Origin of the sequence: Thermaerobacillus caldiproteolyticus (assembly GCF_015326725.1) — a bacterium.
GTDB classification, from domain to species: domain Bacteria; phylum Bacillota; class Bacilli; order Bacillales; family Anoxybacillaceae; genus Thermaerobacillus; species Thermaerobacillus caldiproteolyticus.
The window spans coordinates 804,240-861,910 of record NZ_CP064060.1 but is presented as its reverse complement, the minus strand read 5'-3'; the positions used below and the strand labels follow the sequence as shown (position 1 = coordinate 861,910).

General features: G+C 37.8%; 48 protein-coding genes, 1 riboswitch and 1 other annotated feature (2 of these 50 cut by a window edge). Of the genes, 19 read left to right on the top strand and 29 right to left on the bottom strand.

What is annotated here, in order from left to right:
• The 5 genes from ISX45_RS04405 to ISX45_RS04385 form a co-directional block, all read right to left on the bottom strand.
• On the bottom strand, window positions 1–1,858 hold the 5' portion of the coding sequence (locus ISX45_RS04405; protein WP_194520058.1) for an FtsX-like permease family protein. Its footprint begins 605 nt before the window's first position; only the first 1,858 of its 2,463 coding nucleotides appear in the window; the start codon lies at window positions 1,856–1,858; the stop codon falls past the left edge of the window.
• Window positions 1,827–2,546 carry an ABC transporter ATP-binding protein gene (locus ISX45_RS04400; RefSeq protein WP_181556747.1) on the bottom strand — a complete coding sequence of 240 codons (720 nt, stop codon included), beginning with the start codon at window positions 2,544–2,546 and terminating at the stop codon, window positions 1,827–1,829. Before ISX45_RS04400 ends, ISX45_RS04405 begins: the two co-directional genes overlap by 32 nt.
• A gap of 242 nt (window positions 2,547–2,788) precedes the next feature.
• Window positions 2,789–3,328: an IS630 family transposase gene (locus ISX45_RS04395; RefSeq protein ID WP_194519147.1), complete on the bottom strand. Its 540-nt coding sequence runs from the start codon at window positions 3,326–3,328 to the stop codon at window positions 2,789–2,791.
• A gap of 16 nt (window positions 3,329–3,344) precedes the next feature.
• Window positions 3,345–3,863, bottom strand: coding sequence for a helix-turn-helix domain-containing protein (locus tag ISX45_RS04390; protein WP_228485624.1), 519 nt, complete (start codon window positions 3,861–3,863; stop codon window positions 3,345–3,347).
• A 507-nt stretch (window positions 3,864–4,370) separates the two neighbouring features.
• Entirely contained in the window at window positions 4,371–4,676 is a 306-nt protein-coding gene (locus ISX45_RS04385; protein WP_194520057.1) for an iron-sulfur cluster assembly accessory protein, read from the bottom strand.
• Between the two features lie 269 nt (window positions 4,677–4,945).
• Window positions 4,946–5,193, top strand: a binding site (T-box leader).
• A 48-nt stretch (window positions 5,194–5,241) separates the two neighbouring features.
• On the opposite strand from ISX45_RS04385, the gene brnQ reads away from it, so the two are divergent.
• The 5 genes from brnQ to ISX45_RS04360 all read left to right on the top strand — a co-directional run bounded on the left by brnQ (window position 5,242) and on the right by ISX45_RS04360 (window position 11,481).
• Window positions 5,242–6,579 carry a branched-chain amino acid transport system II carrier protein gene (gene brnQ, locus ISX45_RS04380; protein WP_194520056.1) on the top strand — a complete coding sequence of 446 codons (1,338 nt, stop codon included), beginning with the start codon at window positions 5,242–5,244 and terminating at the stop codon, window positions 6,577–6,579.
• A 488-nt stretch (window positions 6,580–7,067) separates the two neighbouring features.
• The gene (locus ISX45_RS04375) at window positions 7,068–7,307 is read left to right on the top strand and encodes a tyrosine-type recombinase/integrase (protein ID WP_181557568.1); all 240 of its coding nucleotides are present in this window, start codon (window positions 7,068–7,070) and stop codon (window positions 7,305–7,307) included.
• 359 nt (window positions 7,308–7,666) lie between these two features.
• Entirely contained in the window at window positions 7,667–7,984 is a 318-nt protein-coding gene (locus ISX45_RS04370; protein WP_194520055.1) for a hypothetical protein, read from the top strand.
• Window positions 7,985–8,156: 172 nt separating this feature from the next.
• Window positions 8,157–8,819 carry a hypothetical protein gene (locus ISX45_RS04365; protein ID WP_194520054.1) on the top strand — a complete coding sequence of 221 codons (663 nt, stop codon included), beginning with the start codon at window positions 8,157–8,159 and terminating at the stop codon, window positions 8,817–8,819.
• 769 nt (window positions 8,820–9,588) lie between these two features.
• Entirely contained in the window at window positions 9,589–11,481 is a 1,893-nt protein-coding gene (locus tag ISX45_RS04360) for an NACHT domain-containing protein (RefSeq protein ID WP_194520053.1), read from the top strand.
• Window positions 11,482–12,358: 877 nt separating this feature from the next.
• On the opposite strand, the gene ISX45_RS04355 is transcribed toward ISX45_RS04360, so the two are convergent.
• Both ISX45_RS04355 and ISX45_RS04350 read right to left on the bottom strand, forming a co-directional pair.
• Window positions 12,359–12,541 (bottom strand): helix-turn-helix domain-containing protein, encoded by a 183-nt coding sequence (locus ISX45_RS04355; protein ID WP_194520052.1) that lies wholly within the window; start codon window positions 12,539–12,541, stop codon window positions 12,359–12,361.
• Window positions 12,542–12,808: 267 nt separating this feature from the next.
• Window positions 12,809–13,924 carry a P63C domain-containing protein gene (locus ISX45_RS04350; RefSeq protein ID WP_194520051.1) on the bottom strand — a complete coding sequence of 372 codons (1,116 nt, stop codon included), beginning with the start codon at window positions 13,922–13,924 and terminating at the stop codon, window positions 12,809–12,811.
• Window positions 13,925–14,343: 419 nt separating this feature from the next.
• Here ISX45_RS04350 and ISX45_RS04345 point away from each other — a divergent pair, with 419 nt between their 5' ends.
• On the top strand, window positions 14,344–15,072 hold the full coding sequence (locus tag ISX45_RS04345; RefSeq protein ID WP_194520050.1) for a M48 family metallopeptidase: 729 nt from the start codon (window positions 14,344–14,346) through the stop codon (window positions 15,070–15,072).
• Window positions 15,073–15,116: 44 nt separating this feature from the next.
• Here ISX45_RS04345 and ISX45_RS04340 read toward each other — a convergent pair whose 3' ends face one another.
• From ISX45_RS04340 to ISX45_RS04320, 5 genes are all read right to left on the bottom strand, one after another.
• Window positions 15,117–16,097 (bottom strand): restriction endonuclease, encoded by a 981-nt coding sequence (locus tag ISX45_RS04340; RefSeq protein WP_194520608.1) that lies wholly within the window; start codon window positions 16,095–16,097, stop codon window positions 15,117–15,119.
• 48 nt (window positions 16,098–16,145) lie between these two features.
• Window positions 16,146–19,100 (bottom strand): type I restriction endonuclease subunit R, encoded by a 2,955-nt coding sequence (locus ISX45_RS04335; protein ID WP_194520049.1) that lies wholly within the window; start codon window positions 19,098–19,100, stop codon window positions 16,146–16,148.
• Entirely contained in the window at window positions 19,097–20,338 is a 1,242-nt protein-coding gene (locus ISX45_RS04330; protein WP_194520048.1) for a restriction endonuclease subunit S, read from the bottom strand. The genes ISX45_RS04335 and ISX45_RS04330 overlap by 4 nt, the downstream gene beginning before the upstream one ends.
• Window positions 20,328–21,812, bottom strand: a complete 1,485-nt coding sequence (locus ISX45_RS04325; protein ID WP_194520047.1) for a type I restriction-modification system subunit M — start codon at window positions 21,810–21,812, stop codon at window positions 20,328–20,330. The genes ISX45_RS04330 and ISX45_RS04325 overlap by 11 nt, the downstream gene beginning before the upstream one ends.
• A 379-nt stretch (window positions 21,813–22,191) precedes the next feature.
• Window positions 22,192–25,077, bottom strand: a complete 2,886-nt coding sequence (locus ISX45_RS04320; protein ID WP_194520046.1) for a hypothetical protein — start codon at window positions 25,075–25,077, stop codon at window positions 22,192–22,194.
• A 749-nt stretch (window positions 25,078–25,826) separates the two neighbouring features.
• On the opposite strand from ISX45_RS04320, the gene ISX45_RS04315 reads away from it, so the two are divergent.
• Window positions 25,827–26,942: a site-specific integrase gene (locus tag ISX45_RS04315; protein WP_194520045.1), complete on the top strand. Its 1,116-nt coding sequence runs from the start codon at window positions 25,827–25,829 to the stop codon at window positions 26,940–26,942.
• Window positions 26,943–27,125: 183 nt separating this feature from the next.
• Here ISX45_RS04315 and ISX45_RS04310 read toward each other — a convergent pair whose 3' ends face one another.
• The 5 genes from ISX45_RS04310 to ISX45_RS04290 all read right to left on the bottom strand — a co-directional run bounded on the left by ISX45_RS04310 (window position 27,126) and on the right by ISX45_RS04290 (window position 34,708).
• Window positions 27,126–28,388 carry a PTS ascorbate transporter subunit IIC gene (locus ISX45_RS04310; protein WP_194520044.1) on the bottom strand — a complete coding sequence of 421 codons (1,263 nt, stop codon included), beginning with the start codon at window positions 28,386–28,388 and terminating at the stop codon, window positions 27,126–27,128.
• Between the two features lie 143 nt (window positions 28,389–28,531).
• Entirely contained in the window at window positions 28,532–28,798 is a 267-nt protein-coding gene (locus ISX45_RS04305; RefSeq protein WP_181557088.1) for a PTS sugar transporter subunit IIB, read from the bottom strand.
• Between the two features lie 31 nt (window positions 28,799–28,829).
• On the bottom strand, window positions 28,830–30,887 hold the full coding sequence (locus tag ISX45_RS04300; protein WP_194520043.1) for a BglG family transcription antiterminator: 2,058 nt from the start codon (window positions 30,885–30,887) through the stop codon (window positions 28,830–28,832).
• Window positions 30,888–31,882: 995 nt separating this feature from the next.
• A complete protein-coding gene (locus tag ISX45_RS04295) occupies window positions 31,883–34,003 on the bottom strand; it encodes a GDYXXLXY domain-containing protein (protein WP_194520042.1) in 2,121 nt (706 codons plus the stop codon).
• Between the two features lie 303 nt (window positions 34,004–34,306).
• Entirely contained in the window at window positions 34,307–34,708 is a 402-nt protein-coding gene (locus ISX45_RS04290) for a DUF4362 domain-containing protein (RefSeq protein ID WP_194520041.1), read from the bottom strand.
• Window positions 34,709–35,218: 510 nt separating this feature from the next.
• On the opposite strand from ISX45_RS04290, the gene ISX45_RS04285 reads away from it, so the two are divergent.
• From ISX45_RS04285 to ISX45_RS19405, 8 genes are all read left to right on the top strand, one after another.
• Entirely contained in the window at window positions 35,219–35,602 is a 384-nt protein-coding gene (locus ISX45_RS04285) for a YwqH-like family protein (protein ID WP_194520040.1), read from the top strand.
• 15 nt (window positions 35,603–35,617) lie between these two features.
• Window positions 35,618–35,890 carry a YwqI/YxiC family protein gene (locus ISX45_RS04280; RefSeq protein WP_194520039.1) on the top strand — a complete coding sequence of 91 codons (273 nt, stop codon included), beginning with the start codon at window positions 35,618–35,620 and terminating at the stop codon, window positions 35,888–35,890.
• A 15-nt stretch (window positions 35,891–35,905) separates the two neighbouring features.
• On the top strand, window positions 35,906–37,522 hold the full coding sequence (locus tag ISX45_RS04275) for an LXG domain-containing protein (RefSeq protein ID WP_194520038.1): 1,617 nt from the start codon (window positions 35,906–35,908) through the stop codon (window positions 37,520–37,522).
• A 139-nt stretch (window positions 37,523–37,661) separates the two neighbouring features.
• A complete protein-coding gene (locus ISX45_RS04270) occupies window positions 37,662–38,264 on the top strand; it encodes a hypothetical protein (RefSeq protein WP_194520607.1) in 603 nt (200 codons plus the stop codon).
• Between the two features lie 63 nt (window positions 38,265–38,327).
• Entirely contained in the window at window positions 38,328–39,122 is a 795-nt protein-coding gene (locus ISX45_RS04265; protein ID WP_194520037.1) for a hypothetical protein, read from the top strand.
• 236 nt (window positions 39,123–39,358) lie between these two features.
• The gene (locus ISX45_RS04260) at window positions 39,359–40,042 is read left to right on the top strand and encodes a hypothetical protein (RefSeq protein WP_194520036.1); all 684 of its coding nucleotides are present in this window, start codon (window positions 39,359–39,361) and stop codon (window positions 40,040–40,042) included.
• Window positions 40,043–40,135: 93 nt separating this feature from the next.
• Window positions 40,136–40,402 (top strand): hypothetical protein, encoded by a 267-nt coding sequence (locus ISX45_RS19410; RefSeq protein ID WP_228485622.1) that lies wholly within the window; start codon window positions 40,136–40,138, stop codon window positions 40,400–40,402.
• A gap of 18 nt (window positions 40,403–40,420) precedes the next feature.
• Window positions 40,421–40,924, top strand: a complete 504-nt coding sequence (locus ISX45_RS19405) for a hypothetical protein (RefSeq protein WP_228485621.1) — start codon at window positions 40,421–40,423, stop codon at window positions 40,922–40,924.
• Window positions 40,925–41,783: 859 nt separating this feature from the next.
• On the opposite strand, the gene ISX45_RS04250 is transcribed toward ISX45_RS19405, so the two are convergent.
• Entirely contained in the window at window positions 41,784–42,209 is a 426-nt protein-coding gene (locus ISX45_RS04250; RefSeq protein ID WP_194520035.1) for a MarR family winged helix-turn-helix transcriptional regulator, read from the bottom strand.
• Between the two features lie 252 nt (window positions 42,210–42,461).
• Between ISX45_RS04250 and ISX45_RS04245 the strand changes: the two genes are divergently transcribed.
• The gene (locus ISX45_RS04245; protein ID WP_194520034.1) at window positions 42,462–43,493 is read left to right on the top strand and encodes an AbrB family transcriptional regulator; all 1,032 of its coding nucleotides are present in this window, start codon (window positions 42,462–42,464) and stop codon (window positions 43,491–43,493) included.
• A 79-nt stretch (window positions 43,494–43,572) separates the two neighbouring features.
• On the opposite strand, the gene ISX45_RS04240 is transcribed toward ISX45_RS04245, so the two are convergent.
• The 7 genes from ISX45_RS04240 to ISX45_RS04210 all read right to left on the bottom strand — a co-directional run bounded on the left by ISX45_RS04240 (window position 43,573) and on the right by ISX45_RS04210 (window position 50,287).
• Window positions 43,573–43,956 (bottom strand): VOC family protein, encoded by a 384-nt coding sequence (locus ISX45_RS04240; protein WP_181557099.1) that lies wholly within the window; start codon window positions 43,954–43,956, stop codon window positions 43,573–43,575.
• Window positions 43,957–43,978: 22 nt separating this feature from the next.
• Entirely contained in the window at window positions 43,979–44,308 is a 330-nt protein-coding gene (locus tag ISX45_RS04235; protein WP_181557100.1) for a hypothetical protein, read from the bottom strand.
• Window positions 44,309–44,383: 75 nt separating this feature from the next.
• A riboswitch (SAM riboswitch) is annotated at window positions 44,384–44,490 on the bottom strand.
• A gap of 131 nt (window positions 44,491–44,621) precedes the next feature.
• Entirely contained in the window at window positions 44,622–46,415 is a 1,794-nt protein-coding gene (gene opp4A, locus ISX45_RS04230) for an oligopeptide ABC transporter substrate-binding protein (RefSeq protein WP_181557101.1), read from the bottom strand.
• A 20-nt stretch (window positions 46,416–46,435) separates the two neighbouring features.
• Window positions 46,436–47,344: an ABC transporter permease gene (locus tag ISX45_RS04225; RefSeq protein WP_181557102.1), complete on the bottom strand. Its 909-nt coding sequence runs from the start codon at window positions 47,342–47,344 to the stop codon at window positions 46,436–46,438.
• Window positions 47,345–47,366: 22 nt separating this feature from the next.
• Window positions 47,367–48,335, bottom strand: coding sequence for an oligopeptide ABC transporter permease (gene opp4B, locus ISX45_RS04220; protein ID WP_194520033.1), 969 nt, complete (start codon window positions 48,333–48,335; stop codon window positions 47,367–47,369).
• A 16-nt stretch (window positions 48,336–48,351) separates the two neighbouring features.
• Window positions 48,352–49,278 carry an ABC transporter ATP-binding protein gene (locus ISX45_RS04215; RefSeq protein WP_181557104.1) on the bottom strand — a complete coding sequence of 309 codons (927 nt, stop codon included), beginning with the start codon at window positions 49,276–49,278 and terminating at the stop codon, window positions 48,352–48,354.
• Entirely contained in the window at window positions 49,265–50,287 is a 1,023-nt protein-coding gene (locus ISX45_RS04210) for an ABC transporter ATP-binding protein (protein WP_194520032.1), read from the bottom strand. The genes ISX45_RS04215 and ISX45_RS04210 overlap by 14 nt, the downstream gene beginning before the upstream one ends.
• 563 nt (window positions 50,288–50,850) lie before the next feature.
• Here ISX45_RS04210 and ISX45_RS04205 point away from each other — a divergent pair.
• Window positions 50,851–53,403: a sensor domain-containing phosphodiesterase gene (locus tag ISX45_RS04205; protein WP_194520031.1), complete on the top strand. Its 2,553-nt coding sequence runs from the start codon at window positions 50,851–50,853 to the stop codon at window positions 53,401–53,403.
• Window positions 53,404–53,445: 42 nt separating this feature from the next.
• Here ISX45_RS04205 and glpK read toward each other — a convergent pair whose 3' ends face one another.
• The 4 genes from glpK to ISX45_RS04185 all read right to left on the bottom strand — a co-directional run bounded on the left by glpK (window position 53,446) and on the right by ISX45_RS04185 (window position 56,815).
• The gene (gene glpK, locus ISX45_RS04200) at window positions 53,446–54,936 is read right to left on the bottom strand and encodes a glycerol kinase GlpK (RefSeq protein ID WP_181557107.1); all 1,491 of its coding nucleotides are present in this window, start codon (window positions 54,934–54,936) and stop codon (window positions 53,446–53,448) included.
• Between the two features lie 21 nt (window positions 54,937–54,957).
• A complete protein-coding gene (locus ISX45_RS04195) occupies window positions 54,958–55,782 on the bottom strand; it encodes an MIP/aquaporin family protein (protein WP_194520606.1) in 825 nt (274 codons plus the stop codon).
• A gap of 171 nt (window positions 55,783–55,953) precedes the next feature.
• Window positions 55,954–56,352, bottom strand: a complete 399-nt coding sequence (locus ISX45_RS04190; RefSeq protein WP_181557109.1) for a sporulation protein — start codon at window positions 56,350–56,352, stop codon at window positions 55,954–55,956.
• Between the two features lie 211 nt (window positions 56,353–56,563).
• A complete protein-coding gene (locus tag ISX45_RS04185; RefSeq protein WP_194520030.1) occupies window positions 56,564–56,815 on the bottom strand; it encodes a hypothetical protein in 252 nt (83 codons plus the stop codon).
• Window positions 56,816–57,193: 378 nt separating this feature from the next.
• Between ISX45_RS04185 and cspD the strand changes: the two genes are divergently transcribed.
• Both cspD and ISX45_RS04175 read left to right on the top strand, forming a co-directional pair.
• Window positions 57,194–57,394: a cold-shock protein CspD gene (gene cspD / locus ISX45_RS04180; protein ID WP_181557111.1), complete on the top strand. Its 201-nt coding sequence runs from the start codon at window positions 57,194–57,196 to the stop codon at window positions 57,392–57,394.
• Between the two features lie 131 nt (window positions 57,395–57,525).
• Window positions 57,526–57,671, top strand: the 5' portion of a protein-coding gene (locus tag ISX45_RS04175; protein ID WP_181557112.1) for a DUF2564 family protein. 115 nt of this gene lie beyond the right edge of the window; only the first 146 of its 261 coding nucleotides appear in the window; the start codon lies at window positions 57,526–57,528; its stop codon lies beyond the right edge, outside the window.

Genomic DNA, 57,671 nt, shown 5'->3' with positions numbered 1-57,671 from the left:
ATGTTTTTACAACTCCAATCACCTCATAAGATTGTTCACCGTTTGGCGTGTTCATCCGAATGCTCTGCCCAATCTCCCCGCCCCATTCATCAAACGCACGTTCTCCAAGCAGCACAGCATTTTGCTGTTTTAACCGGTTATACAGTTTTTTCTCATTTTGATCGGCAAATAACGACGGACTATCTTCACTTACGGCAAAAACAGAAAATTGTCTGCTTGTGCCGTCAACCGTTTTCCACGTAATCGGGGTCGCTTCCATTAATGGCTCAACGCCTGCAACTCCATCATAAGAACGCAATTTCGTTATATCTTCAGCAGACCAAGGCACTTCAGACGTAAGTCTTATATCCCCCCCATACGTATTCCTGATTTCTTGCTCATATCCTTCCGGAGCTGATTCCACCACCGCGCCAAGCAATAAAATAACCGAAATACCGATGCCGAGTATCGCGGCCGTATTTGCATTGCGATTGATTTGTTGAAAGAGGTTTTTGGCAGCCAAACTCCCCGCATAATGAAAAAGAATATTTAAAGCGGGTTTTATTATTTTGCTTAAACCGGCCAACAGCAAAGGAAACAAAAGAATGACACCTGACAAGACGGCTGCATAAGTTACAGAGTGGTCGATAAACACAAAGCATAGAAGCGCCACGCCAACTACAGCTCTAATCAGCGAAGGTCTTGATGATCCCTTCGATTGGCTGGCCATTTTTAACGTCAATAAAATCGATGTTCTGCCTGCATGGTAAATAGGGAAAAGCGAAAACAGGACAGGGAACAGCACTCCAACAATCACCGCCATAATCGCCGGCAATCTCCAATTTAAAGTATAAACTATATCAAATTGGAGCATGCTGAGCAGTTCCTGCATAAACAGATCACCGAGCCATATACCAAGCGGAACACCGATGGCTGTACCGATCAATGACAAAAGTACGATTTCAATGAGCACAAGCTTAGACACAGAACGTTGTGTGTAACCGAAGCTTTTCATTATAGCAAATTCTTTTTTTCTTTCGATCACGCTTGTATAAATTGTGTTAAAGACGATAAAACCGCTGACTAACATCGATAAACCGGCAACAATATAAAAGAAGGTATAGAGGCCGCTAATATCGTTGTTCTGAAGGTCATCTGCTACAACAGGCTGTATGAACACACCTGACCCACGGAACTGCTGCTGTAAGGAATGAAAGAGGTCCTTGCCATCGCCGTTGACCTGAAACCGCATATAAGAAATCTCATCATGTTTGCCTGCCCACTCTCTTAACATATCGAGTGGAGCTATAATACGAAAACTGGTTGATTCGGCACTGTCCCAATCACTAGGACTTGCAAGCAGCTGCGTATACTCGACAATAGCAGACACTTTTGCCTCTCCCAAACCTTCAAACCGAACCGTATCTCCAACCTTTCTTCCTAAAAGGGTTGCAACAGTTTTCGGCAATATGACCCCTTCATTATCCAAACTGCCTTCAATCACAGGAAGCACCAGTAACGGACTGTTTTGGTCACTGACTCCGATAATTCGTATAGATCGCTGACTTAGAGAGTGAGCGTCTTCAAGTTCAAAGAACGCTTGCTTTTGGAGAACAAGCAGCATATTCGTAACATGAGGATTATCTTGAACAGGCGCAATCATTTTTTCCGGATAAGTATGCTTATCGCTTAAAACCCAATAATCTGCATTGGCTACATACATATCCGTGTAGTAATTAAAAACGTCTCTAGTTGTTTTATCGGCTACCAGCATAGAGGTTATAAAAGATGTTCCCAGTATAATCGCAAACAAGGTTAAAAAAAAACGTTTTTTGTTATGAGTGATATTACGCCATGAAATTCGCCAAATATTTAGCATAGTCGCCCTCCTCCCTCGATACCACCTGATCGATGCCTCCGTCCCTGAAAAGAATAATCCGATCCGCAAATCCGGCTGCAAAAATATCATGGGTAACCATCACGATCGTTTGTCTGTTTTCACGATGGAAGGCTGATAATAGCCGCAGAATTTCTTCTGCATTGGCTCTGTCCAAATTCCCTGTCGGTTCATCAGCTAATAAAACAGTCGGGTTATTCACGAGTGCCCTGGCGATAGCAACACGCTGCTGTTGACCGCCACTGAGCAAATTGGCGCGTTTGCGATGAAGTCCTTCCAACCCTACGGCCTGAATCAATTCATGGATCACCCGACTCTTCTCCTTTGTCAGTTTGCCGTCAGCATGAAGAGGAAACGCGATATTTTCTTCTACAGTTAAAGTCGGAAGCAGTTGATAATTTTGAAAAACGAACCCCAGTTTTTGTCTCCGGAATATCGTTCTTTCTTTTTCGCTCATCTTATTTAAATATTTCCCGTCAATTTGTATATCTCCAGCGGTCGGTACGTCAAGTCCTCCCATTAGTTGCAGCAAAGTGCTTTTTCCGGAGCCACTGGGTCCCATTATCGCTACAAATTCGCCTTCTTTAATATTCAAATCTACGCCTTTCAACACCTGTGTTCTCTCTTGCCCCTGCAAAAATTCTTTAGTTAGATTGCTAACTTTAATCATAGCGTTCCCTCCATTATTTATCCCTTCTTTTATATATTTAGTATACACTATATAAAAGAGGGTATATTGAATTTATAATTATTTTTTGGTTTCCAAAACCAAAACGATGTATACTTAGTATATACTATTTTAGATATATGATCAAATTCAAATTTATGTGTAACTTTATTCTCGGTCAAAGAATGAGTTGACGGCCTGACAAGGAGCCTCTTACGGGGCACAAATGTCTATATAGATTCAGATTAATTTTCCGACATAACCACCTGTCCGATGCGTTGGAGCACTCTTTCTGGAAATTCAGAAAGGTACTCCAAAAACGAAACAATCGATTCTCTCAACTCCTTTCGAGTGGGATGGAACCGATTGGCAATGACACTTTCTTTCAGCCAGCCCCAAATTCGTTCAACTAAATTTAAATTCGGCGAATAAGGGGGTAAGAATACAAAAGTTAACTGCTCTTCACGCTCCTGTAAAAAAGGCTGAAGAACTTTGGCATGATGAATTTTTGCGTTATCCAAGACCATCACGACATGTTGATCTGGATACTGGTCCAATGTGTATTGAAGAAACTGCAGAAAAGCCTGTGCGTTACATTGGTCCGTTTCCATACAGAGAAATTCACCCGTTTCGATATTCACGCCACCTAATAAGCTAACCGTTGCGTGGTGTCCATACGTAGGGATTTGTTTTTGACGCCCTTTGACACTCCATGTGGTACGAAGAGCTTGGTAATCGCGAATATGACTCTCATCTTCATAGATTATGACTGTGTTGTCGGACAAGTTTTTTTTATGAGTTCTATTTCCTGTTGAAACTCTTTTTGTTTTGAGGATTCGCCCGTTTGAGGGTATACGTAGGGTGTGTATAGCGAAATCCCCATCGATGGAGCATATCACAAATCCCACCGCGAGACATGGTGACAGAAAATTTCTCTTCTAATACATGTTGAATGATTCGTGTATTCCAGCTGGTTTCGATGCCATATCCTTCATCGGCAGGGGTGCTTTCTTCCAACATCTTTCTTAATTCGCGTTCTTCGTCTGGAGACAGATACGGCTTTCTACCGGGAGCATAATGGCGTTCTAATAGCGCATCCATACCACCTTGATTAAACTTTTGAACATAAATCGAAACGGTTTCACGATGGATGTTCAAAAGCTCAGCGACTTGGATTCCTAAGTAGCCTTGCATAATGAGACGAATCACCGCTATTCGTTTCGCCATGTTCGCATTTTTCATTCGGCGTTCCTGTTCTTGAAGACGTTCGATGGTCCAACCATGATTGTTCGTAATTTGTAATCCTTTTTTCTTCATCATTCATCCGCTCCTTTGATTCATCTGTTTAGGAGCAGTATAGACAAGAATAGGCATTGGTTAAACATGTCGGAATTTCAAACTGAATTTATATATGTACCTTTCTGCAGCTGTTCCGTCAGTATTACAATACGCAATCATCGCAGGCACTACCAACCTATTTTTTCTAATATTTATAGATTCGAATATTTTTCAACATAATAGCTGTCTCCTCCTAATTAATTTTCGAGATATTTAGTGAATTGTGATAAAACTTTTTAGTATAAACAAGTCAACCAAATGATCTAAAAAAAGATTTTAACTTTGTGAAATCATTCGCTATATTTCTTCGCTTTTAATATTTTTCATCATGTAATCGAACTCACACCCTTTTCGTCATTTCTAACAAAAAATTTCCTAAATTTATGAAAAGTCCTTGTATAGGAAAAGAGCGAAACCCTTGATAGAAAAGGATTTCGCTCTTATTCACGATTTAGTAAAAATAATTGTTATGCCATATACTCTTCTTTCTTAATGATGATGACTATGTCTTTCTTTGGATGGATTGGTAATGACAAATCCCTCTTTAGGTACATAAAAATATTGAATCCAAACACCATCTAAGAAATCTTCCCGTTTATCTAACAGAACGTCAATGTCTTTGTCTGTTTTCACGATTTCATCGTGTTCAGTCGGGGTATCAAGTTTTATATCATAATGAGCGTGATCCCCATGTTTTACTGTAACGTATACACGAATCATTTTCCCTTCCGCTTCTTCACTATTCAACATCCGTTTTAATACTTTAGCTGCATTTCGATTGATTTTACACTTCATGGCACACTTCTCCTATTCTTATTTTTTCTCCATTATTATCTATTATCCCACGATTTTCGAAAAAATAAAAAATCTTGCCTGTACGTGCGGAATTTCGAATGATATATAAAAACGGAGTTAATATAGTTTTTCATGGACACATCATAGTTAATAAAGAGGAATATTCCTGTGACCACACGAAGACCAAGGATCTTTCTTTGCAAAGAGAGCATAAACTATCTAAAAATATTGACATTTCAATTTTTCTCTGCTAAATTATTTTCAAATAATAAAAATCAATGACGAGAAGAGTAAGATAGGAGCCCTGTTCTACAGAGAGTCGGCGTTTGGTGAAAGCCGATGTCAGGCCTTATCCGAAGATCATCTCTGAGATGCAAAGCTGAACCATAGTAAGCTTTGACGGGTTGTCCACCGTTACAATGGAATGCGTATGATTGTACGTGACTGAGAGCCGCATGCTTTTTTAATGATATATGCGGAAGAAGGGTGGTAACGCGGGCACAAACCCGTCCCTATATGTAGGGACGGGTTTTTATATATTCTAAGCAATAAAGGAGAGATTACTTTGAAAAAATTAGACACCTTATCTATTGGATTGATGTTATTTTCGATGTTTTTTGGCGCAGGAAACCTAATCTTCCCACCATTTTTAGGTGCTGAATCCGGTACTTCCTACTGGCTGGCCATGTCAGGATTTATCATTACCGGCGTTGGCCTGCCATTTGTAGTGCTGTTTGCTGTTTCCCTCGTAAAGGGCGGTGTTCAAACGATCGGGAATCGTGTTCATCCGGTATTCAGTACAGTCTTTATGGTTATCATTTATTTATGTATCGGACCCTTCTTGGCCATTCCAAGAAATGCAACTGTTGCGTATGAAATGAGCATTACTCCTTTCCTTAGCGAATCGTGGAGGAACTCATCTTTGTCCTTAGTTTTATATACGGTTATTTTCTTTTCCCTTGTCTATGCGATAAGCTTAAACCCTTCCAAAATGGAAAAATACATGGGACGTTGGATCACTCCGATCTTGCTTTTATCGATGGTTATCTTGTGTGCAGTTGGATTTGTTAAGCTGGATGCACCGCTCCAATCGCCAGCAGAAGCCTATCAAACCGGAGCATTTTTTAAAGGTTTCATTGAAGGATATAACACAATGGATGCCCTAGCCTCCTTGGCCTTTGGAATTGTCATTCTCACCTCCATTCAACAAAGAGGAGTACGAGACAGTAAGAAATTAACAGAATATACTTTGAAAGCCGGTATGATTGCAGGGGGATTGCTTGCACTAGTATACGTCAGTCTTGGATTTATTGGAGGAAAAATGGCTGCGAACGGATCGTTTGAAAACGGCGCGGATATTCTGTCCTCTGCTTCAACGCTTTTATTGGGACAAAGCGGCACAGCTTTGCTTGGTTTCATTTTTACGTTAGCTTGTTTCACAACAGTGGTGGGATTAACAACAGCCTGCGGCCAATATTTTTCAAATCTCATTCCAAAAGCAAGTTATAAATCAGTAGTATTCGCCGTTACTCTAGCAGGCTTCACTCTTTCAAACTTAGGATTAAACCAAATACTTAAAGTATCAGTGCCATTCCTTGTCACGGCGTATCCATTAACAATTGTATTAATCACACTTACCTTTTTTAACCGTTTCTTTAAGAATTCGAAAAAAGTATACAGAAGCGCCATGTTATTTACTGGAGTATTTGCCATGATTGGCGGATTAAATGCATTTGCTTTGGACTTTGGCCCGCTTCAAACGATAAGAGATATTCTCCCGCTTTCATCCGTTGGGTTAGAATGGATCGTGCCGGCACTTGTCGGTACAGGTATAGGAATCGTTTTAAGCAAATTCAGCAAGAAACAGGATGTACCAGAACAAGTTGATGTAAAAGTTTCGTAATTTATTAGAAAAGCATAAGCGCCTTGTTTCCCCCCAACAAACATAAGACGGATTCTGCGGGAAATCCTTGAAAAACCGCTCTTTCCTTCATGCGAGGAGTCGCTTCTGAAGCGCTCCTTGTCCCGATTTCCGCAAGGAACCGTCTTATGACCCAAACATTTTGAAAAATCATAGAAATAAATTAGTTTAAAGTCATAATGAGAAAAGAAAAGGAATCAGAGCGGTTTAAACCTAATTTCCTCGCATTAACCGAATTATACTGTCTACTTTTGGGATCGCGATGCACAGGCACCTATACATGTATTCTCCCCCCCTTATTCGCCAAATTTAAACTTAGTTGAACGAACTTAGGGCTGGCTGCCAATCGGTTTCCCAATCGAAAAGAGTTGTGAGAATCGATTGTTTCGTTCTTGGAGTACCTCGCTCAATTTCCATAAAAAAGTGCTTCAACGCATTGGACAGGTAGTTATGTCGGAAAATTAATCTGAATCTATATAGAAAAGAATATTACATTGCGCTCATTAAGGCATACACATACAACTTTGCCGTTACAACAAAATGTTCATATGAAAGTCGTTTCGGAACAGTTAGGACATACGAGTATCAAAATGACAATGAATACTTACTCTCATTTGCTTCCAACCATACAAGAAACAGCAGCCGAAAATTTGAGCAATTGTTTGAGGAGGAATAAAGTTTCAAATCAATCACTTCAAAAAACACACTAAATCAACAAACACACCAAAAATAACGAAGCCACCCAGAAAAAAACCCTTGAAGCCTTGTGGTTCAGGGGATTTAGCTTGATGATTCCGACTGGGCTCGAACCAGCGACCTCTACCCTGTCAAGGTGAAACAGGAGATTTTCTGAATTTTATTTGAGAAAGATAAGACCTTTAACATTTAAAAAACGTTGATATATCAAGGTTTTGCTAATTGGAACATTCGTTAGGTTATACCGAATTAATCGAATGGCACCATTTGGGCACCAAACTCGGCACCACTTAAGGCACCAACAAAAAGTCCTCTAAAGGTTAGATGTGACAGGCTTTCTAAGCACATTAAAAATATTGGAGGGCTTAATAAAATGGATTCTACTAACCGTAAGGAAATGCTTGAATATCTAATTGGATTAATTCGACATCAGAAATATCACATTGAAAGAGAATCGAAATATGTTTCTGAATTAGCTGATTTAGTTATTAGCGAATTACAACATATAAAGAATTTAGCACAAGATACGAGAGCTGGTCACATTGCCAGCCCTAATATCAATAAAATTTTTTATACGCTACAACAAATATCTGATAAATATCAATCCATTAATTGTAGAAAACAGAACATACGATATTTTAGAGACGAAATTGTGAGATTTAAGGGATGGTATAGAGAGGAATGGGAGTAGTTTACCGAACCGCTCAATTACTTTGGGCGGTTTTTATTGTTGATAAGAATCCTGTCCATGTTAGTCTAATTAAAATATGTGTATAAATTTACAAGAATATCGATTTCTTTAATATTCTGGATTATAATGTTGGTGTAAATATTTAGAAATATTTAATTTTAGGGTGATTTTTATGAGGCAGCATACAGAGCAGCAATTTTTTAAATTGAGTGTTAGTCCTAAGAATAAAAGAGTAAATTTTTCTCAATCGTATGAAAACTTACTACATAATAAAGAAAATCATACCCCTGTTTTATTTAGAACTAATTCAGAAGATTCTATCTTAGGCTACATTCCGTTACGCTCAGATGACCTAAAGGACTATTCCATTCAAGTAAAGATTGTGAAGTCTTCTTACATAAAAAGTAAACGGGATAAAAGAATAACGGCTTTAAAAGAAAGAGTTGATGACATAGTATCTGATAATTATTTGTTTGTAACAAATTATCTCGAATTGTTAAAAATATTTGATGCGTTATCATTCAAAGAAAAAAGAAGAGTGATTCAAAAACTAGTGCAAATGTTCAAAATTGATAAGGAGAGTAGTGAGTTTCCTTCTAATGTAGTAAATAATGAGGAAAGTAAAAATAAACAATCCTCAAATACAAAAAAGACACGAGTTACTAATAGGAAAGTACTCACAGATGAAGAAAGAAAAAAGGAATTAATGAAGAGAGCATTTATTGAAGCGGACCAATTTTATAGAGGATATAATTCACATATGGATTTTTATCCACCGAAGAATGAGTACTTTGCAGGAACGGGATCTAATATGTATAGAAGAAATGAAAAATAAACAAATATTCCGAAACTAATCTTAAGATTGATAATATTTATTAGTTAGAATGTCCGCAATATTTGATATTGAATTAAGAAATAAAGGGGGCTACGCATAAATTATGCCCCCTCTTTCAATCTCTCCGAAAAATTTCTTCATGCTACTCATTAACTTGGTCCTCTTCCAAAAAACTTGTACAAGATTTACTAAATTCGATGGGCCAAAATACAGATACATCTGTTCTTTATATAAATCTAACTCAAAAAATTCACATCGACAGTACAACGTTTGTCAATCGTAAGTCAAACACAAGTCTCATTTTTTATTTTTAATTATTATCGTATAGCACCGCTAAACTGCAAGATGTTATGGCGCAATACTGCATCTAATATAACGATACATATCGCTTAGGCACAAGAAAAAATCACCGTTTAGACGTTGAACAGCAGTTCATTCGAAAATAAGGTATTTCAGCTATCCATCAACAATAAGTTTTCACCCCTAAATCGAATGGTTGAAAAGTTAAATAAAGAACTAAAGCTATTGCCTTAGGCGCCGTCTTCGGATGGCGTTTTTATTTTATGCTGAATAATAGACTCAATTGTTAAAAGTTATTCACTAAGCACAACTAAATAAAACCCAATTATGTTTAAGTTCCTCTATAATTTTCTTCAAAGTAAATTATAAAGTCTTTAAATTCCCAATCTTCCAATGTTATAATATGTGTAAAAACTAAATTATAGAAAATATTAGAAATTATCTTGTTTATTGTTATAGGAGGAAAATAATGAGTGGTAATACTTTAGACTGGAATAAGGTTGCAGTAGATTTAGTTCAAAAAAATTTAGATAGACTAATTACGGGGATTTATAAGGTTAGTACAGACCAGTATAAGCAACTACAGATCAGAACACGAAAAGCATTCGAAACCTACTTGGTAAAAGCTATAGAAAAATATAGTAAAGTTAGAACACTTATAAATAGGTCAGAGCCAGTTAACCTCTATGATTTTTATGTCGATATTGATTTAGTATTTAATGGTTCTGTAATTGATACGAAAAATATAGATCGTTTACTTAACATTAATAAAAATTTAATGATTTTAGGAAGTGGAGGTACTGGGAAATCCACCTTATTTAAGCATTTATTTTTAAACGCCATAGAAACAACCAGTAAGATTCCAATTTTTGTTCAACTACGTAATATAAATGAGAATAACTTTAGTTTAGAAGATTGTATATATGAATCACTCAGTACCTTAGGTTTTTGTCTAGAAAAAGAATATTTTATTCGTTCCTTAGACAAAGTTGATTATATTTTCCTTTTGGACGGTTTTGATGAAGTAGATGATGATAAAAAGCCTAAGTTGATAACAGAAATTATTAATATGACTACTAAATATAGCAACAACTATGTTTTAGTATCATCTAGAAATTTTGATAACTTTTCCATGGGCTGGGATAACTTCTTTGAACTTAAAATGGTACCATTAAATAAAGATAAAGCTATAGAACTTATTGAAAAAATTAGGTTTGAAGAAGAGGTTAAGGAAAAATTCAAAAAGCAATTGTCAGAAAAATTATTTGAGCAGCATGAATCCTTCTGTTCCAATCCTTTACTTTTAACTCTTATGCTAATGACATTCGATGAATTTTCTGAAATACCTGATAAGATTCATATCTTTTATGGACAAGCTTTTGATGTCCTATACCACAGACATGACGCACTTAAACCTGGCTTTAAAAGACCTAGAAAAACAAAATTAGCTTCTGATGAATTTAGAAGGGTTATTGAGGCTATCTCGGCTTTTAGCTACCTTGAAAAGGTTATTTCCTTTGATAATGATAAACTTATTGAATACATAAACAAAGCAAAAAAGTTAGAAAGTTTAAATTTTGAAGCAACTGATTATAAGTCCGACCTAGTTGAAGCAGTGTGTATATTATTGTTAGACGGTCTGAAGTACACATATCAACATCGCTCATTTCAGGAGTACTTTACAGCAAGGTTTGTCTCCAGGCAGACGGATGAACTACAGACCACACTCTTACATAGACTTTTTAAAGAGAGACGATCTGTACAAGACAAGGTATTAGATTTAATTTTTGACATGGATAAATACAAGATGGAGAAAAATATTATTGTCCCAACTCTAAGGCAAGTAAGGGATTTATCTAGAGCGAGCACTGAAAAAAAATTCTACCTAAATTTTTTACAAAATTACTATAAATTACTAGAAATGCATTTTTTTGTACGAAAAGATGGGCGTATAGTGGTATTCCCGCACTTTATTTCTTTAGAAAATAACTTAGTAACCAGGATTATTAATTTTGTAGTAGAGAAGTACATGAATGTTGATTTTCGTAATTATCGTTTTAAAGCTATATTTGATAGTGTAGAAGATGCGTTTAACGAATTAAAAATTGGAACGATTTGTACAAATAAAACTGTAGATGACATTAAAACTAATCTCAACGAGAAAATCAAACATAGGAAACCTCCACGTTATATAATAGTAACAGCTAATTATTTAGAAAATGAGGAGTCTCACGACCTCATAATGGAATTAAGTTCTCACATAAAATTTGCTGTTAATTCTGCATTAACTATCTTAGACCAAATAGAAAGAGAGCATGAAGAAAGATATTCACTGGAAGAATTATTTCAAGTAGGAAAGTAAATATGAGATATACTATGATAAAGTCAATAGCAGAAAGCTGTCCCAGTGACAGCTTTTTTATATGAGTTTCTATAGAACGAAATAAATGTATGACATATATAACACAATACAAACCTTATTAGATTCCATAGGTGCATATTAAAAGTATGCATTCCAAATATATATTTTACCATTTTTAGGAATATAGTATACCTTACTTAAATTCCAAATATATCAATAATCTCACACAAACTCTCATTGTCAGACAATCGGATTCTCCTCAATGCTTTTGAAATCGACGGCTGTTTCATCTAAACAATGTCGAAGCTTCGGTTTTTAACCATACGTTTATTTATTATTAGGAGTAGTGCGATATCACATATAGGCTTTTTCTTGTGTTAGAGTGGCTCCTCCCTTCCTCCTATTCAAACCTCAATAATGGTTGAACATTCTCCAGACATCTTAAATAGATTGTAAACATTATCAATAAACTACTCCTAATCAGTCATTGTACCATCAATCTACGCAACTTAATATAGAAAAGTTCACATTCATTTCGTTTATATTATTGACCAGACATCATTTTCGATGAGACGCTACATCTAACTTCTGGATGTATATTAACCTCTGAACAGAGCCCCCTGAGGTTTTCGGAAGTGACGTTTCCTGATAGACATTATTAAGTGTTTCTACCGCTAAGCTAACCCTATACCTAATTTTTTAAGTTTGGCCTCACTACAAAGTCCCCTTACAATTGTATTGAATTACGAAAGGGGAATATACGATGCCTAGCTTTCAATACGGTATAACAACGATAGAATATACACTGGAGTACGTTCCAAACAAAAAGGATGTTACGATTTCTGTAGAGTGGCTTGATGGGGTCAAAGTGGTTGTCCTAGAGAATATAGAAAGGCTTTGGTTTAACAATACCTTTGACCGCTTTCCCTATCGTTTTCTCGCTAACATCGTATTTCTTAGCAAGATCACGATGTGTCCATTTTCTCGTTGCGTATTGTTCACGAATCTCTTGAACTTGTTCCTCTGTCAGCTTTCTAAACTTACATTGTTTTCGTTCCATTTTCATATCCTCCCTACGCTTTTTTTGATGTCTCTACCTAAGTAATCCGCCCCCTAATAGATATTTGTAACGGGTAAAATAAAAAAAGAGAGCTGCATAATGCAACTCCCTTCTATGAATAGATAGGAGAAACATAGTTTCATTAAGACCTTTATTAATGGCTTGGAACTGTCATTGTTCCTTCATTAAGTTTATTTATAATTTCCATGACTCGAAATTATCATTTCATTATCTTGATTCGTCTTATTTTTTTCCATACTATATGTCTTATACATCCACATCTTCAATTGTCATTTGGTATTCTTGTTTCATCTTTTCAATACGACTCAGCTCTTCAGCAAACGCCTGTTGAAACTTTTGCTTAAAATCGTTATGGTCTTCAGAAAGTTTCATAACTTTAATCAAACCTTTTAAATGACTCCTTAAGAACGGAATACCTTTTTCTTCTGATAAATATTGATGAATACGGTATTTTCTTCGTTTGCGTCCTGTTTCTTCGTTATAAATAAGCGGATTTATCTCATCTAACTTCTCCCAAACATGAGGTGGTAACATATCGTACACATACTTTTTTGTAAAAGCTGCAAAGAATCTAGGACGTCTACTTGACGTTGGATCGTATTCGTAGTCATAGAGTCGAAATATTTCTTTAAAGTATTCTCGATCAAATTCTTTCGTATATGGACGTAGTTCTTCTGCTATAAATTGAGACAATAAAATTTGTAATTCATCTTTCCCTCTAACATCCTGATAGTTAGTTGCTTCATCAATTAAAGCAGTAATTCCTACTTTCGCTAACGAACGCAACAAAATTTTTGCTTTCGCCAGAACATGTTTTTGACTTGGAACAATTTGATTTCTGTATTCTGCTTCCATGTAAAGATCGCAAATGAGCGGAATAGCGTTTGCGTCATAATACATACCTGTTGATCCGTTAAACCGAGCAACTTCAATAGGAGAAATAGTAGCTATTTGGTCTGGATACAACTCCATGAAAAGAGTTGCAATGTTATTAGCTCCAATAATAGGTGGAAAACCCTCTTGTCTATACTCTCCTTTTCTTGATCGGTCAAGTGCTGCAAATAAACTTGTATCTTTTATAACCCTTCGTCCGTCATTCAATACGGAACATTCTATAGCTGTTTCACCTATATAAAAAACAGAATCAGCTACAACAGCTCTTGGCAGATCCACAAAATTTTTGAGCAATAATTCGTTTTTGTACTTTTGTACTAATTCTTGTTGAGATTTATTGAAATACATATCTCCATTTTCTTCAATAGCCGCATAAATTTTTTCTTCTCCTACTTTGAAATAACCAACCCTTTGTGCATAAGGCATCTTTAAACACTTTTCAACATATCCCCGTTTTATTTCGTGCATGACACATCCCCCTCTTACTTGGTCCAACTTTTTATTAAAATTTGTTAAATGCTGGACCGTATGTTCCTTATTTTATCACAGATGTGTTTCTTGGTACACAATATTTTTGAAAATTTTAAATATTAGGACCTTAATATTGGGAATAACGTCAACAAAGGCTTAATTTATAAACACAATCATTAGAACATACCCATTCCAATATTATTTAATACAAGAATGCAGGCATATATTCGCATATCACTAGGCGTACATCTATATAAAAGGCGGGGCTTCTCTTGCAAAGGAGTGGCTAGGGTTAGGGGTATATTCATATAGATGAAATCTTGCATCTTTCTATATAGGTTAGAAATCATTTGACCTTCTATTTCCGCATCGCTAAAATAAAATACAATCAAAGTAACAAAGGAGTATGTATTTATATGCCTAGCTTTCAATATGGCAAGACAACGATAGATTATGCAGTAGAGTACAAGCCAGAGAAGCGGGACGTAACAATATCTGTTGAGTGGTTAGAGGGAGTAAAGGTAGTAGCTCCTGAGGGGATAGAGGATACACTTTTAAATTCTATCCTTTATAAAAAAGCTCCATGGATTATTGATAAATGGCAGGCATTGAATCAAATTTCCGATCCCCCCGCTCCGAAGGAATTTGTGAGTGGAGAAAAATTTGCCTATCTAGGGCGTAACTATCGATTAAAAGTATATAAAAGTGAAGAAGTTATAGGGCCAGAACTTATGTTTAAACAAGGTAAATTTATTGCCACGGTGCCACCGCATTTAACAGAAGAAGAAAGAATCTCATTTTTCCAACAAGCGTTCAAAGATTGGTATATTCTGTACGGAGAAATGAAACTACAAGAACGTTTAAAAATTTATTGCCCTAAAATGGGAGTAACCCCTACTAAAATTAAATTAAAAGAACAAAAAATGCGCTGGGGAACATGTACGAACGAAGGAGCCATATATTTAAACTGGAGAATTATGATGGCACCCGTGCCGATTATCGATTATTTGTTAGTACATGAATTAGCACATATTAAATATCTAAACCACTCCAATGATTTTTGGCATTTTGTTAAATCTGTGATGTCGGACTATGAACAAAGAAAAGAATGGTTGCGTGTAAACGGTCCAACTTTAACTTTATAGACATAGAAAAGAGCCTTACTGTGAAGTAATGGCTCTTTTGCATATTATTCTGGAATATATATTTTTTGCAGCGGCAACAATGATCTGGTTTCATTCGGCATTTTATCGTACCATTGAACAATTAAGTTTACTAACTCTTCTAAATCAATGAGCTTGACGTTATGTTGTTTTCCGATATTTTCAGCAGCTGTTGTAAATCCCCCAGTTGATACAAATAAACTATTCGCATCGATTGGATGAGCTCCTAACAGTTGTTGAATCTCAGGACCTGATGAAGAGGATTTTCGATGCTTTACCTGCACCTTAATAATCGGCTTTTCAAAACCAAACGCATCTTTATGAGCTAAAATATCGACTCCCCCGTCAGGTCCTTTTTTACTTACTTTCACATTATAGCCCATAGCTTGCAACAATCCAGCGACTAGCTCCTGCATTTGCCATGGATCTAATTTATCAACTTTATCTTGAATCATCGTCAATGCTTTTTGAACAAAGTCTTCTTTAATAACTTCATCTTCATTGTCTTCTGGTTCACTTACTACAGGCTCTTTACCTACTAATAATCTTTCTAATTCCTCTCCCCAATCATCTACACGAAAAACAGTTAGAGTAGATCCAAGGGAGTTTTTGGCGCCTTGTGATAATTGATCACGTGGAATTTGTTTCTTTTCCCATTTTACATGTATTACATTTGGATAATATTCATCTACAATAGTTTCATCATGTTCATGCTCCTTAGTAACTGTTCCTATTAAATATTCACGTTTGTCTTTAGCATATGTAATGATTCTATCTCCTACTTTAATTTCACGGCTAAATCTCCATACTTGACTTGCCCAAGTAACTCGCGTAGCAGGTTTTTCTTCCTCATAAATTTCATGGGATTTCTGAATCAAAGCTTCTCTAGTCGAATAGCTTTTCGGATTTCCGAAGTCCGCCCATCCTATTGAAGCAACACCTTTTTGTTTCCAAATTGGAATAAGTTCATTATGATCTCCCGCACGTACCATCCACCATTTCATTATTACTCCCATCCTTTATAAAAAATTGGAGAGTAAACAATACTCTCCGCTTTACTTTTTATAATGAACCATCGCTAATGACATAATCTGTTGTGTTATGTTTTCTAACTGATCTTTAGGGATAACACTTGCACGCAACTGCTTTTTAATTTTCTTCCGCATTTCCCGTTTTACATCTTCTTTATTTATCCAATCAATGACTTGGCTTTCCTCGGCGATAATGTCTGTTACAAGATGTGTCAGCGCATCGATCGCATCTTTATGTTCTTCGTCTGGAAGAAGCTGTTGAAATAATTGATAGAACGGATATTGTTCTCGTGTAAAGCCAAGTTTTTGTGCTTGTTGGTTGACGTTGCGCATATCGTTGACCATGCTGCGTAGCTTTTCTACTAATTCCGCAATGTCCATCATTTTTTTCCTTCTAGCTTCGATTAATTGTTCGAGCTTTTCTTTTAACGATGTGTAGTAAACAGGGTTTTCTTCCAACTTTACTTTAATTTCATGGCGAATTGCATGTTCCATCTCCGCCGCTTGTGCCTCTTTTGAAGGTGCTTTTTCAAGCCGTTCATCAAACTTACTGGACAAAATATCAATTGGTTCATGGATTACTTCTACAGACTCCGCATATAGATGCTCCGCGATTAATTGTTTGACCTTTTCGCCACACTCGGAAATGTCCATTTGCTCATCACGATATAACGATTTTGCCATTTGCCGTATTTTACCTAAAAACTTTAAATCTTCTACATATGGAGAAGCGACAGGATTCGGTAAAATCATATCCATTCGCTTAGAAAACTCTTTGAACGCTTTTTCAAACTCATGTCGCACGTCTTCAGGCTCTAATACTTGAACGCACGCATCGGCATCGCTTCGGTTAATATAGTCAAAAAAGCTCATCGCTTTTCGGTGGGCTTGTTTTAACTTTGGTAACTCACTTTCAATCGGCAATAGCGCTCCTTGAATATCTTGTTTAGAGAAAATCGCTAGAGCCTTCTCTAAAAATTTGGATACACCAAAATAGTCAACAATTAATCCATATGTTTTTCCTTCATACGTACGGTTTGTACGAGCAATTGCCTGAAGAAGGTTATGTTCTTTTAACGGCTTATCTAAGTACATCACTTGTTCGATTGGGGCATCGAAGCCTGTTAGAAGTTTATCACAAACAATTAAAATCGCTAGTTTGTCTTCTTCAAATGGCTTTTTGAATCGCTCAATTAATTGCTTTTCTTCTTCACGAGAAAGGGAGTAGTCTTTTAATAACTCATTGTTTTTGTCTTCTTGCCCTGATGAAATGACTAATGCCGTTTCATATTTTCCGTTAATGAGTTCATCTAGCTTTTGTTTATAGATGGCCGCTGCTTCACGAGTCACCGCCACCACTTGTGCTTTAAAACCGTTTGGCAGGATATAATTTTCAAAGTGTTCCACAATATCTAAAGCAATTTGTTCAATTCGACTTGGAGCGGCTAAGATGGCTTCTTCTTTGGCGTATTTCTTTTTAATCCGTTCACGATCTTCTTCGCTATAGTCGCTAAATTTACGGTCAAATAAGCGATCTAATGAGTCGCCATGTAAATGAAGGTTGACCATTCGAGCTTCATAGAAAATTGGAACGGTTGCTCCGTCATCGACTGCTTGTTCAATCGTGTATTTGTCAATATAAGAACCAAACGTTCGTGTTGTACTTTTGTCTTCCTTATCAATTGGCGTTCCTGTAAAACCGAGATAGCATGCATTCGGTAAGCCTTTCCGCATGTTCATTGCTAGACCTTTGTACTGCGTACGATGCGATTCATCGACTAACACAAAGATATTTTCCGATCTCGAAAGCTCTGGATACTCGTCTTGCTCCTTATCTGGTTGGAACTTTTGCACAAGGGTCATAATCGTGGAACCAGGGCCTTGTTGTAATAACCTTTTCAAGTCTTTGACGCTTTCCGCTTGTTGCGGGTTAGGGAAACCACATTTACGGAATGTTTTTGTTATTTGGTCATCCAAGTCTTTACGGTCAGTCACAACGACAATCGTTGGGTTTTGCAGCTCTTTGATTCTTCTAAGTTTGACGGCTAAATATAACATCGTTAAAGACTTACCTGAACCTTGTGTATGCCAAATCACCCCACCGCGGTCTTTTGGCGTTTTTGCATGTAAAATGCGATGAATAGCTTTATTAACAGCACGGAATTGTTGATAACGAGCAATCTTTTTAATCACTCGCCCGCCATCGACTTCAAAGACGATGAAGTTTTGAATTAAATCAAGCAAGTTTTCTTTCGCTAACATCCCCGCAACTAAGATGTCTTGTTTCGTAGGTGAGTCACCAAGTTCAGGAACCGTTCTTGGATACGGATCTTTCCATTCACTGTAATGTTGCACTTTAGCGCCAATTGTTCCCGCTTTTGCCCGATAGTTACTTGTCGCAATCATAAATTGATTATAGTAGAAAAGTTGTTCATGCGTTTCTTGATAACGGCGCAATTGATTGACTGCTTTTGAAATTTGCGTATCTTCCTGAAGCGTCGGACTTTTACATTCCACCACAACTAAAGGCAATCCATTTACAAAAATGACAACGTCAGGACGAATCGTGCCTCTGGCATCTTGAATGCGGAATTGGTCAACAACAAGAAATTCATTGTTATAAGGGTTATCAAAATCAATCAATTTAACCGTTTGATTCTTTTTCCCTTTTCCTAAATCTTGTTGAATCGAAATATAGTTCACAAGCATCTCATAGAATTTTTCATTCGCTTGCATGAGACCCGTCGCTTCAATGTGAGTCAGATTGTAAATAATCCGAGCTAGGTTATTGTCATCAATCCATGGATTTAAACGCTGAATTGCTTTCTTTAACCGTTCTTTTAAAATCACTTCACTTAACGACTCACGTTCCAACTCAAGAGCTGAGCCTGTGACATGCTCATAGCCCAACTCTTGAAGTTGATGGATCAAACGTTTTTCCACAAGATTCAATTCATTCCATTCACTTGAAGTGGTCACTGTGACATCACCTCATTATCGACTTTGACACGGACTTTGCCTGTAAGGAGGACTTGCATGAGACCTTTTTTAAGTAGAAGTAACGTAATATGTTTTTTTCTTTCATTCTTTATCTTTTCTTCAAGATTATTTAGAATCGATACTATTCTTTTTTGTTCGCTTTTTTGTGGAATGGGCAAAAGTATTTCTTTCAGTTGTTCAAGTCGTATCCCTTTAACTGTTGTTCCCGTTCCCATAGACTCTATTTTCTCCGCTTTTGACAATAAACACCATAATAAATACTCTGCTTCTATTAATTCTGTTTTAGGAATGATCCCCTTTAAGTCTTGATTAATTGCCATATCAACAGTATTCATGAATACTTTACCAAGTCCAATTCTAGTCGCTATAATAACGTTTCCTGCTGGAATTACATTGGTAGCACTATTTTCTACAGCCTCATCAGAAATATATTCTTCTGTTGTATCAAGTATATGATAGGTTATGTCTTTTACTGTAGCCCATGGAATATTACCCTTATAATAATTTTGAACTTCTCGTGATGGAGTACCACCTCCAAGAATTTTCTCAGCTAATTCCCCAATAGTTTTAACTTCCCACTCTTCAGGAATCTCTCCAATCTCCGTCTTTTTGAACTTCGTATGTCCGATTCCTTTTGTGAGCAACTGCTGCATAAGCCCCTTTTTCACTTTCTCCGTTTGCTCGATGATGGCTTCGGTTTTCTCGATGGCTTCATCGACGGATGAGAGAATGGCTGCGATTTTGCGTTGTTCTTTAATTGATGGAAAAGGTATTGGTATTGAAAGAGTATCGCTAGGAGTTACCCTCATTCGACTACCTGTTGTACCATTTTGCAACATTAATAGTTCTTTTTGAAATATATCCGACAAAAAAAATTGACTATAATATTCCAAATCTACGTTAGGCATTTTTGACTGATATACTATAAATTCAGTTGAACAAATACTATGTCTGTCTGAATATTTTTTCTCAAATTTCCACACTCTCTTGATTCGAGGATTTAGTTTTGACACAAGTATTGAATCTTGATCAAGTAAGTATTTATTGCTCTTAATTTTTTCACCCATATCAAGTACTGGTTGTTTGTTATCGTCATACGCTGGAATACTATAATGCCAAAATTCCTTATTTGGCGTATCATCAGGCTTAATACTTTTTGTGCTAATGTCAAATAATTCTCCCAGAGGAACATCTTGAAACATTTTTTTACCCATCATACCCCAACTCCTTCAAATAACCGTACATCACCTTCTCGATTTCCTCTCGCTCCTGTTCGAGTTGGCGAAGTTGACGAAGGGCATTTGCCACATCAATTTGTTCTTCTTCTTCGGTTGTATCAACGTAACGAGTAATGTTTAGGTTATAATCATTTTCTTTAATTTCTTCTAGTGTAACAACACGGCTGTATTTGTCGACATCTTTCCACGCATCGTATGTGCTGACGATTTTTTGAATGTCCTCATCTCGAAGAACGTTTTGATTTTTGCCTTCTTGGTAGTCGTTAGATGCGTCAATGAATAGAACTTTCCCTTTTTTATGTTCTTCTTTGTTTTTGCTAATAATCAGGATACATGCAGGAATACCAGTTCCATAGAATAAGTTGGCTGGCAAACCGATAATCGCTTCAATTAAATCTTCTTCTAAGATACCTTGACGAATTTTTCCTTCCGCTCCGCCACGGAAAAGAACACCGTGCGGCATAACAACTCCCGCTTTTCCTTCATCATTGAGAGTTGCAATCATATGTTGAATAAACGCATAGTCTCCTGCGTTTTTTGGCGGTAAACCAAAGCGGAAACGGTTAAATTCGTCTGCTTCTGCCTCCTCACGTCCCCAGTTTTTTAAGCTAAACGGAGGATTGGCAATGACACGATCATATAATAGAAGCTCACCGTTTTCGTCTAATAGTTTCGGTTCACGGATTGTATCACCTTTTTTAATTTCATGATCGCTTAAGCCATGAAGCAACAAATTCATTTTACAAATCGCCCATGTATTTAAGTTTTTCTCTTGCCCGTGCAATGTAATGTTGCGTGGATTGCCGCCTTTTTCTTTTATATAGTCAACCGATTGAATGAGCATTCCGCCAGACCCCGCTGTTGGGTCGCATACACGCATTCCTTCTTCAGGCTTAATGAGTTTGACAATTAATTCAACGACTTTGCTTGGCGTATAGAACTCGCCGCCTTTTTTACCTGCATCATCGGCAAATTGTTTGATAAGGTACTCATAAGCACGACCAAGGATGTCAGGTTCTGATAAGTTTTCGTTACGTAAGTCAATTTGCGAGAAGTGTTGTACTAATTGAAGAATTGTTTTATCTGACAATTTTTCTTTATCGTTAAAATCAATATTCGCTAATACCCCTTGTAGCGATGGGTTCTCATCTTCCAATAGTTCAAACGCTTTATTAATCACTGCCCCCACGTCTTGGGAATGGGACTGGATATAACTCCAACGTGCTTTTTCAGGCACGAAGAATTGATGCTCATCACGATCATACCAACCGTAATCTTCGCCTTCTTCTCTTTCAATCCGTTCGGCCGTTTCAACAAACACATCGTTTAATCGCTTTAAAAACAACATTCCGAAAATATAGTTTTTATAGTCAGAAGAGTCAATGCTACCACGTAATATATTCGCAGATTCCCATAAATGGGATTCAAGTTCTTGTAGAGTTAACTTGCTCATACTGTTGCCTCCATCAATCGTTATTTACTGCTTTAGTTACAAATCTTTTACATATTAACTATAGCAAAATTCCTAAACCCTAACTATAAGATTTAAAAATTTGAGAGACAGGGGGGAGAAATGTTGCGGTTCGGTGTAGCTATATTTTTTAGAAAAAGTAGGAGAAACGCAACACGCATCAATTTTGAAAGGTGAATGGGATAACGAAGGAGGGCATTTTTATAGAAAATGAGACATGTAGGAGATGATGCATTATATTTTATGGATGTTAGAGACAAATTAATAAAGAGTTATTATTATATAGCTGTAGCTCTTAGGTTCAAGATATCTGAGATATCCTATTCATTTTGGAAATAATACGGTATGTAATAATTATTTATTAATAATCCTTAATATAGGTTTGGCGGTTTTGTTCTCTGATATTAAACTCGATCAATAACTCCATAAATAGCTTCTCTTTTTGTATACGCTGAAATTTCTTTTTTCCCGCCGCCTCCTCCAAGCCTAGTTTTTTTCTTAAATCTTTTTTTCTTAGCACTTCCCCATTTTTTAAGTTCATAAATATCTCCTTGATACAGGAGTACCAATCAGGTAGGCTATCCTCAATTAAGTTCCATTTTTCCATTTTGGCATTACAAAAATACTCCTTCAAAAGATTAACCAACACTTTATCTTTTGTTGGAAGGAATATTTTTATAGGTTCCGTACTGTTTTTGATACGAATCTTAATTCTATTCATATCTTGAATAAGATCGATTAATTGATCATTAAGCTTTAAAAGTTCAAGCTTAATGTCTTTAAATCGCCTTACTTTATTTATAGTGATTGTTGAAGTGTCTACAGGCTTACCATAGATAGCTTCATATTTTGCAATATAATAAGCATCTCCTTTATGCTGGGTTCCTGCTACTACCATTGCTGTGCAATCTGCGTATTTATTCGAACCCTTGACATTACCAAAATGGTCTACTTTTACTTGCCCCGCTTCTATCTCCTTTTTTAATTTTTCTTTAAACTCAGGTTCATGCATTTTATAACAAAGAACAAATACACTGTCATTTTCAGAAATTCGTTTAATATTTTCTGAAATAACATCAACATCTATATTGTCTTTGTTACTTTGAAATGCTTGTTTACTGAGTGTTAAGTGGGCTACATGAAGTGACAAAGATTCGTATGTTCTGAGTCGCGGTACTTCGAGGAAATTAAAGGAACTATCGCTCTTATATTCTAGATCGATAGATGAGGTGCCATCTAAAATTAGTGTATTGTAGTTCTCAAAGTTATAATTATTTATTCTTTGTATATAGATACTTACTTTATTTTGTTGATTATGAATCACCCACCCCCCATTACGAACAAGATGTTCAATCTGATTGATTAAATCCACATTAACTCCATCATATTTTTTGTACCATATAGATTTAAAATTAAAGGAACAACACGGATCAATTGCTTCAAATATTCCTTTTTCAATATAGCAGGTTGCAAATTTTTCACGTAACCTTGCAATTATATTTTTAACTTCAGCTGCATCCTCAACCTCCCACGCCATTTTTCCAAATTCCCATTCAAATTCATCTATATCATTTTTTGATATTTTATTGATTTGAACAAGAGGCGGTTTTTCGTCAATAATTAACATTTTGCGTTTATGCTTATTTCCAGTTCGGTCATACCAATACTCATAGTTCTTTAAGCGGTCTTTGTCCATCATTAAACGGGCGTGAGTAATAATGACGATGGGGTGTTGTTTTTGATCGTTATATTTTCGGGGAATAGGGCACTTGTTTAATTCTGAACATCCTCTGCAAATCCCATGCCTATATTCGACTAGATCTTTTTTACAGAAATCAGATGTAAATGGACTTTCCATCACATAAGCCGCTTTTCCAACTTGATAAATTGGTACATCAATTTCACCAATTTGGATTCTAAATTCTCCCAAACTATCAGCAAGTTGTTTTGCTGTTTCAATACGTTCTACAACGATGATAGCCCCAGCATTTTCTACATCGTGGAACAGCAAATACTCTAAAATTGTTTTCATCAAAGTACTTTTTCCACCGCCAGGTTCTAATGGGACACAAAGTAAACTCGGATTATCAGAAAGTATAAACTGAATAATGTTTTGATATACTAACTTTACGTCTTCGGTAACCTCAATACCCCGTTTTTGCATAGTAGAAACCAATTTGTCTAAGATACCTATTACCTTTGTTTTATTGTGCTTAATATTGGTATCTAACGGAATTACTTCATTTACCGACATACTTGATATATTAATGCTTTTGTACTTTTCTTCGTTCAGGGACATTAGCTTCTTCCACTGATGGCTTAAATCTTCCCACCCTTTATATTCAGCCACCCATCCTAGATTCTTACCTCGACCGATTTCACATTCTCCATCAGCATGACCTCTCGAACAGTGCACAATAAGGTTTTCTTTAAACATATATGCCGATGGTGAAGTATCATTGTGTACAGGGCATTGAAAAGATAGGCGATCTCCACGATCGATATACTTTAAATCTTCCAAATCAAGATATTCCATAAACAGTTGAATAATTTCTTCCTTTTCCTTCGACAGCCCCTCCACAGTTCTATACTCTTTTACTAAATGCTTTTTAATATTAAGCGGAAAAGCTTCCATTAACTGCTGTTGCGTGTATATGTTATCTGGATTGAAGAAAATAACTTCTTCAGTATATACCTTACCTTCCTGCCAGTCCTTATAGTTTTTTACAAAAGGTAAGCGAAGAGCATGTGAAGGGTTAATTACATTTCCATCTCCATTAAAAAATTCAACTAATTGCTGTTGTATATTTTTGAAGTGAGCAATAGATTGTTGACGTGATTGATGAGATGAGACATCCCAATATGCTTCGCTAATTCTATACAACACTTTATGCCCTGCTCTTCCGCGGTAAATCATGGTTGGCTCAAGCGGAGCAGAAAGAATGCGCTCCAACTGTTCTTCTTTATCTCCTTTGTCAATATCAACAAAATGCCAACGGATCTCCTGAACAGTATTATCGCTCGTACTTCCGTTCGGATAAAAACATAAACCAAGTTTTTCACGTTCCATCCAATCCAATAATAATTTAGTTTGATTATCTGCTTCTGACATGATAATTGTCCCCATTGTAAGGTAATCTCTTGGGTTTTTTTTATCATCAATAAGAACTAATACAGGGAAATCCTCCCACCCTTCACCTAAGTATTTTACGGCATCTAATAAATTTTCCATCTTAATATTGGACATTATAGAACTCCTTTCCTAAAAAAGGGACATATTCTTATATATTTACATAAGAGAATGTCCACTTTTGTTTTTTAATGGCGGTTCACCGCCCCATTTACCCTATACGCCGCTACTATTAATGAGTTAAGGGATAGCTATAAAATTTTTTATGGATTTGAAAAATAAACGGGTTATATTGGTGCGCAACACTATTCACGAAAAATCTCCTGTAGATAAAATAAGCCCCCCGCCCTTGTGCTTGGCAAAAGCACATTTTCTAGGTATGGGGGAGGGGGTTTTGGAGCTATATCATGGATATAAAATTTTAAAAATAATGCAATTCGAAATAGATAAAGGATAGAGATTACTTTTCAAGTCTGCTATAATCATGTAATTTTTTTATTTTAAAGTGGGTTCAAAACAGTGGATAAAGAGTATGAGGAAGATAATCATTAAAAGTTATAAAGGAAGGGAAGAGCAATAAATCAGTAAAAATTAGCAGATGGTGTATTGTTATTGTCATTCATAAGAACAAAAAGAATTTATTCCATAACAATAAGTTGCTTAGTAATATGTACATAAATTTATTTTGCTTCCCTCTTAACTGACTCCCCCCGCAGGCGTATATGGCTATTGAGCAAAAATTTTAAAATACGGGGGTTTTATTAGATGTTTACAATTGTTTATATGCATTTTATTTGCTACATTATGGTTAAGGAAGCTTGTCATGTTGCCTTTAGAGGACATCTATGGAAGGGAGGATGTCTTCTATGGGGTATGTAAAGCAAGGTAAATCAACATGGTATTTTGTTGCAGAGCTAGGTCCTGATCCAGTTACAGGTCAACGAAGAAGAACGAAACAGAGCGGGTTTAAATCAAAGAGGGATGCTGAAAAGGCACTTGCTTTAATTGAAGCGGAGATATTCAAAGGCACGTATTTTAAGCCATCAAATACTCCATTTAAAGACCATCTTTACGAATGGTTAAAAGTGAAAAAGAACAGTATTAACATCCAAACAGCGCAAGTTTATGAAAACTATATGAACAATCGAATCATTCCAGTGTTAGGACACGTGAAGCTGTCACAACTAACACCTATGTTGCTGCAAAATTATGTGAGTAATTTAAAAGAAGAAGGTCTTGCGAGTGCAACGATCAAAAAAATTTACAATATTATAAAGGGATCACTCGATTATGCTGTGAACATGGAGCTTTTACCTTCTAATCCCGCAAAAAAGATCCAGTTACCAAAGGATAAAAAGAAAGAAATGACTGTATGGGATATAGATGAAATTAAAGCTTTCCTTAAAGTAGCTAGCAAAGATCGACTATATCCCGCTTTTCATTTGGCGATCACGACTGGAATGCGGCGGGGTGAGATACTAGGACTGCGCTGGAAAGATGTTGACCTTGATAAAGGCATATTATATGTTCGTCAAACCTTGAGTAAAGATGGAAAGAAATTTTTGAGCGGGGCTAAAACAGAATCAAGTGTCCGTAGTATTAAACTCTCAAATGAAACCATTGCTGTTTTAAAGAAACATAAGGCTAGAGTAGCTAGAGAAAAGCTACAACTTGGACCTGACTATGTGGACTATGACCTTGTCGTCTGTACGTCAAAAGGTACACCTGTAAACCCTGAGAATTTGAAAAGGACTTACGAAAGGTTGATTAAAGAAGCGGATGTTCCAAAGATTCGCTTTCATGACCTACGCCATACTCACGCAACAATGCTTCTCGCTCAAGGAGTACACGCAAAGGTCATATCGGAACGTCTAGGCCATAGCAATATTAAAATAACGCTAGACACTTATTCACATGTATTACCTAATATGCAGGAAGAGGCCGCTAATCAAATCGATGCCCTGTTATCAAAATCAAACTAAAAATGCTTCGGCACCGAAACGGCACCAACCGTAACTTGGACGCTGTTTTGAGTGCCTGCCTATAAAAACAAAAAAGCTCGAAACCCTTGATACACAAGGGCTTCAAGCTTCTCGAATTGATGATTCCGACTGGGCTCGAACCAGCGACCTCTACCCTGTCAAAGCAGAGGTGTTCCTCTTCTGTCATGAAAACAACTTAATCAAATACCCCAACAAAATCCCCACAATTCCAAAATCCGAATCTCCGAACGTTGTGCCTTCAAAGCCGAGCGAGCCGAGTACTGGTAGTAAGAGTGCTGGTAAGAAAGAAATCAAGATTCCGTTGGCAAATGCTCCGAAAACGGCGCCTCGTCTGCCGCCTGTGGCGTTGCCGAATACTCCCGCTGCTGCTCCGGTGAAAAAGTGTGGGATTAATCCAGGAACGATGACTTTTAAGCCGACGAGCGGCAAGATAAACATCGAAATAATTCCCGCCACAAAGCTTGATAAAAAGCCGATGATGACGGCGTTCGGCGCATAAGGGAACACCGCTGGACAATCGAGCGCTGGCTTTGCGTCTTGCACTACTTTATCGGCAATTCCCTTAAATGCTGGAACAATTTCCGCAATGAGCATCCGTACTCCTGCTAATACGACGTATACCCCTGCGGCGAACGTAATCCCTTGCATAAGGGAGAAGACAAGGAAATTCACGCCGTCGCTTAATTGTTTTTCGATAAATTCTTTTCCGGCAAATGGGGCGACAATGAAGAATAATATGACCATTGTCAGTGACATCGCAACCGATGTATCGCGAAGGAATCCTAGTGATTTCGGCACTTTAATATCTTCTGTGGATTGCGCTTTGTTTCCAAGCAGCTTCCCGATCCACGCTGAAGTAAAGTAACCGATGGAGCCAAAATGGCCTAAGGCGATTTGGTCGGTGCCGGTAATTTGGCGCATATACGGTTGAAGAATCGCTGGCATAAATACCATTAAACTTCCAAGAATAATAGAACCAACGATGACAAGCGGAATTCCGGTAACGCCGCCTGTAGCAAATACAGCGGAAATTAAGCACGCCATGAATAACGTATGATGTCCAGTTAAGAAAATGTATTTAAAACGAGTAAATCGCGCGATAAGAATATTGACAACCATTCCAAACAGCATAATCATCGCTGTTTCTTTCCCGAACGTTTTTTGAGCAATGGCAACGATCGCTTCGTTATTCGGAATGACCCCTTGAATATGGAACGCTTTTTCAAACATTTTTCCGAAAATATTTAGTGATCCAATTAAAATTCCGGCTCCGCCACCAAGAATCACAAATCCCATAATCGTTTTTAACGTGCCGGAAACGATATCTGGAAAACTTTTCTTTTGCAGTAATAGGCCGATGAAGGCAAACAAGCCTACTAAAATCGCCGGTGAGCCTAATACATCTTTCATAATGAAATCAAACATCGCGCACTCTCCTTCTCTTTATCGTCAGTTTTAGGAGTATCATTTTTTTCTCTAAAAATCTCTTTCTTGTTTTCTCATTCTTTCGTATACTTCTAAAAGGGAAAGTTTTTCTTTTATGCAGGCGACCGCCTGCTTCTTTTTATTTACAAATGTTTCTCTAGCACGGATCTTAATTCATCAAGATCAAGAATATTTGTCAGTTTGGCAACATTTCGTGTACCATCATCCAGTGCTTCGACTAAATCTTTTGCCCCTAAATATAAATCCGCTTTTTCTGTTTTGCTTGTTGCTAAATCAGTATGAGAAACTTCGGCTTCTATCCCTAGCTCTTTTAACACGTTTTTGACATTCATTTCGATGATAAAACTACTTCCAAGTCCATTTCCGCAAACGACGAGAATTTTTTTCATCTTCTTTTACCTCCATGATCGATATTTTATTTTAATGAGAATATGCTTCGATTAATGTGAGTACTTCGTCTACCGAATCGGTTGAGAATAATACACGCATATTTTCTTTATCTGATAACAATTTTGTCAGTTGTGAAAGCGCTTTTAAATGTGTTTCATTATCAATGGCAGCTAAAACGATTAAAACATATACCCGGTGTTCTTCTTTTTCAGAGAATAGACAACCGTTTTTTATTTTAAGAAAGCTCATTCCAATTTTCTTTACTCCATGTTCCGGCCGAGCGTGTGGCAAAGCAATTCCTGGTGAAATCACGATGTAAGGTCCCAATGTCATCACATTATCAACCATCGCCTGAATGTATTCGTTTGTAATATAACCGTTGTCCAGTAACGGTTTCGCAGCAAGTATAATCGCTTCCTTCCAATCACCTACCTCTTCAACAAATTGAATGTGTTGTTTTGTAAGCAAATCTTTCAGCATTGGTTTTTTAAAAACCTCCTTTCTTTTACTTTGACTAATATATTCATGCAGTTCTTGAATCAATGCTTTTTCATTGATGATCGTTGTATGCTTTTTAACGATCTCCAATAATGCTTCGACTGATAAAGCATGAGTTTCAGAAAGCTGGTTTGTTTCTCTTAAAAGCAACATTTTATCTGCAGCTGTTAAAATGGGACGAACCATATAAATAGGGACATCTCGCGATTGTAATGGAATCGTTGTAACAACAAAATCAACATGCTCCAGAGAATAAGCTCGATATTCTCTTACCGAGATGATGTCAATGACATCAACGGTTGGTAATAATTCTTCCATTTGTTTTTGTAAAATTCGCGATGTCCCAACGCCGCTTTCACACACAATGATCGCTTTTTTCCGAGTCGGAACAGACACCCCTTCTCTGTCAAGCCATCCACCGAAATGCATGGCGATATAAGCGATTTCATCATCGTTTACGGATTGCCCGACGATGTTCTCAACATGATGAACAACTTTTTTCGTTAAAGTAAAGATGTCATGATAATTTGCTTTGACAGATTGGGTTAATTCATTTTGCAAATGAAGACCATATTTTAGACGGTAATACGCTGGTTTCATATGAATCAATAAATTTTTTTCCAACTCTTCACGATGCTTGAATTGTACACAAGCGTACGTTTGAAAATCGTCGACCATATTTTTGATCATTTGTTTTAACGTGACGATTTCGCTGCTTTGATCGATTTGCTTATCGTCTGTGACTCTTGAACCTAAAAGATAGGTTGTGAGATAACTAATTTCATCTTCAGGAATACTGATTTGGAAAGCGTTTTCAATTTGAGTAATTATATAGTGAGCCGCTTTGTATTCCCTAGTCGACTGTAATACTTCTTTTTCTTGAGCATCCATTTGAACGTATTTGCCATGAATCCATCGTTTCATAAAAATAGAGAGATAAATCGTTAATGTGTGAATAACGTCATCAGTGTAACGAATGGAAGAAAATGATTCTGACTGGCGAATAATATCGTTGATACGTAACGTGTGTCCGCCAAACCATTCAGAACATAGTCGTTCATAGCCAACTGTCGCCAAAAGCTGCGCTACATGATGTACGATCGCCTTCCGTTTTTGCGTTTCTTCTCCTTTGATGAAATATCCTTGTTTACGATGGAATTCTAATTGCAATTGAAACGACTGCCATTCCGCCTTGAGTTCCTTGATATCATTCAATAAAGTGCTACGGCTCACTTGAAGCCTTTCTAAGAAGTCACGCAAAAAGATCGCGTGATTACGACTAAAAATCAATAATCCAATCCAAGCTTTTCTTTCTTCTGAAGAATACTCGTAATGTCGAATCGGTTGCAACGTTTGCAATTTTTGCGCAATTTGCTTTTTGACTTGATCGTCCACATAAAAGCCGATTGTGCGTACATGTTTCAGCTTTGAAAAACCTTGACATTGCAGCCAGTCATTGATTTTTTGAATATCGTAGTAGACCGTTCGCTTTGAGATTTGCAAGGACTGAGCCAACTTATCAGCAGTTACATGAGTAGAAGAACTAAGCAGCATATTCAAGATTTGGACACAACGGGCATCGAGTATCATGTTGGAGCGCTCCTTCACTTCCATTGTGCAAATAATTATACTCTAATAGATGGAATCTAGATTCATCTTACTGTTCATTATATTGAATTTTCGGCAAAAGATAAGCCCAAATGTTGTGAGCAGAATTGTGCAAAACATAGACTGATGCACAATAAAAAACCACATCCGTAAACAGATGTGGCAACAATCGGATTCACAACAATTTTAAGCACTTAGCACGCTTCTTTATTTTCTTCATTCTTTGTAACCATTCATCCTATCAGTGGAAATATCCTTTTTATGTATATAAAGTGAATAACCATCAGCTTCTTGAGGTTCGCCAACACTCCTTGCTTTTGTTTTTTGGTGAGATGGATACGACGCGCTACGTCTCTGACAAAATAGTATGGACGTCTACTTCACTCCGAAACGTGCCGATATGTTGGGCTTGACCTTCATCATCCGTAAGCTTGTCGGCCGATTCACCGCCGTCTCTCCGCTGGCTGGATGACCAAAACGCCTTCAATGAGTTCGGCCGCTCTTTTTCTTTTAGTCTAATAGTCAGGTATTTTGTACAAAATTTTATACGTCATCAATACTCTTAGGCTATATTTTATGTATTTTCACAGAAAAAGATGATTTCAGAAACGAAATAGCTTTTGAAATCATCTTTTTTCCCCTCATTCTGTCTCTTCTTCGTAATGCTGCCACATGATTTTTTCAATTGTTCCGTACTCTCTCTTGAAACGACTTCATCAAGCGCCTCTTCCAACTATTCGATTAAATCATACAGATAAGAAGGAGACGAGCGTCCTTGCTCCGCAAAAGCTTTCCTTGTGAACGGAGATCATCGAGCGCTTCAGCGAAAATCTTTTCTTTTTTTTCGCTAATTCTAAATCTTGAATCCACTACATCAAACGTGGCATGACTCCAAATAAAATCGTAATATTCTTCTAAAGATACTTCTCTAAACCGTTTTGTTTTTCGCATTATATTCACTAAACACTCATCTCTCGCTATTTCTCCCGAATCTCTTCCAGCAACGCATCCCCTGTCTCACTCACGCGTACATAAGCAAAGCGTGCACGTTCTTGCAAGTTTCCTCCCGTCCCCTCTGGCACAAAGTAAGATTCAATACCGTAAATAATCGTATCGCCATAAAGCGTTCCGTTTAACAATACATCCCCTTCTTGAGGAATGTATCCACCTTGTCGTTTGCCGTTCATCGAATATACATGTACGAACCGATGCACGCCATTTTTATCTTTCCGTAATACAATTTGTACTTTGCCGCGTCCATCTATATGAGGAATCGTCGAAATATCATAGCGAAGACGAACATAATCTCCTTGCAACAAAGAACGCGGATCGATTGGTTCTAATTCGAGTTTCACTACTTCTCCGTGACGCAAATGTTGTTCCTTATCCCATACGATATAACCCGCAAATATCGTTTGTGCCATTATGACAACCAACAAAGGCAGCCATTTTCGATACAGCCCGTCGCTATCTTTAGTGCAAACGGGTCTTCTTCGATTTTCCAACACCGCCGTTCCTATGAAAAACAAAAGTCCCGCAAGCAACAGACTAATCGATTTATCCAACAAATCCCAAGCAAATTCATAATACTTGAAGAAAAGGAACAGCCAAAAATAGCCCCAGACAATCAAATGTTCATAGCGCTGGCGATGAATCGCTGGAGTAAAAAGAAGCGCGATGATCGTGATCGCAAACAATAGATTGGAAATGACATACCAAACGTCTACATCTAATTGAAAGAAATCCATGTTTGTTAATAAAAGAAACGCTCCTAATCCTAACGTGAGAGGCAATAGGCGGGACCCGCTCTTTCGTTTGAGAAACAAATATAGACATACGTTCAATACGACGACAACTAACAAGGCAAGACGTCCTTTATCTGTCCAATTATAGATAATCATTGCGGAATATAAGGATAAGGCAATGTTCGTAAGCGCGCGCATTCCTGTGTCAGCAGATAGCACATAGTAAACAAGAAGCGTGATGCTATAGATGGTAAGCAAAATCAGCGATATTTCCCATGTCGTCATGATTCCAAGACCGTAGCCGATGGTGAGCAGCGTGTATCGTACCGTCGGATTCCAACTGTTTCCCCACATCGCTGGAACGACAAAACCAATAATCGATATCGCAAACAACAAGTTCATCGAAAAGGATTCCATCCATATCGTAAGAAGCCCCATAATGCTCGCAATCGCGATGAACGAAGCGACAAGCGTGACGATGACTTGAAAAGCAATGAGAAAAATACGTCCTTTTGCCCCCTCGCTCGAAATATGCTTAACACGTTTTAACAAATACACGCTTGCATACACAATCGCTGCCGCAACCACTAACCCACCAAGCAAAAATCCCGTTTTAAAATGCTCGCCGACAAACCGAAAATATTCTACAATCAAAAATGCTCCCGCAAACAAACTTGTTAACAACACATAAGCGCGTCTTTTGGCCACAGCGAAAAAGTAATAAAAGAAGCCGACAAAGAAAAGCACATAAACGTACGGCCACCATTCAACATAATGATAGACAAGCTTATGAAAATAAATGACAAACAGCCATCCGTGCATCGCCGTGTATGCGAGATACGAAACGACGGTGGATCGATGCAAGATGAACACGACTCCATTTATGAATGCGAATAACAAAAGCAGAAAAAACGATTCCCATTCGCCCCTCACTATACTATACGAAGATGGAAAATAATAAAACCAGCATGTTAGTTCCAATAGCACTACACTCATGACATAAAACACTTCATACTTCGTGATCCAAGCCAACACGACTGTTGGGATAAGCCAAATGAAAAATAACCAATAGCTGTCTGCATGCGAATTATAAATTTGCCCGATGAGCGCCATCGTAATCCCAAACGCCACCGCCCCGGCAACAAACAACCATCTTCCTAAAAAATCGTGACGCTTCATGCCATACGCTAAAATCGCGCTCACGCCGTAAAACAGCCACATCAGCCCAACACTTAACCCCACCTTTTCTAAACGGTCCATAAATTTCCAATTAGAAGCAAAAAAATAAATAATCGATGATAGGGTAAGCGCAACTCCTAATAAATACCCCGTCCTTACCAATCGCCCTGCCATCACATTTCCCTCCCAACCGATAAAAAATGTTTCTCATTATTTTATGAGGTATTTCTGCTACTGTGTTGTGGAAACATAATCGTTTATATATAAAAAATATTTAAAATATTCCACTTTTATTGTATCATAGCCGGCTTACATAATATAGAAAAAGCAAAAGAAACTCCTCGTCCAGGTAACGGGTTCACTTCAGGGAAAGAAAATATTAAAAAATGCACCAAATAACAAGGTAATAGCAATGTATTTATCATAAAAATGACTATATAAATCGCAGTTCAAAAGGGCATTATCGTAATGATATGCCTACCTATTCCAAATGACTAAAACAATATTCTTAGTGCTACCTTTGTCACAACCATCTAATAAATAATCTGTTCTATCCTGGCTTTTTTCTATTTTGATTGATTTACAAGTTGAAGTATTTATACTTTCATTTCCAAATTTATCTCTTGTAGCGTCTGTTTTTACAGTAATACTTTCTCCATCATATTTAAGGTCTTGTATTATTGGGTCACCTTCATGTGTATAAGCAACTATTCTAATCTTATCGTCTTTACCTTGATGAACATTTTCTACAAATTGCATAAACCTATCAAGATTGATTATATTCCCGTGTTTATTAACAATATCGTCTTTTGATGGCTCATATTCCTCGCAACTAGACACTAGGAACATAGTTACCATAAAACAAATTATTTTTTTCATTCCATTATTTCCCCCATTTGTATTCCCCTAAATGAATTATATCATTTAAAGCGTATTTTTTGTCTAAAATTCCCAATCATTACTCAAAGAGCAAGTTGCTGTCTTTTTAGTATATAAATTCGCAATAGTTTTAACATATTAGTTTTTTAAATGACAATAATTATTGTCATTTTATGCTAATTTAGTTGCGATTTTATACGCCAAAGTAGCAAACAACAAAAATTAAAAGACCAATTCTAATGCGAATTGGTCTGATAGTAGCTTGTTTTCTCTCTCACAAGTAGCCCCACTACGTTCAGGCATATTTTTTTACAAATACAGGCTAATTGAACTGCTTTTTTAAAATTCCAATAGGTACTTTTTATCATGTTTTTATGAAGAAAAGTAATTCCAAATCCTTAATTTTCCTATTACATATTTCTCAGAAAATAAATGCTGTGTAAAATATATAATGAATTCCATATTTTTTATAATCAGTAGTTATTTTGAATTCTTTAAAGGAAGATGAATATGACGGAGAAAGAATACATCATTCACCAATTATATAATGATATTTCTAATCTTGAAAACCAATTGCGCGGTAATCACGAAAAAATTGCACGGTTAAAAAAAGCTGAAAGCGGCATATCCAATGAACTTAGCGAATTGGTTGATCACAAAACACTTGTATTTGACCCCGAACTCACTCCTTATACATGGCAGGGCAAATATGCCGATATGTTTTTAGATATAAGAAACGACACCAATTACGCATACACAGGCATTATTCAGCAAACGGAAAGCCTTTTAAATGATATTTCCAAAAAGATATCGGAACTAGAAGCGATGAATACAAGCATTTCCAACACGATTTCTTCAAAACAAAACCAGTTGGCTCATTTGAAGGCTCAGTAAACAGGTGGGATCACAATGACAGAAATTAAAGTCCATTTAAAAGAAGTAGAAGCGTCCTTAGACGAGTTAAAACGTAAAATCGGCGAATTAAATACTAACCATTCACATCCATCGTTCCCGGTTTCCTCCCTTGATTTCATCACAAAAATAAAAGCAATTGAAGACCTTTATTATCAAATCGTTGCTGATTATAAAAATACGCTGTTAAACATTGAAAGCGATGTTCGCAGACATATTGAGAATCTTGCGGAGACAGACCGAAATATTGCCAAAAAGATGACCATATAACGGGGAGTCAAGACAATGAAGGTATTAAAAGTATCGGAAGTTTCGCATGAAATCAATCAATTGATCCGACAAAAACAGCAAGAAAAAGAACAAATTCTTGCTGTTCGCGATGCTGTGAACAAAATCATCCGTTTAGACGATGCTTTAAAAGGGGAAGGTGGTGAAGCGATTAAAGAGCACTTTGCTACTTTGCATATTCCTGCCATTCTCCTGTTGCATCAATTTCTTTATCAGTATTTAGAAATACTAAAAAATATTTTAGTTATCATCGAACATTTTGAAACAAATAGTGGTTTTATAAGCGAAGAATTTATCGAAACAGAAGTAAAAACAAGCCTTAATCAGTTAGAAAACTTCACTGAGGAAACAGTCAATAGCATCAATCAATATTTTTTCGACGTGGCAGATTTAGTTCATGGCACTCCCGTTCAAATTCTTCATTTTCATCATCAAATCGCCTCGGCAAAAAGTCACGCTCAAAAAACTGTCCATGAACTGGCGAAGCTTGATGAAGAAATTTCTCGCGAACTGACATCCATGCAAGAGCAGCTCGCTCAAATTCGTTCATTCACCCAAAAACTGCACGAATGGACAAAAGGCGGTGTTTTCTTAAGTAAAGAACAAATAAAAGAAATTGAAAATTTCATTTCCGAAACAGATACGTTCAAAGAAATGATTGATGATGCGATTGAGCTGTCTGTACAAGAGGGAGATTCCACTTTTGTAGGAGCCATCGCCGAATGGCTGGATTCCCTTGGCAAATTCAACGGCGGGCTTAGTGTAGCAAAAGGATTGCTTGCAGTTCACGTTCTCCGTACAGGTTTATTAACTTTATCAAAAGATGGAAAAGGGAATTTTATTATTAAAGCATCCCGAACGTGGATACAAGGAGCAAATAAAAAATACGAATCAAAGCTTGCAGAAAGAATCTACCAATTATTAGAAAAAGGAGATAAAAGCTCTAGCAATATCATTAAAAGAACTTTAGCAAAATATAATCGTGCGCCAAGCGGTGTTTTACGTGAGCTTATCGGTTTACATGCAAAAACAAATAAAATCAGTTTTGGGAAAATCGTCGCACAACAACACAAAATCCTTGTCTTTGATGAAAGCCTATTAAAACAATATAAAGCAAAAGTGGATATTAAAAGCACCGTTCGGCAATTTACAGATGTTAAATCTGTATCAAAACTTATTAAAAGGTTGCCATATGCAGGAATAGCATTCTCAGTTGGGACAAATATAGGTGAAATTTTCAGTGACGAGAATCAATATAAATCTTTGCCTGAAAAAGGTGGAAGATTTGCTGCAGGTATTGGACTCGATATTGGTGTTGCTGTTACAACGTCTGCAGGAGCATATATAGGTTCATTAATAGCACCAGGCCCAGGAACTATTATTGGCGGAGCTATTGGCGCCGGAGTTGGTATTGTTGGGTCATGGTTAATAGAGGATATTGCAAAAGACTTTGGCGAAAAAGTCGGACGCGAATTTGGAGAGAGTGTACGAGAAATCAAGGAATCTGTGGAGAAGGTTGGAAAAGAAATTGAAGAAGGTATTGAAAACGTTACAGAAATGGTAAGTGATTCTTTAACAAGCGCGGGAAAGTTTATTGCGGATTTTTTTAATTAGTGTAATAAAAATTGAGATTATACCAAAATTACTTTAACAAAGGAGATATTTATATATGAAAGTATTATTTCCAAGCTCTGAATTGAAGCAACAAGTCCGCACATTTCCATTAAAAAAAAAGAATAAAAAAAATTTCTCTATGAAAAGAGGCGCAGCCTTTTTTTTAGAGAGTAATCTCTTTGTACTTCTCATTCTCGCTATACTTCTCATCAATAAAAATGACTGGAATGAAGACGGTTCAATCATGGTTTTCATTTTTATTTCCGGTTTTGAACTCCTGTTTATGTTGCTTTTTGTTCCTGCTTGCTTTTTCTATGAACCGGTCCGTATAAAACGAATCATTCAATCGATCTTCAAAAAAAGAGAAAAAAACGAATGGATAGGAATGGCTTTAGCTTTTTGCGTAATAACCCTTTTTTCTTTAGGCTTTATTTTCGATATACCTTATCCAAGCATCTATCTTCCAATATGGCTTACAGTTTGCTGGGTATGTGCTTTTGTGTCCATATTTATTCAGCGTGTTGTTATTGCTTATTATTATTCTAACGCGAACATAGAGAATAACCAGGAAAGTATATCAAATTATTTTTTTAAATATGTTACGTTATTTATTATGGGCTTTAACCATTATATTCAATTACTTCTATCCAAAATGCCATTTTTGCTTAATAAATTATTTGCAATTTTTGCTTTCCTTTTACTATTTGCCCAATTTTTTATCGTTCTTATGATATATGATTAATAAAATCATTTATCTATTTTAAATAATAAAAATAAATAATAAATAATTAGGAGATGCGATCACATGAGTACAAATGGAACCATTGCTTTATCGATGAACGAACTAGTTTCTGCTCTAGCTTTATGCGGATACAGTGAAATAGCCAGCCAAATATTAAATGATGCTATTTTAGTAGAAAATGAAGAAGAAGAAAAACGTTTTATCCGTGAAGTCGAGCAGTTGCTGCATCAGAAAGGTTATTTAGATGTGACAAGAGAATCTTTATTAGTTCCGGGATTAGAAAATTTGATTCATCTGTTAGTACAGTCCAGAGAAAAAGTTCGATGCGTGGATATGAAAAAAAGACACGTATTGTTGCTGCACCGTGTTCATGATTCCAAAACTTTAGTTCAACACGTGAAAGGAAACGAACATTCCTTTTCATTTCATGATCCTCAAAAAGGATTTTTTAACTTGCTTGGTCACTTTTTTGCTTCAAATACTAGAAGAAAGAAGCCCGAAGATATCTTGCCTATGGAAATAAACAGTAAGCTGTTTGATGAACTTCATACATCAGAACAGGAAGTTCTTCTTGAAGCGATACGAGATGAAAAGGTTCCGTCCACTATGCGTTTATTTTTACAGGACTTTCTTGACAATGGGCAGGAATTAAACAATTTCGCTTTTATGGAATCCGATTATGTGAAAAATAGATCTGTTTTGGATCAAGTGGCTTTTTTCCTTCCAAGCAAATCGTTTATTTGGCATATTGACTATGAAAAGATTGAGAAGAATAAAATCTTTATTGTCCCTGTGTCCTTTCAAGAATATTTTCAAAAAGTAGAAGAGACGATAAAGGAATTTTTTCATCTATCCTAATTTTTTTATTAGTGTATGGCAAAATAAGATGATATATAAAATTTTGTGTAAAGCATTTTACTAGATCAAAAGAAAAAAGGTAGGGTATTCTCGATTGGACTAAAAATCTTAGAGAAAGAAGAACCCTACCTATGTCTAATAGTATACTGAATGTAGTTTACATTACACAAAATTCTTGACAGTACCTCATGCAGTCAAATAGATGATAATTGATAATAAAAAAGGAGATATCTACTATGAGAAGTGGGCTCCCACATTCTCAAGCAAAACAGCAATCAAGCTTAGCAGCAAATAAACAAACAGAAATATTTTCGTTGAAAAGGGGCATTCGCTTCTTTTTGCAAAGTCACCTTTTTCTCTTATTCATTATATTTCTATTTCTAATCAACAAAAATCAATGGACAAATAATGCGTTTGTAACCTTTTCCATGTTTTTCTCTGGTTTTGAACTTTTCTTTATCTTACTGTTTCTGCCCGCTTGCTTTGTCCCTAACCTGCCAACACTGAGCTTACATCGCATCATTCAGGCTATAACGAAAAAACGGGAAAGAAATGAATGGTTGGGAATGGCTATTGCATTTATCGTTTTTACCCTAGTTTCTTTCGTTTTCCTTCCAGCCAACATTCCTTACCCTAGTACTTATGTACAACTTTGGCTAGCATCTAATATAATGTTCACATTAATATCTGTCCTTTTCCAACGTCTTGTCTTTTTTTATTATAAGGCAGCTGTCAAAGCTGACGCAAAAAGTGCATCAGATTATTTTTATAAGTATTGTGGATTATTTATGCTTGGTTTTTGTTATTATATTCAACAAATTTTATCCCGTATGCCATTATTACTGAACAAGCTGTTCGCTGTTTTATTTCTTCTTCTCGTAGTATGGCAATTTTTTATGGTTGTTGGTGTCTTTAACTGAAATACAAAGTTTTTGACATTATATCGAATTAGTTTTACCCCATCATCGCTGTATTTCGACAACGAACTTCTTTTAAGAAAGGAAAGAAAAAATATGAACGCAAAAGGAACAATTCGCTTATCTACGAATGAATTTGTTTCTGCATTGGCTTTATCTGGCTACAGTGAATTAGCTAGTCAAGTTTTCAATGATCTTCAATTAATCAAACACGAAAAAGAATGGGAGCGTTTTGTTCAGCAAACAGAACAATTGTTAAGCCAAAAAGGTTACCTAGATGATACGAGAGAATCTTCATTAGTTCCCGGACTGGAAAACTTAATTCATCTCTTAGTACAATCACGAAAAAAGTACGATGCGTAGACTTGAAAAAAACAAGTGTTGTTTTTCCATCACATTCATCATTCAAATACACTGATTCAACATGTAAAAGGGAATGACCATTATTTTTCTTTTCACGATACGGAATCCGGTTATTTACACTTGCTTTGCGATTACTACGGAGTAAGCGGCGATATGAGGGCAGACGACGTTGAACCCATCGAAGTCACAGACCAATTATTTGATGAACTTCACCAAACAGATTCAGAAGTTCTGAGGCAAATCGTTCGTGATCATCGATTGACCGCTTCATTGCGGTTATTTGTAAACGATTTTCTTCGCCATGGACAGGAACTGAGCAACATCTCTTTTTTGGAATCTGATTATGCGAAAGACGAGTCTGTTATTGATCAAGTCGCTTTTTTCCTTCCAAGTGAATCATTTATTTGGCACATTGACTATGAAAGAGTCAAGCAGCATCAAATCTTCTTTATTCCGGTCTCCGTTCACGATTATTTCCGTAAAATCGATGAAACGACAAAGGATTTTTTTGATCTATCCTAATGTCCAATGTTGTTCCTCCCGCTATGATAAATGTTGTTGGCGGGAATTTTGTTTTTGTTCGATAAAAAGGCTTTTCCGCCTTCCACTATCTTCCCTTCGCTGAGTGGATGCCCAAAAAGGTCGCTCTTTTTTTCATACACCATTAAACAGATAGTTAAGGTAAAGTGACATAAGAGTGCCATTCCTTTTGCGATCATCGTTGATAAGCGAACATACAGCGAGATCCCAATGATTGCTGCAATTAGAACGAGCCACCATCTGCCTCTGCCTAATACGTAATGACCCATTTTGTTGGAACGATGCCATGAATGAGAAAACTAATCGCAACTCCGATAAGTAAAAAATGGATAGACGGTTTTCATCAGCGTCCCTGTTTCTGTGAATGATTCTTTAATGCTCGATCAGCCTAGGACCTGACGATGACATGTTTGACTTCATGTTGAAATCCGAGCTTCTCTAGTACAAAGCCAATGAGAATGGAAAAGATCGAAGTGATGATGGTATCATCCTAATGTAGCTTAAATTCTATACAGGTGAGACGAAAAGAAACGTCATCCCAAAGCAAAAACAGACGTTTCGGCTCAAAAGATAGACAATAATCGGAATGGTGGAGCATAAGCAAAACAGGGAACAAATGCAAAGGCAATAGCAATAGTGGGTGACTTGTAGTCGTCGTTTTCTCTAATGTTTCGTAGGAATGAACCTTGCAATAAGTGCACGACAAACGAAATTCCAACAAGGAGAATGATTCATTCGACACTTAACTAAAGAAAGATTGAAACACCTCTTGCCACATGCTCCTCTCCCCCTTTTGTTTGTAAAATGCAAATATCATTCATTTGAATAGGCAAGGAACGAATCACTTACTTCCGTACATCGGTTTACAACAAACGCTCGATTTTGCCATACAGTCATTCAGAAGTTGGATCGAGCGAAGGACGGTTTCTTTTTCAAATTCACTCATATGCGAAAACACTTCCGCTAAATATTCGTTCATTTCCGCATCAATTTTTGCCGCGATATATGCCCCTTCCGTTGTTAGGGAGAGGATCATAATACGACGATCTTCTGGATATGGTGTTTTTCTCACTAATCTCATTTGGACGAGCTTTTGCACTTGCCGGCTAAACGTTGTAATATCCATCCCGAGCGAATCGGCTACTTGTTGAACGGACGGCTGTTTCAACCGGTCAATTTCGTACAAGATATGACTTTGTACTAACGAAATCTCCATCCCGTCGACCGAACAGCAATTTTTATTCAAAAAACCAAACCGCTTTGTCATCGTTTGAAATAAGCTGCGATGTTTTCCACTTCTGCCGCTTCTGTCTTATTTATTGTTTGCAATTTACAATTTTTTGAATGAAATTAGTTTCATGCATAAAAACCTCTTAACGCACAATGACGATACTAGGTTCATTTGAATGGTAACAGTATTATTTATTTGAGGAATCTTACAAACATAAGCATTTTCCTTTCCATTCCTTTCGTTTTTTTCTACAATAGAAGTGACAGAGAATGGAAAGGGTTACGGACAATGAAAGTGTTAGAGACGTATTTAGTTGCTGGGCTTACTGGCTTGTTGTTTTATATGATCCATTCACCGATTCCATGGATGCTTGGAGCAATTACGGGGATGCTCGTGTGGAAAACGGTGACAAAGCGGACGTTAGTAGCGCCAAAATTTCTTTCGAATATTGGACTTATTATTTTAGGAACATATTTTGGATTGTCGTTTACGAAAGATACGTTTCTTACAATAGCGCCTTATATTGTTCCGTTTCTTGTTGTCGCTGTTTTGATGATTGCCATCACTATCACCAACAGCATCATTGTAGCCAAATGGATTCATGTCGATAAAATTACGAGCGTATTTGCTTCAGTTCCTGGCGGGTTATCAGAAATGGTCGCCGCAAGCGAATCGCTGAATGCGAATACGGCGTTAGTGACGATTTTTCAGACGATTCGTTTATTAACGGTCGTTTTTCTTGTGCCGACCTTTGTTGTGCATTGGTTAAACGGCGGAGCTTCTGCCAGCGCGTTGCCAAATGGCGCTGCTTCGATGTCTGACGGCAACTATCTCTGGTTTGCGTTTAGTATCGCTGGTGGCTTGTTATTGCGAAATCTGATTCCAGCAGCTTATGTCGTCGGTCCGTTAGCGGCAACAGCAATGATTCATGTGAGCGGGATTGAATTACCAGCACTTCCTGCTTGGTTGATTGTATTCGCACAAATTAGCGTCGGGATGAATATGGGAAATCGAATTACCGTCGAAGATATAAAGCTCGGCGGAAAATTTGGTTGGGTGTATTTTTTGCTGGCATTATTGTTAATCGCACTTTCGTTAGGCTGCGGTTACGTGTTCGCGAAGCTGACAAATCTCCCTTTGGCAACGGCACTATTAAGCCTTGCACCGGGCGGACTTGTTGAAATGGTGTTGACTGCCCAATCAGTGGGAGGAGACCCTTCCATTGTAAGCTCGCTGCAATTTATCCGCCTGCTGCTCGTGATTATTGTCGTACCGAACGTGTTAAAATGGGCATTTCGCAAATTCGACTATATGACATAACAACAGCACCCAGATGAATCGGGCGCTGTTGTTTTTCGTATATATGCCGATAGCTAATCATCATTGCCTTCGCTTTTTCTTATTGTGCCGGTTCGTAAAATTCGATCCACTCCCCGTCCGGACCTAGGAAAAATAAATATTTCGCGCCGTTTGGAAGCGTCGTAATGTCTTCCCACACAAGTGGAACTCCAAGTGATTGCAACCGTTCTTTTTCTTGCTCAATTCCTTCAACAGTAAAGGCAACATGGTGAACTTTTCCTTCTGCCGGCAAATTCGGATTATAGCCTTCAATGAGTTCAACGATAATCGAGCCGTTCAGTCCCAAAAAAGCTAATTTCATGCTTCCGTTTGTATGAATGAGTTCGCTGATTAGCTCTAATCCAACGACGTTTTGGTAAAATTGCTTTGACGTTTCAATGTTTTTGACTTGAATGCCAACATGTTCAAATTTTTTGATTGTCATATTCCTTTCTCCTCTTCCTTTTTTAATTGAAAAATACCGCTTGCAAATATGGGGTCATATGTAAAATTGAAATCCCTTTTGCTTCTAGTTCGTACCAAATATAGCGGTCAAGTGCATATGGCCCTTCCGCCTTTAATTCTTCCACTTCCGCTAGTGTCAATATGACTTGGAACGATCGTCCCAATGCTTGACCATAGAATAGAAAAAAATTCGTGCCGTGATCCAGATGAACAACAGCCGATCGGTCAAATTGTAAAAGCTGTTGTCTTATGCAACAAGCAACATGAGCCGCAAATGTCTTCGCTTTTAGATGCGACGCCATGTAACTGCGAATAAGTTGATTCTCATTCATCCTTTCTCCTCCCACCTCCTTCAACAATAAAAAAACTCTTTTCGCTATGAATGACACGAAAAGAGCTTATAGCCGTTCTTATCATTCAAAGCGAAATCGCTTTGCGGGTAGGAGCACCTTGCATGACATGCAGGTTGCTGTGAAGTCATTGAGCCCGGTCTCTCGTTCACTCTTGATAAGACTATTCAGTTTAGGTTTATCTTACCATTATCTTTTGGTAATGACAACGATTTTTTCGAATGCTGACGATGCATAGTCAAAATGAAAGAAGGGCTGGTTGTACGTTGAACAAGCCCTTCTTGTTTTTTATTTGTTATTCTACTTCTGGTGTTTCTGATGTTACTCCAACATCTTTCCATTTCCAATTGAATTGGTAAACATCAGCCGAATAGTTTTTCACACGATTGTTCACCGCATAAATAATAGAGCGGTATAACGTTGGAATGACCGGTACTTCTTCGTTCATTAATTCTTGCCATTGATTGTAAATCTCTTTACGATATTCAGTGTCAAATGCTTGTTCAGAATGGCCTTTTTCTAATAATTCATCATTTTTATCATTCACCCAACGTGAATAGTTAAACATCACATCCCGGCCATATAATCCATATGGGTCGACATCTGTACCAGTGTACCACGCTGCTGCGAACACATCGACTTTCGGATCGTCTTTTTCCACCATATCGTAGAACGAGTTAAACTCAGCTAAACGACCATCGACAAGCTGCACATCTAAGCCAACATCTTTCCAGCATTGTATATAAAACTTCGCTAGCGGCTCGGCGATGTCTCCTCCACTCATTGAAAGGAAATTAATTGTAAATTTTTTACCATTTGGATCTTCGCGAAGCCCGTCTCCGTCTTTATCTTTATACCCTGCCTCATCTAACAGCTTTTTCGCTTTTTCAGGATTATAAGAATATCCTTTTGCCGTTTTATCATAATATCCCGGGAATGACGGTGGAATTAGTGTTGTAGCTGGGAAGCGTAAGCCATGATATAGCTTATCTGCGACAGCTTGGTTGTCAATTGCATACGCCATTGCTTGACGAAGCTTTTTATTTTGGAATTTTGGATTATCCATGACATTTTCTTGTTTCTTCGCATCCCAATGACCGAGTTTAAATCCGATATAGTTATACGCTAAATCAATTGCACCGATAAATTGAATATTTTTTGTCCCTTTCGCATTTACATATTGATCAGTTGGAAATTCAGCAATATCAATTTCGCCTTTTTTCAATGACTGAAGCACTACTTTTGGACTAACCACTTTTACAATAACGCCTTTTAAATTCGGTTTTCCCTCCCAATAATCGTCATTGCGCACGAATTCTACGGATTCCCCTGGGACAATCTTTTTAATTTTAAATGGGCCGAACCCGATTGGGTTTTTTCTAATTTTATCGGATTGCGCCAGTTGTTTAATCGGAATATCTTTTAAGTAATGCTTTGGCAGCGGAGAAGTCCAAATTCCTGTTAGCACTGATGGATTCGCATGTTTCCATGTAATGGATAGCGTTTTGTCATCAATGACTTTAATGCCGGAAATTTTATTTGTTTTTCCGCTATGATATTCTTCCATACCGACGATATCTTGGATAAGTGCATCGCCGTAGCGGACACCTGTGTAATCCTTATTGCCGATGACTAAATAAGCATATTCTAAATCTTCAGCTTTTACAGGCTCTCCATCATGCCAGTTGACATTATCTTTAATTTTAATCGTGATTGTTTTTTTGTCATTCGAAAGCTCATACGTAGCCGCTCCATCGTTAGTAATTTCGTAATTTTCATTCATTCGAAGTAGCGGTTCATCGAAAAACTGTAGCACTTCAGCATCCGGCTGTCCTTCATAAAATGCACGACTGAGAGTTCCTTCGAACGGAGTATCGTACACCAATCCGTATGTAAGAACTCCGTCTACTAGTTTTCCATCATTTTTGACGGCTATCGGGAATTTACTAATATCTTCCTTTTGAGAGGTTTGCTTGTTTTGGTTTGGCTCCTTGTTGCTGCTCGTAGAACTAGAATTGCTGCACGCCGATAACAATAGGATGATACCGGCTAAAACACTGAAAAACTTCCAATGCCATTTTCTCCTCAATTTCTCTTCCCCCTTTTTAGTTAGCCTAATCTTTGTCTTGCATCAGCCGCGCGTTTAAGTGCTTGGCCGATAAAATTTATACACAACATCATTACTAAAATGAGCAATGATGCAGGTAACCATACCCACCATTTATTTTGCAAAACATCGGGATTCATGGCATAACTGACTAAAGTGCCAAGGCTTGGTGTACTTTCCGGCAATCCAAACCCTAAATAACTTAGCCCTGACTCAATTCCAATATTTCCAGCGAGATTTAATGTTAAGTTAACAATAATAATTGAACTTAAGTTCGGTAAAATCTCTCGAACAATAATCTTCCAGTCGGGTGTGCCGAGCGTTTTTGATGCACTTACATAATCCAGTTCTCGCTCCGCCAACGTTTTCGCCCGAATAAGTCGTGCTTTTCCCGTCCATAAAAAAGCACTCATAATGAGAATAAACGTAAACACATTATATTTCGGTACAATTGCCACAAACACAATGACTAGCATTAAAAATGGCAACACAAGAATAAAGTCAATAATACGCATGATAATATTATCGACAACGCCTCCGAAATAACCAGCGATAAGACCAACGGTAAGACCGATGAATCCGGTGATGAGCGTAATCGCTAAACCGATCGTAAAAGAGTTTCTGGCGCCGATAATGAGCTGCCCAAAAATGTCCCTTCCACCGTAATCCGTGCCTAACCAATGTTCTGAAGAAGGCGGAGCATAAATGGATAGCAAATCTACCTTTACAATTTCTTCTTTATCTAAAATGAGAGAAGATCCATAAACAATCAGAAGAATGATCGAAAGTAGAATGAGAGAACCGAGCGCTAATTTGTCCCTCACTAATTCACGCCACATAATGGAGAAACTAGAAGGACTTTTTTCCGTTTGTACTTCGACTTGTTGCGGGCCACCTAGTTCAGCTTTCATCGTTAGGTCCTCCTCCATAACATTACTCAATTCGTATGCGCGGATCGACAGCGCTTAAAATAATATCTGATAATAATGTGCCTAATAGCGTTGCAAGACCTGAGATCATCACAAGCGCGGTGATGACACTATAATCACGTTGCATAATCGATTGAAGGAACAATTGTCCGATCCCCGGATAACTAAAGATTGACTCCAAAAATATCGATCCACCAATTAAACCAGTAATTTCATAGCCTAAGAAAGCAGCAATTGGTAAAAATGAATTGCGTAAAATGTGACGTGAATAAATACGTGATTCCGGAACTCCTTTGGCTCGTGCGGTCTTTACAAAATCTTTGATTTTTGTGTCGATGATTTCGTTGCGTAAATATTGAATGGTTCCAACCGTGCTAAGTAATGCTCCTGATAACGATGGCAAAATAAGATGGTTGATTTTACTTATATAATAGTCAACTGTTCCTTTTTCTACTTGAATGTTAACGCTCCCCCCTGTAGGGAACCAGCCGAGTATAAAGCCAAACACAAAAAGCATTAACAAAGCAAAGATAAATAATGGAGTTGCAAAACTTAAATAGCTATAACCAACGATAAGTTTATCTGCCAATGAATTCGTCCATCTTCCAGAGACAATTCCTAATGGAATAGCGATGATGTAGCTTAATATCAAAATACATGCAGACAGCAAAAGCGTATTTCCTATTCTCTCTGAAAGTAAATCAGTGACAGGCTGCTGATGAATGTAAGACATTCCTAAATCGCCTTGCATTAAGTTTTTAATCCATCTCACATATTGAACATAAGGCGGATCGTTTAGTCCGAGCTTCTCTTTCATCTCGGCTAATGTTTGTGCATCCATTTTTGGATTGTTCGCTAATCGACCTGTCAACGCATCACCAGGCATTGCTTTTGCCAATAAAAACACGAGAATGCTCAGAAGAAACAGTTGAGGGATCATAATGACAATTCGTCGCAATATAAATTTCAACATTTTGTCGACTTCCTCTCTACGGGATTGCAACAGAGTGCGTCTCAGAAATCCGTTTTAATGGATACACTCTCCCCTCAGCGTCAAAGTACTGATGATATGAATTGTGGTATTCCTTATCGATTTCCTGCCGAAGCTTTACTTGTTCTTGGCGATGTTGTGGATTCGGATTTGGTATCGCAGAAATGAGTCTTTTTGTATAAATATGTTGTGGATCATGAAATATTTCTTCACTTGTTCCTTCTTCTACAAATTGACCGCGGTACATGATTCCGATGCGATCGCACATATGACGGATAATTCCTAGATCGTGACTAATAAAAAGATAAGTAAGCTGGAATTCTTTTTGGATCTCCTTCATAAAATTCAACACTTGCGCTTGAACTGAAACGTCCAATGCAGAAACAGGTTCATCAGCAATAATTAACTTCGGATTTAACGTAAGAGCTCGTGCAATGCCGATGCGTTGCCGTTGTCCCCCGGAAAACTCATGAGGATACTTGTAAATGGATTCAGGATGTAGCCCAACTTTCTCAACGAAGTACTGCACTTTTCTTTTTTCCTCTTGAGGTGATAGCTTTTCAAAGTTACGGAGCGGTTCAGCAATAATATCCAACACTCGTTTTCTTGGATTTAGCGAGGAGTATGGATCTTGAAAAATCATTTGTATATCTTTTCGATAATGGTAAAATTCTCGTCGGCTTAGTTTAGTTAAATCTTTCCCTTCTAATAAAATTTCTCCCGCTGTTGCCTTGATTAGTCCAATAATGGTTCGTCCTGTTGTTGTCTTTCCGCACCCGGATTCCCCCACCAATCCATATGTTTCTCCTTGCTCTAATTCAAAGCTAACATCGTCAACTGCTCTCACGTAATCAATTACTCTCCGAAAAAAACCGCCACGTACTGGATAGTAAACTTTTAAATGATTCACTTTAAGAAATGCCATAGTTCATGTCCCCTATGTTATCTTGTGGAAAGTAAAAATTTTTATAACATGTACAGCGTACCCAATGCCCCGGTGCTACTTCTCGCAAAATCGGGTTCTTTTCGTGTTCGGATTCATCAATCCAGCTGATTCGTGATTTGAATCGACACCCTGTTCTAGGCAGTTTTTGCAATGATGGAACAATCCCTTGAATTACGTGAAGTTTTTCTTTTCGAGTCTGAACAGAAGGAATCGAATGCAATAATGAGCGGGTATACGGATGTAAAGGACGACTGAAAAGCGTATTGACATCGGCTAATTCAACAATTTCCCCCGCATACATTACCGCCACACGGTCTGCCATCTCGGCTACGACGCCTAAATCGTGGGTAATTAAAATGATGCCTGTCTTCATTTGTTGTTGCAGCTCTTTTAATAGCCCCATAATTTGTGCCTGAATAGTAACATCTAAAGCTGTTGTAGGCTCGTCTGCTATAATCAGAGACGGCTCACAAGCAATCGCAATGGCAATGACGATTCGCTGTCTCATTCCTCCTGAAAGTTCATGCGGATAACGGTCATACGTTTTTTCTGGATTTGGGATACCTACCCGCTTTAATAACTCCAGCGTACGTTGTCTTTTTGCTGATGAAGACAGTTTTGTATGATAGTCCATGCTTTCCTCAATTTGCCGTCCTACTGTCATTAAAGGATTTAGAGCTGTAAGAGGATCTTGAAAAATCATTCCGATATCTTTTCCACGGATTTGATTGAGCTGCGGTACAGATAACGACAAAAGGTTTTTTCCTTTAAAAGCAATTGTCCCCTCTAATTTCGTTCTTTCAAGTGGGTGTAGCCCCATAATAGAAAGGGCTAATGCACTCTTTCCGCATCCCGATTCACCGACAATCGCCACCACTTCATTTTCATTTACCGTTAAAGAAACTCCATCGACAGCCGCATAGTATTCGTCATGAATACGGAAAGAAACTCGCAAATTTTCAATTTGTAAAATCGGTTGTTTCGACAAAGTAACCCCCCTCTCTTGTATAAAAATCAATTTTATTCAAAATATTAAAATCATTCCATTCTTATACAAATATATTATTATGTTATTTTCTAAATTTCAATAATTTTTAATATTTTTAGTCAACCAAAAAATTTTTATATATTCATTTTTCAGTCATATGTGTCGTTTTATCTTATTTTTACTGGAATCTTTCTAAAATCTTATTGATTATTTAAAACATAGTTCTTTTTTATATTTAAATTTCTTTAATGGGCATTTTATCCCGCTCTTACTCTGTCGGCTGAAATATCGTTATTTGGTTCATCCAATTTATGTAGCGATTTGTTAAACCAATATTAGACCGTTCATCTAAAGCTGGATCTACTATACATTTAATTACTTATTTAGAAAATATATCAACGAAAGCATTTTTACATACTTTATGGAATACTCTTTATCGATTTGAAATTATTCGCTATTATTCTATTTTTTTCGACAAAAACCATACGAATAATGATAATATAGTAGTGCACATGAATTTTATAGCGGTTGTATATTCTTTACGCGATTGGGGTTGCTTTTGAATGCATATGAATCAATCGGGAACGTCCTATATGCCTTTTTATTTTCTCATGCCTGCTATGCAATTGATTGTAGACGAAGACGGTTATATATTGGATACAAATGAGTTCGCTGCTCATGTTCTCGGTTATACGAGAGAGGAATTAATCGGCATGCCTGTTTTCGCTATCGCACATGAAGATGACCACCGGCTTGTAAAGCAACAGCTCCAATTTATTATTCATCATGAAAAGAATATCGTTCATTCACTAGAACTTCGAAAAGTAAAAAAGAATGGAGAAGTTTTATTTGTTCAAGAACATATTCGTCGCATTCAAACAGAACAAGGAATGAATATTCTGCTCATTTCTTGTCATAATATTTCCTCGGAAAAACGCGCAAAGCAATTATTAACAGGTCAAAAGAAAATTTTAGAATTAATCGCAAAAGAGACACCCGTCTCTGACGTTTTAATGGAGCTCGTTCATACGATGGAAGATATTCTTCCGAATATTGTCTGTTCGATTTTGCTAGTGGATGAGGAGCATCAGCGGTTATATCACGGAGCTGCTTCTCGTTTGCCAAATGATTTTATTGAAGCGATTAACGGTTTAGAGATTGCCCCTAACGCCGGTTCATGTGGAACGGCTGCGTACCGGCAGGAAATGGTCATCGTTACTGACATCCAGCATGATCCTCTTTGGAAACCATTTAAACAGTTTGTCTTACCGCATGGATTGCGTGCCTGCTGGTCGGTTCCGATTTTTTCCTCAAAGAAAAAAGTGCTTGGAACATTTGCTATGTATCATTATGAGCCTTGCGCACCGCAAGAAGACGATATCGACATCATTTACACCTTTTCCTCACTAGCAGGATTGGCCATTGAACATGGGCAAATGAAAGGGCAATTACAAGAAAGCCGCCAGCGTTATAAATCATTATTTGAATACAATCAAGATGCGGTGTTTTCGTTAAGGATGGACGGAACATTTTTCTCCGCTAACAAGGCAGCTTCGATAATTTCGGGATATAGCCATGAAGAATTATTATCGATGTCAATGCATGATTTAGTCATATCCGATGATGTATCCAAAACCGTGAAAGCGTTTATACAAACAGCAAAAGGGAAATCGCAGCACGCTGATGTCCGTATTCGACATAAATCAGGAAAAATTTTATATTTAAGTGTTACTTTTGTCCCGATTTTTGTCAATCAAAAAATTGTTGGTGTCTCGGGAATTGCTAAAGATATCACAGAGCGTGTCGAACAAAACGAGCGCATTCGGCAAATGGCATATTACGATTCCTTAACTGGTCTTCCAAACCTCCACTTGTTTCGCGAACTCGCTTCACAGTCTCTTGAAGAAGCAAAGCAATCTGGAAAAATCGGGGCGATTTTCTACATCGATTTAGATGGCTTTAAATATATTAATGATTCGCTCGGACATAGTATAGGAGATGTTATATTACAAAAGGTGGCTGAACGGTTGCAGCAGACTGCTAAAACAAAAGGAGTTGCAGCCCGTATGAGCGGAGATGAGTTTATAATCATGCTCCCAAATATCGGTCACCAGCAAGAAGCGATTGCAATAGCAGAACAAATATTACAACTACTTAAGGAACCGATTCATGTCGATGAACTCGAATTGTGTCTTACTGGCAGTATCGGTATCGCCTTTTATCCACGAGACGGTATGGAAGTGGAAACACTAATGAGATATGCTGATATGGCTATGTACGAAGTCAAGAGGAAAGGAAAAAACAGTTACTATATATATGATGAGGAAAAAGGCGCGAATTTATTCTTATTAAACGATTTGCATAATGCGATAAAAAAAGAGGAGCTCACGGTTTATTACCAGCCCATCATCGATGTGCAAACAAAAGATATTGTCGCAATGGAAACACTCATTCGTTGGCAACATCCTATTTATGGGATAGTGCCACCAAATCAATTTATTCCGCTGGCAGAGGAAACAGGTCTCATCGTTCCGATTGGAGAATGGATTGTAAAAAAAGCATGTCGACAACATGAACAGTGGCGGAAAAACGGGCTAAAACCGATTCGAATCGCTGTGAACGTCTCCGTGAAAGAGCTGCAAGACCGACATTTCGCGAAACGAATTGAAGCGATTTTAACAGAAACGAACACACTTCCAGAATGGCTAGAATTAGAAATCACAGAAAGCATTATGGTTTACAACGAGGCGACCATTTCAGACAATTTACGCCGAATGAAAGAGCTTGGGGTGCGGATTTCGATTGACGATTTTGGAACAGGATATTCATCGCTTGCTTACTTAAAACGTCTCGATGTCGATACGGTGAAAATTGATCAATCGTTTATTTCGGATTGTCCTCATTCTTATTATGGCAGCGTTATTACGAACACAATTATTTCTCTGGCGCACCATTTGCATATGAACGTCATTGCGGAAGGAGTCGAACAGTTTGAGCAGCTCCTTTATTTACAAGAAAAAGGGTGCCAAGAGGCGCAAGGATATTTTCTTAGCCCGCCCTTATCGAGTGACGAAGCAACTCGGTTACTACAGAAGGGGATGTGTCACCTTCAGTAACTACAAAAGAGGTGTCAAGTCAACACCTCTTTTGTTTTTTGATTACTTAAACGCCATTGCCGCTTTCACAGCTTTTTTCCAGCCTTCATATAATGCTTCCTGTTTGTTTTTTTCCATTTGCGGTTCAAATTGATTTTCTAGATGCCATTGTGCGGAAATTTCCGACCGGTCTTTCCAATAGCCGACCGCAAGCCCCGCTAAATACGCAGCGCCAAGCGCCGTCGTTTCATTGATCACTGGTCGCTCAACCGGCACCCCTAATATGTCGCTTTGAAACTGCATAAGGAAATTGTTTTTCACCGCACCGCCATCGACACGCAATGTTTTTAACGCGATACCTGAATCCGCTTCCATCGCTGTAAGCACGTCTTTCGTTTGGTAAGCAAGCGATTCCAATGTAGCGCGAATGAAATGTTCTTTTGTCGTCCCGCGTGTTAATCCGAATACCGCCCCGCGTACATCGCTATCCCAATACGGCGTTCCTAATCCAACAAACGCTGGTACGACATACACGCCGTCGGTAGAGTCCACTTTTTCCGCATATGTCTCACTATCTGGTGCTTGTTTAATCATTCTGAGCCCATCGCGGAGCCATTGAATCGCCGAACCCGCGACAAAAATGCTTCCTTCTAATGCATATTCAACTTTTCCATCAATGCCCCACGCGATCGTTGTCAGCAATCCATGCTTCGATTGAACCGCCTTCTCTCCTGTATTCATAAGCATAAAGCAGCCAGTCCCGTACGTATTTTTTGCCATTCCTTCCTCAAAGCACGCTTGCCCAAACAACGCCGCTTGTTGATCTCCTGCTGCGCCGGCAATCGGAACCTCCACGCCAAAGAAATGATACGGTACCGTTTTGGCGTACACTTCCGAAGAAGGGCGAACCTCTGGAAGCATTGATTTCGGAATTCCTAAAATGTCAAGGATTTCATCATCCCATTTTAACTCATGAATATTAAACAGTAATGTTCGCGAAGCGTTGGAATAATCAGTGACATGAGCGCGACCACCCGATAGCTTCCAAATAAGCCATGTGTCGATCGTGCCGAACAACAAATCGCCTCTTTCTGCTTTCTCACGTGCGCCTTCCACGTTGTCTAAAATCCATTTCACTTTCGTCCCAGAGAAATAGGCATCAATGAGCAAGCCTGTTTTTGTGCGAAATAGTTCGTCATACCCTTGCTGTTTTAGCTGCTCACAAATATCGGCTGTCTGGCGCGATTGCCAAACGATCGCATTGTAAATCGGTAATCCTGTATGTTTATCCCATACAACCGTTGTTTCGCGCTGATTCGTGATCCCAATCGCTGCCACTTGTTCCGGCTTGACGGATGCTTCCGATAAGACGCTGGCAATGACGGCTAAAATCGAGCCCCAAATTTCATTTGCATTATGCTCGACCCAACCTGGTTTTGGAAAATGTTGAGTGAACTCTCGTTGTGCAATATGCACGATTTCTCCATTTTTATTAAACAGAATCGCGCGTGAACTTGTTGTCCCTTGATCTAATGAAAGAATATATTGTTCCATAAACTGTCTCCCCCTTTATATTTACATTAAAGCATTTTTTGTCTGTTGATAGGTAGTCGTTTTTGTCTGTTGAACAAAAGTAATCGCTAACACGACGATGATTGCGATAAGCACATACCAAAACGCCGCTGTGACTTTTCCTACGAATACAGCTTTGTAAAATAATCCGCCAAATGAGCCGCCTAAGGCCGGTCCAAGAACAGGAATCCATGCATATTGCCAATTGGATGAACCTTTTCCGGGAATCGGAAGGAAAAAATGAGCAATGCGTGGACCTAAATCGCGTGCTGGGTTAATGGCATAGCCTGTTGTTCCTCCAAGTGATAAGCCGATGCTGACAATAAGAAACCCAACAATGAACGGATTTAAGCCATCAGTGAATTTGTTGGCGCCAATCGCTAAAATGCCAACGACTAATACAAATGTGCCAATCATTTCGCTCAGCAAATTCGCAAAACGATTGGGAATTGCCGGGCCTGTCGCAAATACACCTAATTTCACGCCCGGGTCATCTGTTTCTTTCCAATGAGGCAAGTAATGAAGAAAGACAACTGTCGCACCGATAATCGCACCAAGCAGTTGCGCGACAATATACGTAGGGACATCCGCCCACGGAAAATCGCCGTTGAATGCTAACGCGAGAGTTACAGCCGGATTGAGATGTGCCCCGCTAAATTGTCCCACGGCATAAACTGCTACGGCTACAGCTAGCCCCCATCCCATCGTAATGACGATCCATCCAGAGTTTTGCGCAAACGATTTTTTTAAGTTCACTCCAGCGCAAACTCCTCCACCTAAAATGATCAGTAAAGCGGTGCCGACAAGTTCGGCCATAAATGCCGACATCATCCATTCCCCCTTTGCTTTTTGGATGTGGCGGAAAAGATAAAAACCCACACATCTCCTCTTGATGAGGAACATGTGTGGGTCTCCGAATTCTCCGCCACAGTTATTAACTTAGTTATAAGATTAATAGAAAATGTAAGCGTTGTCAACGTTTTTTTCTGAAATTTTTCTCTACTTCGTTACAATTTGGATATAGTCAAAATCGAGGATGTCGACGGCATCTTCGATATCTAATCGAGTGATGAACCGATAGGAAATTCCCGGCTGCGAAGGAGCAATATTTTCAGGAATTTGATACGTAAACGGCAATACCTTCTTTTGTTCAGGCTCGATGGTAAAATCTCCGTCGACTGGAATGGTAGCGATAACGGTATCTTCTTCCTTGCCATCACGCAACGTTTTTCGGACAAAATCAACGTCTAGTTTTGTAATCTTTTGCTCTACTGTACCTCCATGGATATGCAATTGTCCTTCGATCATATCCCCCGGCTTATAAACTTGCTTATTTAATATTAAATCGACATACGCCGAACCGACTCCTAATTTTGACATCATTCTGCGCAATAACATGTGGATACACCTCTTTTCTCTATCTGTTTCACAATACTATACGTATACGGCCCGATCTCCTACTTTGTTTCACCTTTTTCCCGATACCACGTAAGAAGATAAAAAGACCTATGCCTTGCTTCGGCAAAGGTCTAAGGCTACCAAAGCCGATTATATCTATAATGACAGCGCTTACAGCTAATTTATGTCATTTTCTGTTCTTTGTCAACAGTCATTCATACACGTTTTGCTGATCAATCACATAATCTACCCGAATCACAGGAACATCATTTTTCTCTACCTCAGCAACAATAAGACCGATGCGATCATGATAAATACAAAACATATCTTGGCCTTTCTCAAAAGCGATTTCTCCATAAGAAAGTACCATACGGTAAATTTTATCACTGTCAATATGATGAAGTTTTGCCCGTCTCCCCAACCGAATAATGACATCCTTTTCACTGATCTTTCCGCGATACATGCCCCAGCCCCCTTTACGTTCCTACTATCAATGTATGGTGTCACCTTTTCATCCATGTGTACTTTTTATTTTCCCTTCTCTGCTTAACACCCTTGATAGCCGGAAGTTTATGATAAAAAATATTAGACAATCGAAAGCGATTCTCCTCTTTCTTTACATGTTATAAAAAAATTTGTAAATTTTTTCTGAAAGTTATTCCGTTCTCCTTGACGATGCCCCTCGCATTAGTGTATAGTAAATACATCATTTAACAGAATATATCTCATGCAAGACAGCTTGGCTTGTTCACCTTAGATAGCTGTGGAGTATATTCCGTTATTTGATAAAATTTTTAAGTTAGCCGAAAGGTGCTAAAGGTATTAGGAGGAATTAAGTATTATGCAAAACGGTAAAGTAAAATGGTTTAACAACGAAAAAGGTTACGGTTTCATCGAAGTAGAAGGCGGAGCGGACGTATTCGTTCACTTCACAGCCATCCAAGGTGAAGGTTTCAAAACGTTAGAAGAAGGTCAAGAGGTGTCTTTCGAAATCGTTCAAGGAAACCGTGGACCTCAAGCTGCTAACGTAGTCAAATTATAAGTAAGCGTTCGTTAATATAGACGATAGGACGAAGGCAGATAAAAAGGCCGGCGCTATGCCGGTCTTTTTCTTTTTGGGCGAATATTCCCTTTTCGAACAACAAACACTATCAGCTAGGAGGTGGGTTCCAGATGGAACGTGATATTCATTCTGGCTATAACGACTTAAAACAAGTGGAAATGTTTGTGGAGACAGCAAAAAAAATGGTGGGTTCAGCGACAATGAGTTTAGACAGAGAGATGCTAATCGGAGCAAAGCAGGCAATTGACAATGCGCA

Bases quoted from the DNA above. Each gene is read 5' to 3' on its own strand.
- ISX45_RS04370 (WP_194520055.1), top strand. From the start codon at position 7,667: ATGGATTCTACTAACCGTAAGGAAATGCTTGAATATCTAATTGGATTA.
- ISX45_RS04300 (WP_194520043.1), bottom strand. From the start codon at position 30,887: ATGATACTCGATGCCCGTTGTGTCCAAATCTTGAATATGCTGCTTAGT.
- ISX45_RS04225 (WP_181557102.1), bottom strand. From the start codon at position 47,344: ATGAAAGCTGAACTAGGTGGCCCGCAACAAGTCGAAGTACAAACGGAA.
- ISX45_RS04250 (WP_194520035.1), bottom strand. From the start codon at position 42,209: ATGACAAAGCGGTTTGGTTTTTTGAATAAAAATTGCTGTTCGGTCGAC.
- ISX45_RS04365 (WP_194520054.1), top strand. From the start codon at position 8,157: ATGAGGCAGCATACAGAGCAGCAATTTTTTAAATTGAGTGTTAGTCCT.
- ISX45_RS04350 (WP_194520051.1), bottom strand. From the start codon at position 13,924: ATGCACGAAATAAAACGGGGATATGTTGAAAAGTGTTTAAAGATGCCT.
- cspD (WP_181557111.1), top strand. From the start codon at position 57,194: ATGCAAAACGGTAAAGTAAAATGGTTTAACAACGAAAAAGGTTACGGT.
- ISX45_RS19410 (WP_228485622.1), top strand. From the start codon at position 40,136: ATGAACGCAAAAGGAACAATTCGCTTATCTACGAATGAATTTGTTTCT.
- ISX45_RS04320 (WP_194520046.1), bottom strand. From the start codon at position 25,077: ATGTCCAATATTAAGATGGAAAATTTATTAGATGCCGTAAAATACTTA.
- ISX45_RS04345 (WP_194520050.1), top strand. From the start codon at position 14,344: ATGCCTAGCTTTCAATATGGCAAGACAACGATAGATTATGCAGTAGAG.
- opp4B (WP_194520033.1), bottom strand. From the start codon at position 48,335: ATGTTGAAATTTATATTGCGACGAATTGTCATTATGATCCCTCAACTG.
- ISX45_RS04245 (WP_194520034.1), top strand. From the start codon at position 42,462: ATGAAAGTGTTAGAGACGTATTTAGTTGCTGGGCTTACTGGCTTGTTG.
- ISX45_RS04390 (WP_228485624.1), bottom strand. From the start codon at position 3,863: ATGATGAAGAAAAAAGGATTACAAATTACGAACAATCATGGTTGGACC.
- ISX45_RS04235 (WP_181557100.1), bottom strand. From the start codon at position 44,308: ATGAATGAGAATCAACTTATTCGCAGTTACATGGCGTCGCATCTAAAA.
- ISX45_RS04310 (WP_194520044.1), bottom strand. From the start codon at position 28,388: ATGTTTGATTTCATTATGAAAGATGTATTAGGCTCACCGGCGATTTTA.
- ISX45_RS04280 (WP_194520039.1), top strand. From the start codon at position 35,618: ATGACAGAAATTAAAGTCCATTTAAAAGAAGTAGAAGCGTCCTTAGAC.
- ISX45_RS04330 (WP_194520048.1), bottom strand. From the start codon at position 20,338: ATGATGGGTAAAAAAATGTTTCAAGATGTTCCTCTGGGAGAATTATTT.
- ISX45_RS04270 (WP_194520607.1), top strand. From the start codon at position 37,662: ATGAAAAGAGGCGCAGCCTTTTTTTTAGAGAGTAATCTCTTTGTACTT.
- ISX45_RS04325 (WP_194520047.1), bottom strand. From the start codon at position 21,812: ATGAGCAAGTTAACTCTACAAGAACTTGAATCCCATTTATGGGAATCT.
- ISX45_RS04315 (WP_194520045.1), top strand. From the start codon at position 25,827: ATGGGGTATGTAAAGCAAGGTAAATCAACATGGTATTTTGTTGCAGAG.
- ISX45_RS04190 (WP_181557109.1), bottom strand. From the start codon at position 56,352: ATGTTATTGCGCAGAATGATGTCAAAATTAGGAGTCGGTTCGGCGTAT.
- ISX45_RS04265 (WP_194520037.1), top strand. From the start codon at position 38,328: ATGAGTACAAATGGAACCATTGCTTTATCGATGAACGAACTAGTTTCT.
- ISX45_RS04275 (WP_194520038.1), top strand. From the start codon at position 35,906: ATGAAGGTATTAAAAGTATCGGAAGTTTCGCATGAAATCAATCAATTG.
- ISX45_RS04260 (WP_194520036.1), top strand. From the start codon at position 39,359: ATGAGAAGTGGGCTCCCACATTCTCAAGCAAAACAGCAATCAAGCTTA.
- ISX45_RS04185 (WP_194520030.1), bottom strand. From the start codon at position 56,815: ATGTATCGCGGAAAGATCAGTGAAAAGGATGTCATTATTCGGTTGGGG.
- ISX45_RS04295 (WP_194520042.1), bottom strand. From the start codon at position 34,003: ATGGCAGGGCGATTGGTAAGGACGGGGTATTTATTAGGAGTTGCGCTT.
- ISX45_RS04355 (WP_194520052.1), bottom strand. From the start codon at position 12,541: ATGGAACGAAAACAATGTAAGTTTAGAAAGCTGACAGAGGAACAAGTT.
- ISX45_RS04195 (WP_194520606.1), bottom strand. From the start codon at position 55,782: ATGTCGGCATTTATGGCCGAACTTGTCGGCACCGCTTTACTGATCATT.
- ISX45_RS04305 (WP_181557088.1), bottom strand. From the start codon at position 28,798: ATGAAAAAAATTCTCGTCGTTTGCGGAAATGGACTTGGAAGTAGTTTT.
- ISX45_RS04290 (WP_194520041.1), bottom strand. From the start codon at position 34,708: ATGAAAAAAATAATTTGTTTTATGGTAACTATGTTCCTAGTGTCTAGT.
- ISX45_RS04240 (WP_181557099.1), bottom strand. From the start codon at position 43,956: ATGACAATCAAAAAATTTGAACATGTTGGCATTCAAGTCAAAAACATT.
- ISX45_RS04285 (WP_194520040.1), top strand. From the start codon at position 35,219: ATGACGGAGAAAGAATACATCATTCACCAATTATATAATGATATTTCT.
- ISX45_RS04400 (WP_181556747.1), bottom strand. From the start codon at position 2,546: ATGATTAAAGTTAGCAATCTAACTAAAGAATTTTTGCAGGGGCAAGAG.
- ISX45_RS04205 (WP_194520031.1), top strand. From the start codon at position 50,851: ATGCATATGAATCAATCGGGAACGTCCTATATGCCTTTTTATTTTCTC.
- ISX45_RS04360 (WP_194520053.1), top strand. From the start codon at position 9,589: ATGAGTGGTAATACTTTAGACTGGAATAAGGTTGCAGTAGATTTAGTT.
- ISX45_RS04215 (WP_181557104.1), bottom strand. From the start codon at position 49,278: ATGGCATTTCTTAAAGTGAATCATTTAAAAGTTTACTATCCAGTACGT.
- glpK (WP_181557107.1), bottom strand. From the start codon at position 54,936: ATGGAACAATATATTCTTTCATTAGATCAAGGGACAACAAGTTCACGC.
- ISX45_RS04385 (WP_194520057.1), bottom strand. From the start codon at position 4,676: ATGAAGTGTAAAATCAATCGAAATGCAGCTAAAGTATTAAAACGGATG.